Here is a 57,671-nt window from a genome sequence, read left to right as displayed (position 1 = left end):
TCCTCCGGCAGCCGGGACAACCGCTGCGCGGCGCGCAGCGTGGTCAGCGCGGCCTCGACCATCCCGCGCATCCGGTCCACGATGCTGTCCCGGTTGCGTTCGATCTGGCGCAGCTCGTCGGTGAGCACCCGCAGGCGCGGCGCGAACGCCGCCGACCAGGCGGGCGCGTGCTCGGCGAGCGCGGCCGGCGGCAGTTCCCGGATCTGCTGCCGCGCGGGCATCCGGACCTGCTCGAACCGGGTCGCGCCCGCGTGCCGCACCAGCGTCTCGGTGCGCTCGCGGACCTGGGCCTCGGCGGCGGACAGGTCGGCCGCGGCGGCCCGCAGCGCGCGCCGGCACGTGGTCGCCGCGTCCCGCGCGTCGGCGACCGGACCCGCGAACGGCGTCGCGGCCGGCTGCTCGGGGTCCACCGGCACCGCCGGCAGGGTGTCCGTGAGGGAGGCCGCCACCTCGCCGAACGCGCCGGCCGCGTGCTCCGCGTCGGTGTGCTCGCGCACCAGGCGCCCGTGCGTCTCGCGGGCCGACGCGACCTCCTCGGTCCGCGTCGCGTGTTCGGCGCCGGCGGCCCGCAACAACTCGTGCGCGTGTGCGCCGTCGCGGGGGCGCTGCTCCTCGGGCAGGTCCAGGTGGTGCTCGCGGCCCTCGGCGGGCGCGTGCCGCTCCACCTCGCCGCGCAGTCGGCCGAGCAGTTCGCTGGCCGCGTCGGCGCGCCCCTCCAGGGTGCGTACGTGGTCCTCGGCGCGACCGGCGGCGGCCAGGCGCGAGGGGCCGTCGGAGCCGTCGAATCCGTCGAGCAGCTCGGCGGCCTGTCGGCGCACCTTGGCGGTGAGCCGGTCCAGGGTGGACTGCGCGGCCGACTCCTCGCTCTCCGCGCGGGCCTGCTCGGCCCGCAGGTCGGCGCCCACGCCCACCTTCTCGTACAGCGCGCGGGCGGTGCGGTACGCCTCGCGCAGCGCGGGCAACGACGCCCGCGCGGCGGCCTCGTCGGCCGCCTCGTCGGCGCCCGGCTCCTCGGACGCGCCGGTGATCTCGGCGCGTTCCTCACGCAGCGCGCGGGCGGTGCGGCGCGCGTCGTCGGCCGAGCGCTGCGCCTGCCGGCGGTCCTCGTCGGCGGTGCGGGCCAGCAGCCGGTCCGCCTCGGCGCCGGCCTCGTGTTCGGTGGTCTCCTGCTCCAATTCGCGGATCCGGCGCGCCCACCCGGCCCGCTCGCGCAGCCGAAAGGCGAGCCCGGCCAGCGCGTCGGCGCGGCGGCGCGCGGTCTGCGCGGCGTCCATCCGCCGATCGCGCCGATCCACCGCCTGCGCCCGGTCCTGCTCGGCGGTCACCGCGGCGATCTCGGCGGCCTCCCCCGCGGCCTGCGCGGCGGCCAACTCGACCCGCGCGTCGGCGACCGCCTCGAACAGTTCGTCGAGCCGGCCCGCCGGACACGCCGCCCGCCACGTCGCGAGGCGTCCGGCCAGCGCCCGATCGGCCTCCAGGCGCGCGGCCCGCTCGCGGATCGCCTCCTGCCGCTCGCCCGCCCGCCGGCGCAGCGCGTCCCGCTCGGTGTCGGCGGCCCGCTCGTCGTGCATCGCCGGGTTCGGCGGCACCAGGAACGTGTCCGCCCGCTCCTCGCCCGGCTCCAACAGCGCCTGCGGGGTACCCACCGCCACCGCCGAGCGCGGCAGCAGCGCGGCCTCGGCCAGCACGTCGCGGGCCCGGTCCATCGCGTCGTGCATGGTGACGATCACGCCGTCGACCAGCTGCGGGCGAGCCGCGAGCACCGCGGCGTGCCGCTCGGCCGGCACCGACTGGGCCAGGTATCGCCAGCCCGGCAGGGCCGGAATGCCGTGCTCGCCCAGGAGTTCGACCGCGGCCAGCACGTCGGGGCCGGCGGGCAGCAGGCCGCCGTCGCCCAGCGCGGCCAGGATCCGCGAGTCGTCGGCGGCGCCGGTGCGCAGGTGGAACAGGGTGCGCTCGCCGTCCACGACCGCCTCGGCGAGCAGTTCGCGCAGCACGTCGGCGGCCCGGTCGAAGGTGCGCGCGGCCTGCTCGCCGATCGCAGTTTCGGCGTCGGGGCCCAGCAGTTCGCGCACCCTCGGCTCGGCGGCCAGCGCCGTCGCGTTGTCGTGCACGGCGGTCAGGTCGGCCTCGGCCACGCCCAGCCGGTCCGCCGCCCGGGCCGCGGCCAACTCGGCCCGGCCGCGCGCGGATTCGGCCTCGCGCACCCGCGCCGCCGCCTGTTCGGCCGCCGCCCGGGCCTCGGTCCAGGCGGCGGAGGCGGCCTGCTCCTCGTCCGAGGCGCGCGCGGCGGACTCGGCCGGGTCGCCGTCGTCGTCGATCCAGCCCGCCTCGACCGCGAGATCGAGTTCGGCGCCCACCTCCACGAGCCGGCCGCGCAGATGCGCCGCCTCGCTGCGGGTGCGCTGCGCCTCGGTCGCGGCGGTGGTGGCGGCCCGCTGCGCCCGCTCGCCCCGCTCCTGGAGTTCGGCCGCGCGCCGCTCCTCGGTGTCCGCCCGGCCCTCCGCGCCGGCGGCGGCCGCGTGCAGCGCGCGTACCAGCGCCGAGGCGGCGTCCTGGCGGGCGGCTAGGGCCGGCGCGGCGTCCCGCTCGGCGGCCCGGATCGCCACGTCCACCCGCTCGGCCCGGTCCACCGCGGCCCGGTGCCGCAACACCGCCTCGGTGGCCAGCCAGGCCGCGTGCAGCCCGCGCGCGTCGCCGAGTTCGCGCTTGATCCGGGCGGCGTCCTTCTCCGCGGCGGTCAGCCGCATGCCCGCGTGCCGGTGGGTGATCTCGGCGGTGACAAGCGCGGCGTGCGCCCGGGCCCGCTCGGCGGCGTCCACGGCCGCGGCGGAGTCGGCCACCCGCCGGGCCAGTTCGGCCGCCCGCTCGCGCTCCCGCTCGGCCCGGGCGCCCAGTTCGCGGCCGAGCCCGCGCGCGGCGTCCTCGGCGTTGCGGTGCACCGCGCGTACCCGGGTGCGCCGCGAGGCGGCCTCGCCGACCGCGTCCAGGAGTTCCACCGCGCCCTCGACGAAGTCCCGCTCGGCGGTCAGCTCGGCGCGCTGGGCGAGCTTGACCGCGAACCCGTCGACCAGGTCGGCGAGTCCGTCGGTGTCGGCCGGGTCGGAGACCGCGCGAAGGAGCAGGTCGACGAAGTCCGCGTCGTTCTTGACCGCGAACAGGCCCGCCGCCTCGCCCTCGTCGGCGTTCATCTCGCGCTGGTAGCGGAACAGTTCCGGGTCCAGGCCGAGCACGTTCAGGTGCTCGATCCAGCGGTCGTGGATCTCCTCCCAGACCACGTCCACGTCCGGGTAGACCTTGTGCAGTTCGGTCATCGCGTCGCGGAAGCCGCGCATGGTCCGCCGCCGCCCGCCGACCTGCACCGGCAGCCCGTCCAGGGTGAGCCCGGGCCCGGGTCGGAAGGAGTACCAGCTCTCCGCGAACTTGCGCGGGTCGGAGGAGACCTGTCGGCCGCGCCACTCGCTGACCTTGCCGACCACGACCGTCTCGCCGGTGAGCACGTGCTGCCATTCGAGCGCGACATGCCCGCAGTCGTCGGCCAGCAGGAACTTGCGCAGCACACCCGAGCTGGCCCCGCCGAGGGTGTTGCGGTGTCCGGGCAACATCACCGAGAAGATCAACTTGAGCAGGACCGACTTGCCGCCGCCGTTCTCCAGGAACAACACGCCCGCGGGCGCGGGTCGGCGCGGCGGCCCGACGGGCTCGCCCTCGAACAACTGCGCCTGCCTGGGCGCCGGGTCGGGCACGGGCGCACCCACCCCGCGCAGGTCGAGCACGGTGTCGGCGTAACGCGCACCGGCGGGCCCGATGGAGAACAGGCGGACCCGGGACAGCTCGTACATCGGCGGTCAAATCTCTCTGGTCGAAACACAGGACGGAACAGGTCGAATAAACGGGGCGAAACGCGCACGTCACGCGACACCCGAAACAACGCACACGCGGACGAACGGGCGAAGGGGCGAAGGGGCGAACGGACGGCGCGAGGCGCACCCGGCGCGGCACGCGCGGACGGTCGGGACCCGCGCCGTGCCGGTCGCCGCCGCCCCGGCGCGCGGTCAGACGCCGTGGAAGGGCAACCCGGCCCCCGGCACCAGTTCGCCGTCGACCGCGGCGGCCAGCAGGCTCGGGCTGCCGTCGGTGACCGCCACCACGCCCAGCTCCAGCAGCTCCGACATCGCCGCCGAGCCGGCCGTGTCGCGGACCTGGAGCTGGTAGCGCGCCGTGGTGCGATAGGTGCCGCCGCCGTCGTCGGAGACCCGCTGGAGGAAGCCGGAGTCGACCAGGAACGCCACCGCCTTGGCCACGATGCCCACGGTGGAGGCGGCGAGCCGGCGGGCATCCTTGGTCGCGCCGGTGGCGCTGCGTCTGGCGTAGACCCGCCAGGCCGCCTCCAGGCTCGGCCCGTCCACCTCGGGGTCGCTGATCTCGCCGCGCAGTTCGGCGCGTTCCTCCAGGCGCCGGCAGGCCTGGCGGACGAAGGCGTCCACGCCGTGCACGCTGAGCCGGCCCACGTAGGCGTCGTCGGCCAGGTCTTCCGGGCGCGGGAAGGCCATCGCGGCCACCGCCAGGTGGGCCAGGCCGTGCAGGAAGCGGTCGGCCGACTCGGTGCCGGCCCGGCGTGCGTAGTCGCCCATCCGGACCGCGAACACCGAGTCCTCACCGGCGGTCACCGCCATCCCGGCGCGCGGCGACACCTCCAGGACGACCAGACCCAGACCCGCCGCGACGGCCGCGGCGAGCGCCGCGAAGCGCGGATCCTCGCGGTGTCGGCGGATCAGGTCGGCGTATTCCGCGTCGCGCGCCGGCAGCAGTTTGGGCTGGAGGCCGAAGGCGACCAGGCGGGCCGCGTCGCCGACGTCGGCGGAGGTGATCGGGGCGGCGTCGGCCGCCGTGTCGTGGGTCATCCGGGGGTGGGCCCTTCCGGCTCGGGTCGCGCGCCGGTCAGAACCGCCGTGCCGATGATCAGGTCGGCGCCGCCGACCTCGGGGTCGTCGAGTTCGGTGCCGTCGTCGACGGCCACCAGCAGGGTGTGATCGCCCTGGCGCAGCGCGGTGCCCACCGGCGGCGAGGCGGCGTGGAACGCGAGCAGCGCGACCAGGTAGCCGAGGTCGGGATCGGCCTCGCGGGCCTCGGCGAGCAGCCCGGACAACCGGCGCGGGGTCTCCGGCGGAATGTCCAGGAGCAGCGCCGCCGCGTCGTGCTGGCCCTCGCTGTACCGGCTGTCGTCGGGGGTGAGCGACACGTCGGGCTCGGGCAGTTCGGCGCCGAGGTGGTCACGCGGCGCGGGCGGGGTGAGCAACATCTCGGTCAGATCGTGCAGGCGCACCGCCACGGGGGTGCGCAGGCCGGTGCCGGCGGCGAAGAACCGGTCGCTCACCCGGCGCGCGTCGCCCACGGGCAACTCCAGGAGCGGGCGCAGCAGTTGCCCGTACAGGTCGAGCCCGGTGCGGGTGCTCGGCGCGGCGAACGCCTGCCGGTCCTGCTCGGCCCGGAACAGCGGTCCGGCCTCCATCAGCCGGGTCTGCAACTGGGTGTGCCGGCGGATGCAGTCCTGCACGATGTCGACCAACTCGGCCGCGCCGCGCTTGCGCTCGCTCTCCTCGGCCTCGTCCCGGGCCCGGCGGATGTTGATCAGGATCGCGTTCTCGTGCCGGTAGCGGTCCGCGACGTGGTCGAACGCCTCGTCGATCAGGTCCGGCACGGCCTGGAGCCAGTCCACGGCGCGCACGTTGCGCCGGGTGGCGTCCAGCGCGCGGCGCAGCGATTCGGCGTACTGCACGGTGCGGTAGCGGGCCTGCTCGGCGGCGAACCTGGCCTCGGCGAGCCGGCCGCGCCGGATCAGGTGGTCGAGTTTGACGTCGGCGGCGATCTGCGCGCTGGTCACGTCGGTGTCGAGGGCGCCGACCAGGACGTTGATCGCCTCGTCGGTGGCGCGCAGGAAGATGTGCCCGTCGGGGCCGGGGACCTCTTCGAGGAGCTTGAAGTCGTAGTCGCGCCGGATGTATTCACCCTCACGGGTCCACATGCCGTAGACGGCGCGAAAGCCCCGGTCGACGCTGCCGACGTTGATCAGGTTCTCCAGGACCCAGCGGGCGACGCGCTCGTATTCGGCCGGGTCGCGCCCGGGGGCCTGGGCGGCCACGCGCGGGCGGAGCCGGCTCACGATCTCGTCGTGGTCGGCGCCGGTGTCGAAGTCCATCGTGACCGTGACCAGGTCGATCGCGGCGAGGCCGAGTTCGGCCATCGCGTAGACGGTGTACTCGCCCGCCAGGTTGGCCTTGCGCGCCTCCAGGTCGTGCAGCGGCGCGGTGCAGGCGAGGGCCTTGAGGCGGCGGGCCAGGCCCTCCTCGGTCACCCCGGAGCGGGGGTGCGCCGCGCCCGGGGGCAGCGCCGGGCCGGCGGGCGGCGGCAGCTCCCCGGGCCGGACGGCTCGGGCGGAAACGGTCATGGGAGTAGAGCCTAGGACGTTCGGCCGACAGCTTCGGCGCCCGCCCACCCCGGATGGGGCCGAACGGGGGCGGGGTCGGCCGCGGGCCGGCTACATCCGGCTCACATCTCGCTCAGCCTGGCCTTGGCGGCGGTGCGCACCTCGGCGTGCTCGGCCGGGTCGCCCGCGAGCCGGCGCAGTCGCGTCACGGCCTCGGGGCGGCGCGCGTCCACGTGGCGCGCGGCGATCAGTCGGGTGTCGGCCTGGCAGTCCCAGAGGGCTTCCACGGCCGTCTCGGCGGCGAAGGTGGGCTCTATCCGGGCGAGGGTCTCCACGGCGCAGGCGCGCAGTCCGGCGGAGGCGGCGTCGCGGTAGACGTCGCGGATCAGGTCGAGCGCGTCGACGAGGGCGAGGCGCCCTATGCCGGTGACGAGGTCGCACAGCCGGAAGTGGTCGGCCTGGTCGGCGCCCGCCGCGCCGACCGGGGGCACCGCGGCCACCTTGGCGCGCAGCGCGTGCAGCAGAATCGGTCCGTCGGCCGGTTCCCCGGCACCGGCCAGTATCCGCACGGCCACCTCGCCGAGCAGGTCCTCGCGGGCGGCCCAGGTGCGGGCCCGGGCGACCGCGGCGGGGGTGCGCAGGCCGCCGATGGCGTGTGCGGCGGCGAGCCGCACCCCGGTGGGCGCGTCGGGCGCGAGCGCACCCTCGGCCAGGTCGAGCAGCGCGCCGTCGCCCTGTTCGCCGAGGTAGCGCAGCGCGGCGGCTCTGGCGCCGTCGGGTCCGGCCCAGGCGGCGGCCAGGATCGCGCCGCGGTGCTCCGGCCCGGCGACGGCGGCGAGCCGTCGGCCGCAGGCGAGCGCTTGGCGTGGGCCGTCGGCGGCCTCGGCGAGCACCTGGTCGACGGTCTGCGCGGGCGCGGTCGGCGGTGTGCCGGGGCGCACGGAGCGGGTCAACTCCCAGCGCCACCAGTCCAGGTCGACCTGTTCGACGACGGCGCGCACCCGCTCGTCCTCGGCCGCCCAGATCCGCCACGGGCGCATGCCGGTGGAGCGCTTGACGCAGTCGTAGAGTTCGTCGTCCTCGCCGCGCTCCAGCACGACGTCGAGCATGCCGGTCAGCGCCGCGTCCCGGCCGATGGCGGCGAGCCGGTCCAGCGCCTCCGGCCAGTCGCGGCCCTCCTCGACGTAGGCGCGCAACAACTCGGTCGCGTCGGTGCGGCCGAGGCGGGCGAGCGTGCCGAGGACGGCGAGCGGGAGCGCGGTGCGGTCCGCGTCCTCGTCGGTCCAGTCCTCCTCGCACAGCAGATGTCGGGCGAGGCCGTCGAGGCCGGCGTCGAGGTCCGCGTACAGGCGCGCGTAATAGAGCGAGCGGGACTCGGTGGCCGGAACGGCACGGGGATCGCGGACCACGCAACCGTCGAGCGCGTCGAGCACGGCGACGCGGTCGGCGACGAGGGCCCGCCGGGCGCCCTGTCCGTGGCCCCTGCGAAGCAGGCCGAGGAGGGCGTCATGCGAGGTGATGACCGGATCGAACATGCCGCAAGCATCGGTGGCCGGCAACCCTGGAGCAACAGGATTTAGGACACATGTACCCGTTGCCCGTTGTTTCGGCGAACCACGGAGCGCCGTTGTCACCGTTTCGTCACCCGAAGCCACGAACTGTACCGCCCCCGTTGGCCCGCCGGCCGCCGGGGTATGCGAGGGGGCCGGCCGGGTGCGGGGACCGCCCGGGCAGGTGCGGGAGGCGGCCCGGGGGGTGGGGGAAGCCGCGCAGGTGTGTGTGGACGGCCGGGCGGGTCTGCGGCGGCGGGCATCCGGGCGCGACAGCCGGGTCCGCGAGACCGGGCACCCAGGCATGCGCAAGCCGACAACCGAGCCCACGAAACCCGGCACCCAGGCACGCGCGAGCCGACAACCGAGCCCACGAAACCCCGCACCCAGGCATGCGCAAGCCGGCGGCCGAGCCCACGAAACCCGGCACCCAGGCATGCGGGAGCCGGCGGCCGGGTCCGGAAAGGTGCGCCTTGGGTGCGCGGCGGCTGCGGCCGGGTCCGCGGGATCGGGCCTCGGGTGGGCGAAGGCCGACGACCGGGGCCGCGAGGGCGGCCCCGGGGCGGTCAGGGTTGCTTGGGGACCGGGATGCGCGGGCGGTCGCGACGGACGGTGCCGTAGTCCTCGCCGTCGAGCGGGCCGAGCACGCGCGCGGGTACGAAGGACTCCATGGCCCACGCCCGCGTCTCCACGTCGGCGGCGAAGCCGTACGCCCCCCATACGGGCCAGCGCACGCGGGCGCGCCAACTGCCGTCCCGGTACTGGTGCCAACTCACCAGGGTGACCTCGAGGTGCTGCCCGTCCGGGAGGACCATGCGCACCCGGGGGCCGGTCGGGTGCGCATCGGCCTCCTTGCGGCGCTCGCCGACCCGGCTCGGCGGCGGCGGCTCGCGAACGCCGAGCGGTTCCGTGGCCGGCGTGGGCGAGTCGCCGCCGACGGCCGGATTCCGTACTGCTGCGGTCTGGCTGCTCACGCGGCCATTGTGCGGCGCCGGAACGATCCGCCGGCCGAAACGCGTCGCCGCGCGCACGCGTCCCACCCGTACGGCGCACGGGGGCGCCACGCGGATGGGACGTGTGGGGGGGTGCGTCCGGTCAGGAGACCACCCGGAGTTCGGCCGGACCGACCACGCTCAGCCCGAGCACCGCGGCCAGGTCCTCGACGAGGTTCGCGGCCTGGTCCGGAGTCAGTCGTTCCACCGTCCACTCGTCGGTGGGCCGGCCGTGCTCGTCGGTGTGCGGGCCGAATCTCAACTCGATCGGACGTTCGGCGTCGGCGGACGGCAGCACCGGAACCCGGGCCACCAGGGTGACATTGTTCGACATGACGTCGACTCCCTTCGGAGAGCGAAAACGATCGCCGCTGTCATTGCCGGTCACTCCTCACGCTCGCATCGGACACGGACGGTGTCCAGGTGCATCCCGGTGTCACAAGGAGCGTGCCGGGCGCGCCTCGACGCACCGAAAAGCCCCGGCGCGCACCGCGCGCCGGGGCTTCGCTTCCGTCGACCGGTCGTGTGGGGGACCCGGGAGGAGGGCCCGCATGACCCCCGGGAGGGGCCCGCATCGGTCGGAGGTCGGCTAGCCGAAGAAGGCCTTCACCACCGGACCCGCCGCCGAACCACCGGACTTGCCCTTCTCCACGAGCACCGCGACCGCGACGTCGTCCTTGAACGCGATCATCCAGCCGTGGGTCAGGGTCTCGCCCTTCTCGTCGAACTCGGCGGTGCCGGTCTTGGCGCCCACCGTGCCCGGGATGCCCTGGAGCATCTTGCCCGAGCCGTTCGCCACCACGCCCTGCATCAGCGCCTTGAGCTGGCCGGCGATCGACGGGTCCAGGGGATGCGAGGGCACCCGGCCCGGCACGTCATCGGGCGCGAGCACCGGCTGGTTGAACTTGCCGGAGGCGATCGTCGCGGCGACCGAGGCCATCACCAGCGGGCTGGCCAGCACCCGGCCCTGGCCGATCATCGACGCGGCCTTGTCGTTCTCGCTGTTCGCCGGCGGCACCGAGCCGTCGAAGGTGACCGTGCCGACGTCCCACTTGGCGCCGATCCCGAACTGGTCGCCGGCCAGCTTGTTCAGCGTGTCGTTCTGGATCTTGCCGCGGTTGCCGATGAAGGCCGTGTTGCAGGACTGCGCGAAGTCGTCCTGGAACAGCGCGTCGGGCATCGGCTTGAGGCCGTCGTAGTTCTTGAACGTCTGCCCGTTGACCACCAGCGTGTTCTCACACGCCACCTTGTCGGTCGGCTTGATGCCGGCCTGCAACAGCGCGCCCGAGGAGACGGTCTTGAAGGTCGAGCCCGGTGGGTAGCGCCCGGTGAAGGCACGATTGTCGCCGTTGGACGGGGTGTTCGCGGCGGCCAGGATCCCGCCCGATTTGGCGTCGAGCACCACGATCGAGGCGTTGTTGCCGCCGGTCACCGACTTGAGCGCCTTCTCGGCCTGGTCCTGCACGCCCGGGTCCAGGGTCGTCTTCAGCGACTCCGCCGGCTTGCCCTTGACGTCGACCAGGGTCGCCTTCTCCGCGCCGCCCGCGTCCACGATGGTGATCTTCAGGTCGGCGACGCCGGCCAGCTTCTTCTCGTAGCGGTACTGCAGACCGGAGGCGCCCACCTGGTCCGCCGACGAGGCGCTCGGGTCGGCGTTCTTGAGCAGGTCGGCGTTGTCGCCCGAGGCGACCGTGCCGACGATCTGCTTCGCCACGTCACCGGATTGGGTCGCCCCCTCCTTGACCTGGATGCCGCCCAGACCGGCCAGCTTGACCTGGCCGCCGCCGTCCCACTTGTCCTTGCGCAGCGTCACCAGGGGCAGCGACTGGTTCGGATCCGCCGCCGCGACCCGGCCCTTGAGCTTGGGGATGTCCAGGTCGAACATCGGGTCCGACAGCGCCGCGTACAGCGCGTCCGCGTTGGTGATCTTGGCCGGCCACAGGGACAACGCCACCACGGGCGTCGTGGTGGCCAGCGACTTGCCCGTGCGGTCCAGGATCTCGCCGCGCTTGGGCAGCGTACGATCCCGCTTGATCTTCCCGTTGTCCGCCAGTTGCGGGTGCACGATGGTCTGGGTCCAGTGCACGGTCGTCTTGCCGTTCGCGGTGACGATCGGAACCGTGGACGCGATCTTGACCGGGTCCGCCACCCCCTTGAGGGTCAACGTCGCGTTGTACGCGAGCGTGGCCGGCGCGTTGTCCTTGCCCTTGGTGTAGGTGCCGGCCTTGTACTCGGCCTTGACGATCCCCAGCTGCTTGTTCGTGGTGTCGAGACCCTGCTTGGCCGTGGCGGGGTTGTCCGTGAAGGACGCCGCCTTGGTCAGGTCGCCGCTCTGCCACGCGGTCAGGAAATCCCTGGCCGTCGTCTCCGATGTGTCCTTCTTGTCTTCTCCGCCGCTGCACGAGGTCAGCCCGGCGACCACGACGACCGACACCATCAACGGCACGGCCGACGGCAACCGTCGCATCCTGCTGCCCACCAGATTCCTCCCGTACGTTCCGCGAACCCCCGACAACCGCCGGCGGCCTCCGGTCACGCTACCGGGGGCGCCGGGGCGAATCGGTCATCGGGCAGGTGTACGAGCCACTTGTGACCTGGTTGTTGAGGTGCTCCGAACGAGGGAGTGAGGGATCGCCCTCAACCCTGCGCGAACGGGAGCCGAATTCCCGGCGGGAGGAAACCGGTCTCCCATCCGATGCGTCGGTAGGAGCAAGAGGGTCAGCCGGGACGGGGGCCCCGCTTTGACCGTTGGCACCGTCGAGCAGGAGGAGAACGGGGCGATGGGGACCACACGGATCGCCATACCGACACCACCGCGTTACGGGTGGCAGGAGGACGCGGCATGCAGGGGCCTGGACGCCGGCCTCTTCTTCGGCGACGACCAGGAGCGACCCGGCGAGCGCCGGGCGCGCGAGCGGGTCGCCAAGAAGGTCTGCATCTCCTGCCCCGTGCGGCGGCGCTGCCACGAGCACGCGATGTCGGTCCCGGAACGCCGAGGTGTGTGGGCGGGTCTCGGCGAGACCGAACGCGCCGCGCTGTTGCGCGAGCAGGAGCAGGAGCAGGGGCAGGAGCACGACCGGGAGGAGACCACGACGGCGGCCTGACCGAGCCGACCGTCGGGTCCCGCCGCGGACGCCGGTGACCGGGGGGTCACGCCGGCAGATCGTCCTCGGTGAGCAGACCACGCACGTCCAGTCGAGTGCGCACGTGCGGTGCGCAGGCGTCCACCACCACCGCGGCGCCGATCCATTCGGCGCCGGCCTCGGTGACCATGCGGCGCACCGCGCTCGCCTGTGCGCCGGTCTCGAGCCACTCGTCGACGAGCAACACCCGGTCGCCCGGGCGGAACAGCCGGCCCGGGACCACGAGGGTGAGGCCGCCGTCCTGGTATTCGGGCGGGGTGGCGGCACGCAGCATGGGATCGGCGGCGGGCCCCCGGTGCTCGCCCACGATCCGTCGATCCTTGCGGATCTCCACGAAGCCGACGCCCAGATGCAGCGCGGTGATCGGACCGAGGACGAGGCCGCGCGTCTCGATGCCAACAATCAGCGTCGGCCGCGCATCGGCGTGCAGGGCGCCGAGGCCGGGGCCGAGCATCGCGAGCAGTTCGGGGTCGTGCCACCACTCGGACGCGTCGGCGAAGGTGCCCCACGGGGTCTCCCGCCAGGTGAACGCGTCGGCAAGTCGCCGCGCGACGGCTCCCAGACCGCCCTGACGACCCGTCACCTCGACGCCACCCCGTCTCGTCCCCCGTATCGATCTTCAACCGAAGAGCCTACCGGGACGCCCAAACCCCCACGCTCGGCCCATTCGGCACACGGAGGTTGGGACGGCACGCGATCGATACGCACACGGGCCTGTCCGCCCAATGCTTGCCACACGCGGCGCGGGCCGGCGCCGGGTGCGGCGCGCGATCTTGGGCGGCACTCGGTTGCCTCGCGCAGGCCGCGACAGCCGTTGGCGCGCGGACCCGGGCACCTGCCGTTGGTGCGCGCAGGCTTGGGCGGCCTGGGGTTGGCGCACGCGGGGTTGGGCCGTCCGCAGTCGGTACGCGCGAGCTTGGGCCGCGCTCGGTTGCCACGCGCGGGCTTCGGCGCGCCCTGGTTGCTGTACGCGGCTTGAGCTGCCTGCGATCGGTGCGGGCGAGCTTGGGCCGCGCTCCGTTGCCGCACGCGGGCTTGAGTAGCCTGCGGTTGCCGCGTCGCTTGGGCCGCCCGCGATGGACGCGCGGGTTTGGGCCGCGTTCTTCGCCGCACGCGGACCGGCCTGCGGTTGCCGCGCGGGCTGGGGTGGCTTGTGGTTGCCGGCTGTGGGCGACGGGAGTCGGGTGCCTGGCTGCCGTCGCCCTGTGGTCAGTCGGCGTCGGGGCGGTCCAACGGCTGTTCGACCAGGGCCAGTACGCGGCTGGCCATGAATCGTGCCGTGCGCACCACCGTGCCCGTCCGGGTCAGTTCGCTCACCTCGACCACGCCGCGCCGGACCGCGACATCGAGCCGGCGCCCCGCGCGGGTCGCGGTCATCTCGTAGGTTTTGGTGCTGTCGCCCGCGTCGACCACTATCTCGACCCGATCGCCCTTCATTCGTGCCCCCTTCGACCGATTACCTCCATCTTCTCCCACAGGTCCGACATCGACGGGCGCTGCGGCGGGGTGGTCCGGCGCCGACTCCGGGGCGCCTTACCGCGCCGGGCGCCGGGGTTCCTCTAACGTGTCTCGCACAGGGGATTCGGGCAGACGAAACCCGGACGACGGCACCACGCGAGGGGATCGGGCACACATGACGATGGTGCGGCTGCGACGGCAGGATCCGCGCATCGTCGGTTCGTATCGGTTGCTGCGTCGTCTCGGTGCCGGCGGCATGGGCGTGGTCTACCTCGGAGTGGACCGGCACGGCACCCGGGTCGCGCTCAAGCTGATCCGCCAAGAGCTGGCCGGGAACCCGGAGTTCCGCTCCCGCTTCGCGCGCGAGGTGGCCGCGGCGGCGATGGTGCGCGGCAACCGTACGGCCGCCCTCGTGGACGCCGACGCGGGCGCCGAGCGGCCCTGGTTGGCCACCGTGTACGTGCCCGGCCCGTCCCTCCAGCGCCGGGTCGGCGAACGCGGCCCGATGGGTTGTCTGGACCTGGCCCGGATCGGCTCGGCGGTGGCCGACGGCCTGGTGTCGGTACACGCGGTCGGCGTCGTGCATCGCGACGTGAAACCGTCCAACATCCTGCTGTCCCCCGACGGTCCGCAGATCATCGACTTCGGCATCGCCTACGCGGACGGCGCCGGCACCCTGACCGTCACCGGAACGGCCGTCGGCTCACCGGGATTTCTGGCCCCCGAACAGGTGCGCGGGCAGACCGTGACGCCGGCCACCGACATCTTCGCGCTCGGCGTCACGCTGGCCTACGCCGGGCGCGGGGCACCGCCGTTCGGGTCGGGGCCGGTGGACGCGCTGCTGTATCGGGTCGTACACGAGGAACCCGACCTGGAGGGTGTGCCGGAGCAGGTGGTGCCGTTGATCTCGGCGTGCCTGTCCAAGGATCCGCGGATGCGGCCGACGGCCGAGCAGGTCCGCGAGCGGCTGGCCGCGATCGCCCGGCGGCGCGAGGCCGAACGGGGTACGCCGGCGCGCGGCACGGCGGCGTCGTCGACCGCGGCTCCGGCCGCGATGAAGGGCGGCGCGATGCTCGCGGCGGGGCCGAGGGAGCGGGACCGCGAGCGGGAGCGGGAACGGGCCAGGCGCGAGGCGGCGCGGCGCGAGGGAGCGCGGCGGGACGAGGACACGCGGGCCGAGCGCTCGGCGGCGCAGCGCGCAGAGGCGGGTCGGCCGGAGACGGGGCGTGCGGAGCCCGGTCGGGGCTCGGCGGAGGGGCACGGCACGGGCCGGTCGGAGTCGGGTCGGCAGGACGGTGCGCGGCACGAGGCGACTCGTCCGGACGCGGCCCGGCACGACGCGCGGGGGCACGGATCCGAGGGTCAGGGATCCGATCGGCGCGGCGCGGACGGCGGGCGGGCGGACCACGCGGCCCGGCACGAGCCCGGCCGGGGCGACGCCGGGCGGCACGAGCCGCGGCAGGAGTCGGCCCGGCACGAGACACGCCCCGACGGGGGCCGGCACGACACGGGGCGGCCCGACGCCGGCCGCGGCGAACGCTCCGAGGCGTCGCGCGGCTCGACCTCGGAGCGCCCCGAGCGCGGGGAGCGGCCGAACTCGGACCGTTCGCATCACCCGGATCGCCCGGACGGCAAGCGGCCCGGCCGGCTCGACCACGGCCCACGCTCCCGCGCGGGGTCCGGCACCGGCCCCGGCTCGGCATCCGCGTCCGGCACCCCGCGCCGCCGCCGGCCCGAGGAGCGACGGCGGTTGCTCATCCAGCAGTTGATCGTCTTCGTGGTGGTCACCGCGATCGCCGCGCTCGCGATCGCGGCGTTCCAGAGCGACGGCGGCGACGACGGGCCGAAGGTGCCCGCGGCCGCCGACCCGGCCCCGCCGCAGGCGCCGGGGCCGTTCCGGATCGGCCCGGCGCACGGCTCGATCCCGATCGCGGACTGGTCGGACCGCACCTACTCCGACCCCTCGGTGAGCGGCGCCACGGTCACCCTGACCGATGGCACGGCCGTGGTCGGCAGCGACCGGGTCACCCTCGGCGACGTGGTCCCGGCAAGCCTGGACGGCGCCCCGGCGGTGGTCGTGGTGCTCACCCGCACCCCCGGCGCGGGCGGCCCGGCGACGCACCTGGTGGAACTCTTCCGCTTCGCCAACGGCGCGCCGACCACGGTGGCCGCGCTCGCCGCGGTCGCGGATCCGCAGGCCGTCGCCACCCGCTGGACGGTGGTCGAGGGCGGCATCTCGCGCATCCAGTCCTACCTCGACGTCCCCGACGTGACCACCCGCTACGTGGTCGGCCCTTCCGGCGTCCTGGTCCCCACCGCCTGAACACGGCCCCGCCGCCCACGCACGATCCCCGTCGGGGCGATCCGGGTGATGCGGCCCGCCCCGCGCGCTCGCCCCGGTCGAGGCGTTCCGCGGTCGAGCCGCGCGACGCCTCGGAGCGTACGCCGCGGACGGCGTCGGGCCGCCCCGTGTCGTGCCCGTCCCCGTCGGGGGCGCGTCTCGTGCCGCCCGGCGTCCCCCGCCCGGGCTCGTGTCGGACCGCGTGCTCCGCCCGCCCTCCGCTCCGCGCCGCCCGGACACCTGGCCCTCGGCCCCGTGCCCCCACGCATCGTGCCGAGCCGCGCCCGCCCCGGCCGCCTCGTCCCGACCCGACTCGGACGGCCCCGCGCCCTGCCCCTCCGCCGACCCCCGACCGGCTCCGCCCGCCCCGATTCCGGCCGACCCACCTCTGCCCGCTGCGCCACCCACCACAACGACGAGGGGCACCCGGCCCGAGCCGGATGCCCCTCGTTCGTGTACCGCACTGCCTCGCGCGCCGCGTCGGATCACGCGGTGTCCGGCCTCAGCCGAACTGGCGTTCCAGGTCCTTCAGTTTGCGCTCCAGCGAGTCGAGCCGGGGCAGCGTCATGGTGTCGTCCTCGGCGGTGAGGTCGATGACGTCGCGCCGCTCGGCACCGGTGGAAGTGCCCGTCGCCGCCGGGAGTTCGCTCGCTCGCGTGGAGGATGCAAGAGCCGGACGGCCGGAAGGGCCGTTCGCATCGGCTGAGCCGCCGTGGCCGGAAACGTCGTTTCCGGCTATAGCAGGCTCCGAGAGTGCTTCGGAGCCGCCACCTCCCGGCAGAGCAGCCATTTCCTGACGTGCGGCGCCGCGCCGACCGAAGTGGCCGGTGCCCTCGCCGCGGCTGAGCGCCTTGAGCTGCGCCCGCTCGCGCTTGCCGTCGATCCGCCGACGCTCGCGGTCGTCCTGCTTGGCCCGCTTGTCCTCGCGGACCTCCTCGACCGCCTCGTCGAGGGTGCGCACGCCTTCGAGCAGCATGAGCGACCAGGCGTTGAACGTCTCGTGCGGGGCGCGCAGCCACCGCACGATCCGGATCTGCGGCAACGGACGGGGCACCAGGCCCTGTTCGCGCAACGCGGCCCGACGGGTCTGCTTCAGCGCACGGTCGAACAGGACGGCCGCGGAGAGCGACATGCCGGCGAAGAACTGCGGCGCACCGGCGTGCATGTCGCCGCGCGGCGCGTGCACCCAGTTGAACCAGGCCGAGGCACCCGCGAACGTCCAGACCAGTATCCGCGAGCCGAGCGCCGCGTCACCGTGGCTGGCCTCGCGCACCGCGAGCACGGAGCAGAACATCGCCGCCCCGTCGAGCCCGAACGGCACCAGGTATTCCCAGCCGTTGGCGAGCCCGAGGTTCTCCCGGCCGAAGCCGACCAGGCCGTGGAACGACAGCGCGGCCGCGACGCCGGCGCAGACGAACAGCAGGGTGTACGAGGCGACCCCGTACATCAGCTCCTTGCGCCGTCGGCGATCCTGCTCACGCTCCCAGTTGTCGGATCCTTCCCCGGTATCGGTCGCATCGGCCTTGCGGCGTCGGACGACCAGATACGCCACAAGCGCCATAAGGGCGACCAGTTCCGCCAAGCCGACGAGGGCCCAGGCCAGGGGTACACCCATGATCTCCAACGAGCTTTGCCTCGCTTCCCGTTCCTGATCCGATTGCGCGGCGCCCCATACTGGCGGAATTTCGCCTGGTGCGGGTCGAGTCCACCGAATATCCCGCGTGTGGGTGACGGGACATTCCCCCGCACATCCACTTTTTCGGCCGCCCGTGCGACCCGAACAGGCCACTGCGCCATTTTGGACGACGCTCGACCGTACTGCACTTCCGCGCACACGCTAGTCCAAGATCACATTCGATCGAAATTGGCATGACGCGATCGGCATGTCATGAGACAAATCAGGGAAGGTCGTTGCCTCGAATTCCGGGGCGATCGGAAGAAACATCTCATCGAACGCAAGAAAGAGAGAAGCGGATCACTACCAACGAAGTACACAAACGAAAGCAATCAGTCGCCAATCGGGACGCAGGTGATCGGATCAAAATGCATCGGATCGCCGCCTACCTGGACGGACGACCCTACCGGCTGATCACCCCACGCCCGTCGAACACGACCCGGTTCGCCGTCAACCACTTCCACGACCATGGGCACGTGGTGTCCGACCGCGCCGGCGCAGTGCTGTTCGCCCGGCTGATGTGGGGCCTGGCACACGAGCGATACCCGAACACCCTCGTGGTGATCGACCGCCGCCACCTCGACCCGAACCCGTTCGACGCCGAACCCTCGCCGCCCATCGTGCTGTTCGCCGGCGAGCGCACCCCCTTCGGCGGCCGGGCCGCCCGCGACCTGCGCCGACTGCTGCCCACGCTCGGCCGACCGGACGGCACCGTGCACTGGCGTACCCACGGCTTGGACGCCGCGCTCACCGACCGCGATGCCTGGATGCGGCGACACCCGGAGCCCATGTGGGACTGGGAGCGTGAGCGCCGGCACAAGCGCAAGCCGGAAGACACCATGCGCGAGGGCCTGTTCCTGCTGCCCGCGGACGCCGAAGCGCTCCGACGCGAAGCCGTGTGCATCGCGGGCATGGAGGTGTCCGCCACCGCGCCGATGGCCTACGAGTACCTGCGCCGCTACAGGTTCCAGATCTTCCACGACTACCGGCGCCGGGTGAGCGCGGCCCGGACCGCGCGCCGCGAGATCGAGGCCCTGCCGGTACCGCCGAACCGGTTCGACCCCTGGAGGTATCCCGACACCGACGCGCCCCGCCTGCACATCTGGGACCGGGGCACCGAGATCCGGAAGGACCGGATGCGAGGACGCCGGGTACACACCCGCCCGGACCTGTACCACACCCGATCGATCAACGACATCCAGCGCTCGGGCGAAACCGCCCGCGAACGCCACTACGACGCCCCGTCGAACACGTGAGCCCGCCGAGCCCATCGCGCCACGTTCCCCCGTTCGGCCGTCCCCCACTCAGCCGAACGCCACCGCATAGAAGGCGACCGCCGCAGCGGCACCGACATTCAGCGAGTCCACCCCGTGGGACAGCGGGATCCGCACCAGCCGATCCGCCGCGGCCAACGCCTTCGCGGTCAGCCCCGGCCCCTCCGCGCCCAGCATCAACGCACATCGATCGGTATCCGCGGTCGGCAACTCGTTCAGCGCCACAGACCCTTCGCCCGGAGTCAGCGCAAGGAGGGTCAACCCGGCCCCGCGCAATACGTCGAGGCCGCCGGGCCACGGGTCCAGGCGCGCGTACGGCACCGAGAACACCGCGCCCATCGAAACCTTCACCGACCGCCGGTACAGCGGATCCGCGCAGTCCGGCGACAACAACACCGCATCCATGCCCAGCGCCGCCGCGCCACGGAAGATCGCCCCGACGTTGGTGTGATCGTTGACCCCCTCCAGCACCGCGACCCGCCGCGCACCGGCCACCAACTCACCCGCCGCCGGCAACACCTTGCGCCCCATCGAGGCCAGCGCCCCTCGGTGCACCTGATACCCCGTCACCCGCTCGACGACCTCGGGACTACCCACGTACACCGGCACGTCGGCCCCCTCGATCACCTCCGCCATGACCTCCAGCCACCGCTCCGAAAGCAACATCGACCGCATCGGATACCCCGCCCCCACTGCCCGCCGAATCACCTTCTCCCCCTCCGCCATGAACAGCCCCTCGGCCGGTTCACGACGACGGCGCAACTCGACATCGGTCAAATCGGTGTAGTCGACAAGCCGCGGATCCCCAGGATCATCAACCAAAATCACGGACATCCCCCCAGTCTCCCAGCCCCCCACACGCCAACATCCCGCCACCCAACCCGTCCGCCGCTCAACGCCAAGCCGACCGCAGGCCAGGCGCGCCACCAGGCGATCCTGGCCCAGGTCGCCCCCCAGCCCGTCCGGCGTTTGAGGACCGGGCCGGCCGCCGTCAACCGGTGAGCGCCGCCACCTCGCCGATGACCACGATCGCCGGCGGGCGGATCCCCGCCGCGGCCACGTCCGCCGCCGCCGCGACCAGCGACGTGCGCAGGACCCGCTGCGTGGCCATCGTGCCCTCCTGGATCACCGCGACGGGAGTCGACGCCGCACGGCCATGCGCCACCAGCGCCGCCGTGATCGGCCCCAGCCGTTCCACCGCCATCAGCAGCACCAGCGTCCCGCGCAGCCGCGCCAACGCCGCCCAGTCCACCAGCGACCGAGGGTCCTCCGGCGCGACATGCCCCGAGACCACCGCGAACTCGTGCGCCACACCCCGGTGCGTGACCGGGATGCCGGCTATCGCCGGAACCGAGATCGCACTGGTGATCCCCGGCACCACCTGACACGGCACGCCCGCCTCCGCGCAGGCCAGCGCCTCCTCGAAGCCCCGCCCGAAGACATAGTTGTCGCCGCCCTTGAGCCGCACCACGAAGCGCCCCGCCTTCGCGTGCGCGATCATCGCGTCGTTGATCGCCTCCTGCGCCATCGCCCGCCCGTACGGGATCTTCGCCGCGTCGACCACCTCGACATGCGGCGGCAACTCGCCGAGCAGCGCCCGCGGCCCGAGCCGGTCCGCGATCACCACGTCGGCCTCGGCCAGCAACCGCCGCCCGCGCACGGTGATCAGGTCCGGGTCGCCCGGACCGCCACCGACCAGCGCCACCCCCGGCAGCACCCCGCTCGGGCGTTCCTTGCGCGCGGCCAGCGACCCGTCGTGCAGACCCTCGACGATGCGATCCCGCACTCCCGCCGCCCGCCGCGGGTCTCCCCCCGCCAGCACCGCCACGGTCAGGCCGTCGTGCCGCCCGCTGGCCGGCGTCCACGCACTCGCGTGCGAGGCGTCGTCACAGCGCACGCAGAACACCCGTCGCGCCTCGGCGTCGGCCGCCACCGCCTCGTTGACCTCGGCGACATCGGTCGCGGCCAGCGCGTACCACGCCCCTTCCAGATCGCCGGGCGCATAGGCCCGCCGCGCCCAGCGCAGTTCGCCGCCGCTCGCCATGCCCTCGACCGCGGGCGTCGCCTCGGGGGCGACCACGAGCACGTCCGCGCCGGCGTCGAGCAGCGCGGGCAGGCGACGCTGGGCGACCGTACCGGCGCCGACCACGACGACACGCCGGCCCTCCAGGCGCAGGCCGGCGGGGTAGGCGGGGGGACCAGGAAGTCGGGACATCGTTCTCACTTTTCCGGGTGGGGCGGGGCGCTCCGCGTACGCGGTGCTCGGTGGGTCTGGGGTGCTCCGCGGTGTCCCGGGAGCCGGCCGGTTGGTTCCGGCCCGTTCCGGGTCACCACGTTTCACCGCGCGGAAAGGGCACCTCTGCCACTCCATCGTGGCCGAGGTGCCCTTCTGCTGCTGCGGGCGGGACTCGAAAAATAGCCGAACCAGTCGGTATCAGTCGATATCAGTCGGTCTTGCCACTGACTCCCGCCGAGTCGAACGTGGCCACATCGTGCAGTACGCGCACCGCGCTCTGCACCAGGGGCAGGGCCAACACCGCGCCGGTGCCCTCGCCGAGCCGCATCTCCAGCTCGACCAGCGGACGCAGCGACAACTTCGCCAACGCCGCCGCGTGCCCAGGCTCGGCCGACCGGTGCCCGGCGACGCACGCCTGCACCGCCTCCGGCGCGATCGCCTGCGCGACCAGCGCCGCCGCACCCGCGATCACGCCGTCGAGTACGACCGGGACACGCAGCGCCGCCGCGCCGATGATGTAGCCGGCGATCGCCGCGTGCTCCAGGCCGCCGATCGCGGCCAGTACGCCGATCGGGTCACCCGGGTCCGGTTCGTGCCGCGCGAGCGCCGCCTTGACCACCTCGATCTTGCGCCGGTGCGTGGCGTCGTCGATCCCGGTGCCGCGACCCGTCACCTCGGCCACGTCGGCCCCGGTGAACACCGAGATCAGCGCGGCGGAGGCGGTCGTGTTCGCGATCCCCATGTCGCCGGTGAGCAGGCCCCGGTTGCCCGCGGTGACCAGGTCCCGCGCGGTTTCGATGCCGACCTCGATGGCGGCGATCGCCTCCTCGCGGGTCATCGCGGGGCCCTGGGTCATGTCGGCGGTGCCCGGCCGGATCCGGCGCGGGAGCAGTCCCGTGGCGTCCGGCAGTTCGGTGGCGACGCCGACGTCGACGACGCACACCTCGACGCCGATCTGCTTGGCGAACGCGTTGACCACCGCGCCGCCCGCGAGGAAGTTGCCCACCATCTGGGCGGTGACCTCCTGCGGCCACGGCGACACGCCCTGCGCGTGCACCCCGTGGTCGCCGGCGAATACCGCGACGGCCGCCGGCTCCGGGATGGGCGGCGGGAACGTCCGGGCCAGGCCGGACAGCTGCGCGCCGATCGTCTCCAGGATGCCCAGCGAGCCCGGCGGCTTGGTCATGTTCCGCTGGTGCTCCCAGGCCGCGCCGAGCGCCTTGGCGTCGAGCGGGCGCACCGACTGGAGCGTCTCGTCGAGCAGGCTGACCGGCTCCTCGCCGGGCAGGCCGCGCCGACCGTACGTCTCCTCGTGCACCACCCACGACAGCGGGCGGGCCCTGGCCCAGCCCGAGGTGGCCAGCTCCGGCTCGTCGGGGAAGGCGTCCACGTAGCCGACGCACAGGTACGCCACCACGTCGATGTGCTCCGGCAGCCCGAGCGCCGTGGCCAGCTCGCGCTCGTCGAAGAAGCTCACCCACCCGACTCCCAGGCCCTCGGCCCGGGCGGCGAGCCACAGGTTCTCCACCGCGAGCGCGCTGGAGTAGGGCCCCATCTGCGGCTGGGTGTGCCGACCGAGGGTGTGCCGACCGCCACGCGTGGAGTCCACGGTCACCACGATGTTGACCGGGGTCTCCAGGATCGCCTCGACCTTTATCTCCAGGAACTGCTTGGCCCGGGCCTTGGGCAGCGAGGTGGCGTACGCCTCCCGCTGGCGCTGGGCCAGGTCCTGGACGGTGACCCGGGTCTCCTCGGAGCGGATCACCACGAAGTCCCACGGCTGCGAGTAGCCCACGCTGGGCGCCGCGTGCGCCGCCTCGAGGACCCGGACCAGCACGTCGTCCGGCACCGGGTCGGGCCGGAATCCGGCCCGCACGTCGCGCCGCTCGCGCATGACGCGGTGCACGGCCTCGCGCGCCGCGTCGTCGTAGCCGGGGGCGGCGGGGCCACGATCGGCCTCGGGCACCTCCTCCTCGGCGACCTCGGCCTCCGCGCCCTCGGCAGGCTCCGCGCCTTGGGCGCCCTCCGCACCCTCGGCACCGCCCGCGCCTTCGGCGCCCTCGGCCGCCACCGGGGTCGCCGCGGCCTGCGCCTGCACCGGCTCGGCCGGCTGCGCCGCCTCGGCGGTCGCCGGCTCCGCGGGAGTGGTGGGCAGCAGCACCGTCTCGGCGGTCGCCGACGCCTGCGCGCCCGCGATCGCCGGCTCCGGCGCGCCCTCGGCCCCGCCGGCCGCATCCGGCTGCGGGGTCGCCTCCGGGGCGTCGGCGACCACGCCGACCGGCCCGGCCGGCGGCGGCGGGATCCTGGGGATCTCGCCGGTCCCGGCGGCGGCCGCGGGCTGCGGCCGCTGTTCGGCGTCGGCGGTGGGGGTGACCTGGGGGGCGTGCATGGCGGTGCCTTCTTCGGACGTACGGGGAACCGGCGGCGTGACGCCGGCGCCGGAGTCGGCCTCGGCCGGCCCCGCGACGGGCTCGGGGGCCGGCGCGGGCGGCTGTTCGACGGGTACCTCCTCGGCGAGCAGCTCCGCCGCGATGGCCCGCGTGGTCGGCCCGGCCACACGCACCGGAGCGGCGGCCGGCACCTCGACCGGCGCCTCCGCAGCGGCGGGCACGTCGGCGCCGGCCGCCTCGGCGGGCTCATTCACGACCACGGGCGTCGCACCATCTGCGCCGGGTACGTCCGGCGCACTCGCCGGACTCCCGGAAGCCTCGGCCCCGGCGACCGAAGCCGCCTGCGCGTCCGACACGTTCGCCGCCGGAGCCGTGGGCGCACTCGCCGGAACCTCCGACTCGACGGGCGCGCTCGCCGGAACCTCGGGAGCCGGTACGGCCTGCGCCGCATCCCCCCCGCCAGGCGCCGCCTCGGCAACCGCAGCCACTACCGCCTGCGCCTCGGAACCGGCCGCCGCAACCGGCGCAGCCGCCCCATCCGCACTCACCGACGCCTGCACCACGGGCACGGCAGCCGCATCGGCCGCCGCGTTCCCCGCAGCCGCCCCGGCCGCTGCCTCGGCGCCCTCGGGCCCGGCCTGCGGCACCGCGGACACACTCGCCGAAGCCTCGACGACCTCGGCCTCCGCGACGGGGGCCGGCACCGGCACATCCGCCGGCGCCTCGGCAACCGGCACCGCCTGCGCGTCAGGACCGGCGGGCACGGTCGCGACGGCACCCGAATCGGGCACCGCCTGCGCCTCGGCCGCCCCGGCCGCGACATCCACCGGCGCCGCCTGCGCCTCCGGCGCGGCAGGCACCGTCGCGGGCGCATCCGCAGCAACCGCAGCCGCGACAACCTGCGCCTCCGGTGCGGCGGCAGCCGCCACCGGCACACCCGGCGCGTCCGGCGCAGCCTCGACGACCGGCCCCGCCGTTACGGCGGACTCGACCGGCCCACTCGCCGCAGGCGCCGCGGCGGGTGCCGCCTGCGCCACATCCGAAGCCGGCACGTTCTCCACAACCGGCGCTTCCACAACCGCCGTTGCCGACCCGGCCGGTTGCTCCACCGGCACGGGCACGTCGGGCGTCGGCACTACAGCAGGCGACGACTCCGGCGCCGGCACCGGCACCGGCTCCTGCGCCGCCGCAGCCGGCTGCCCTCCGACCACACCACCCGCGGGCAAGACCACGGTCTCGGCCAGAGCCGCTTCCGCAGGCGTCACGACCGGCCCGGCAGGAGCCGAAACCGGCTGCGCGGCCACGGCCACGGCCTGGTCCGGGCTCGGCGCAGCGGCGACCGCCGCCTCCGCCGGGCCCTCGCTCACGGCCGCCGGCTCCGGCGGCGCCACCGGCCCGATCGGCGTGGCGGCAGCGGGAGTTTCCCCCTGCTCGGCCGCCTCCGCAGCCCGCTCCGGACGCCGCCGACGCCCACCGGTGCCCTCGGGCACGACGGGGGCCACCGGCTGCGCGACCGCGGCCTGCTCGGGCGCGGGCGACTCGACACTCGCCGCCGGCGCCGCGACCACGGCATCCGGCGTCGGCGCGGCAGCGGGCGCCGGAACCGGCTCGGCGGTCGGCGCCGTCGTCGGGGCGACCGCCGGAGCGGCCCCCGCCAACACGCTCGCGACCGCGTCCGGCGCGGCCTGTACAAACCTCGGCGGCGCCGCCTGCGTCGGCACACCCGGCAACGGTTGCGGTATGGCCGGCGCGGTCACCCCCTGCACGGGAGCGCCCGGCGCAACCGGCGCCGCCGACTCGACCACCACGGGCGGCTCGACCTGCTCGACGGGCGCAGCCGAAGCCACGGCACCCTCGGCCGCGACCGGCGCGCCCTGCTCGACCGACACACCCTGCTCGACCGGCGGCGCCCCCGCGGCGACCTGCTGCGGCGCGGCCGGCGGCGGCACCACCGGCACCGCCAACGGCGGCTGCGCCGCCGGACCCTGTGCGGGGATGCCGGTGTTCACCGCGTCGCCCACGGGATGCGCACCGCTGTGCGGCCCCGCCTGCTGCGGTACCGGCCCACGGCCCACCCGACGCTGCCGGCGCGGCGGCAGCGTGGTGCGCGGCGGCACGGCGGCGGCCACCGGGAACGGCGGGGTGTCGACCGGATTCCCAGCCACGGACTGCTCGGGCGCCGGCGCCTGGGCCGGAACCGCCGGCTGCGCCTGCGACCGATTCGGCGCCACAGGCACCTGTACCGACTCCGGTTCCGGCTGCGCCGGCTCCGCGCTCTGCGCCGCCCGCACCCGCTGCCGCAACCGACCACCACTGACGGCGGGCGCCGCTTCGGCCCCTCCGGGCGCACCCACCGGCGCACCCTCGGGCACCTGCTCGACCACACCCTGTCCCACCGGCACCGAGCCGGCCGCCGGCCCGTATTCGCCCACCACCGCACCCGGCGGCACGAACTGCGCTGCGAGCGGCGGCGGCACCACGGGCACCGCCTGCGGCGGAACCGGCACAGGCGCACCCGCGCCCGGCCCACCCGCAGCCACCTCGGCAGCGCCCGGCACCGCCCCACCCGGAGCCTGCGCCGGCGCCGGATACGGCTCGGCAACACCCGGCGCCGCCCCGTACGCACCCGGGCCGAACCCCTGCACCGGCTGCGGAACTTCCTGATGCGGCGTCATCGGACCGGGCGGATACGGAATCTGACCGGCTGTCATGGGCGCGGCCGGCTCGACGTAGGTCTCCGGCAGTTCGGGCTCGTCGATGATCATCGCGGCGAACATGCCGGACTGCGGGCCGGGCACGGCGTCGTACGCCTGCTCGACCGGCGGTACCGGGCCCTGTCCCGAGGCGTCCTCACCGGCGGCGACCATGCGGTCGGCCAGCGACATCCCGGGGGCCGTCGGTACGTTCGGATCGACCCAACCGGCCTGCGGGCCGGGCATCAACAGCGAGTCCTCGTCGTCCAGATCGTCGTACGGATACGGACCGGCCGGTTCCCCGACCGGACCGGTGCCGGCGGCGTGCCCGGCGGGGGCAGGGCCCGCGCCCTCCCCGGCAGGTCGGCGCTCGTCGGCTTCGCTCATCGAACTACTCCTTCCAGGGCAGCCGCGAAGGCCAGCGTCGTGGCACGATCCCGCACCGCGATCCGAAGCCAATCCGGGCCCAGGCCCGGAAAGGTGTCGGCCCGCCGAACCGCGTAGCCTCGCTCCCTCAGCTGCTCGCGGATCTCTGGGCCCCCCTCGGTCCGCGCGAGCACGAACGAGGATCGGGGAACGACCGGTAGCCGCATCCCCGCAACCGTTCGCAATCTCTCCACGAGGTACGAACGGTCAGCCGCGAGCGTAACGGCCAACGCCTCCGCCTGCGCCAGCGCCTCCGGCGTGCAGCACGCCTCGGCGGCGATCAGCGCCGGTGTCGACACCGACCACAACGGCTGAGCGTCCGTGAGGATGCGCACCAGATCCGGGGAAGCCAGGACGTAACCGATCCGAAGTCCGGCCAACGCCCAGGTTTTCGTGAGACTTCGCACAACGACGAGCCCGGGCAGGTCGCGCCGGTCGGCCACGCTTTCGGGTTCGCCGGGGACGGTGTCGGCGAACGCCTCGTCCACCACGAGGATTCGGCCGGGGCGTGCGAGCGCGGCGATCGTGGCCGCCGGGTGCAGCACCGAGGTGGGGTTGGTGGGGTTGCCGAGCACGACCAGGTCGGCCGATGCGGGGATCCGCGCCGGGTCCAGCGCGAAGCCGTCGCGCTCGTCGAGGAGCACCCGGTCCACGGTGTGTCCGGCGGCGCGCAGTGCCGCCTCGGGCTCGGTGAACTGCGGGTGTACGACCACCGCGTGCCGAGGGGTCAGGGTGCGGGCGAGCAGTACGAACGCCTCGGCGGCGCCCGCGGTGGGCAACACCTCGGCGATCGGGCGCCGGTGTCGGGCGGCGATCGCGGCGCGGGCGCGGGTGGTGTCGGGGTAGGCGGCCAGGTCGCGCAGGCTCGCGGTGAGTCGGTGCACCAGCCACGACGGCGGTTCCGCGAGCCGCACGTTGACCGCGAGGTCGACCAGGCCGGGCCCGATCTCCGCGTCGCCGTGATGGCACAGGTCCACGTCCGGGCTCACGCGCGCGCCCGACGTGCCGTCCCGCTCGTCGGGAGTGGGCCCGTCCGGGTCCGTCATCGCGTCATTGCCCATGCTCGTGCTTTCCCGGCTTCCCGTGCCCCTGCCCGGCGTCACCGCCCGGTGTCCCTGCCCCGCCCGTGTCGTTCGTGTCCATGATGGTGGTGATGGTGCCCGCTGCGACGGCCGGGGTCCCGGCGTTGATCGCGAGCGAGCACTTCCCGATCGATTCACCATACGAATTCGACCGCCACAGCGCCGAGTCGGCTCGATCCTGCACCGATCACGACGTTTGTCGGTCCACTTCACCACCCGTCGACCCCACGTGACGGGCAATCGCCACCGTACAGCGCGGACGCGCCCCCACGCCGCGCGTCTTCGCCACCACCAACTCGCCCGCCGGCGCGCCCGGTACCGGACCGAGCCGGGCCGCGGCCTCGGCGACGCTCGACGTGCCGACCGCCGCCCGGACCCGCTCGGAGGGATGGGGCACCGGCACCTCGGCCAATTCCGCCGCCGGCCGCGCGTACAGCGGCAGTCCGAGCAGCGCCGCGCCGGCCACCAGACCCGGCTCGTCCGCCCGCGCGGCCACGGTCACCAGCGCGCGCACCGCCGAGCGCGCCGCACCGACCCGCGCCAACGCGGCGCACACGCTCGCGCGCACCTCCTCCGCCCCGACCCCGCGCGCCGCCCCGATCCCGACCACCCACACCCGGGCGTCCGCCCCGGAGTCGGATGATCCGCGGGCGTCGCCCGCTCGCGGATCATCCGCCCGCCGATCACCCGTCAAGAACGATCCCCCCACACCAAGAACACCGGGTGCGCCGGCTCCAACCCCAGCGCCCCACCGCTCGGCGCCGACAACCGCGAGGCCTGCAACAGACAGCCGTCCACCGTGTAACCCGCCCGCTCCAGCACCGCACGCGCCTCGGCAACCCGATCCACCTCGGACAGCGCGGCGACGATCCGCTCCGGACGCCGCGCCGCGCACGCCGCCAGCGTCGAGGGCCCGCCCCCGCCGACGAACACCACGTCGGGCAGCGGCAGTCGGGCCAGCACCTCGGGCGCCTTGCCGTGTACCACCTGCACCTCGACGCCGAACCGGGAGGCGTTCTCCGCGATCAGGTCGCACCGGAACGCGTCCTGCTCGATCGCGACCACCGCGGCGCCGTGCCGGGCGCACTCCACACCGACCGAACCGCTGCCCGCGCCGACGTCCCAGACCAGATCGCCGAGCCGCGGCCCGAGTCGGGCGACCGCGAGCGCGCGCACCTCGGCGCGGGTGATCGCGCCCGCACGATGCGCGTACGACTCCTCGGCCAGCGCCCAGCCGCGCACCGGCCCCGGAAAACCGGGCCGTTCGCCCGCCACCCAGCCCGCAGCGGCGCCCGTGCGCGGCGCCGGACCGATCACGATCACCACGTCCACGTCGGACCACTCGTGCCCGATCGCGTGCTCCGCGGAGACCATCGAGATCTCCTCGTCCTCGGTGCCCAGCCGCTCGCAGACCACGAACGTGCGCGGCACGTCGGTGAGCAGCGCGGCCAGTTCGGCCGGCCCCGCACCCGAACCGGTCAGCACCGCGACCTTGCCGAACGCCCGGCACAGGTTCGCCGCCCGACGCACGTCCCGGCCCAACGCGCTGACCACACGCGCGTCGTCCCACGCCATCGAGGCCCGGGCGAACGCCAGGGCGACCGAGGACACGGCGGGCACGATCTCCAACTCCAGGCCGTACTCGGGCCGGCGCAACAACCGCACGATCCCGAAGAAGCCGGGATCACCGATCGCGAGCACCACCGCGATGCCGCGATGCGCGCCGATCCGCTGCGCGGCCACGTGTACGTTGCCCAGCACCACTCGCTCGGCCCCGTCGGGCACCTCGACGGCCGCCAACACCCGCTCCGGCCCGGCGACCAACGTCGCCGCCCGCAGCGCCTGGACGGCCGGCGCCGACAGCGGCCCGCCGTCGTACCCGATCACGGTCACCCGATCAGCCATGGCCATCCCCCCTCACCGCGCCGAACCCCGGGGGAGGTTCCGCGCGGACCCGCGGCGGCGCCCATGACCGGGCGCCCGTACCCGACACGACGTCGTCTTCCCCACCCGAGGTTGCGCCGATCACGCACCGAGAGTGACTCCCTCCCCGGCCACCGAGGTCACACCCGTCCCCGCAGCCGCCGCACACGCGTCGACGAACCGCCGGGCCAGGTACGGCGCGCCCGCCCAGTGGGTGTGCAGGTACGACGCGTGCACCGACCCCACGACATGCCCCTCGAAGCCCGTCTCCCCCAGGCTCCACGCCGGCCGGCCGCCCGCTCTCGGGGTGAGCGTGGTGCGATGGAACTCGTGTCCGCGCACCACCCGTCCGGTCGCCGCGAGCACCGAGTCGTGCGCCGCCGTCGCCTCGCGATAGCCCAGGGTCAGCCGCTCGGTCATCCGCGCCTCGGCGGGCAACACCCCGCACATCGGCGCCCCGTCCAGGCTCCGGGCCAGGTACAGCAGCCCCGCGCACTCCGCCGCGATCGGCCCGCCGCGCCCGGCCAGCGCCACCACGTCCGCGCGCAGCGTCGCGTTCGCCGCCAACTCGGCCGCGTACACCTCGGGAAACCCGCCGCCCACCACCAGACCCGCGGTCCGCTCGGGCAACCGCTCGTCGCGCAGCGGGTCGACGGTGACCACCTCGGCCCCGGCCGCGCTCAGCAGTTCGGCGGTCTCGGCATAGGCGAAGGTGAACGCCGAGCCGCCCGCGAGGGCGATTCTCGGCCGCCCGGCAACCGGGCCGCCGACCTCCCGGGCCGCGTCCCACGGCGCGTCCGGCAGCGCACCCGCACCCGCCGCGATCCGCCGCACGGCGGCCAAGTCCACGCTGCGCGCGATCAGTTCGCCGAGCGCCTGCACGGTGCGCACCGCGTCCGCCTGCCGCTCGGCGACCGGGACCAGGCCCAGGTGCCGGGCGGGTTTGGCGATCGAGTCGTGCCGGCGCAGCACGCCCAGGACGGGCATGCCGATCTCGTCCAGCGCCTCGCGCAGCATGCTCTCGTGCCGGTCCGAGCCGACCCGGTTCAGGATCACCCCGGCCACGCCCACGGCCGGCTCGAAAGTGTCGAACCCGCGCACGAGCGCGGCCACCGAACGGCTCTGCGCCCGCGCGTCCACGACCAGCACCACCGGCGCGCCGAGCAACCGCGCGACATGCGCGGTGGAGGCGTATCCACCACGCCCGGCGGCGCCGTCGAACAGCCCCATCACGCCCTCGATCACGGCCAGATCGGCACCGCGCGCGCCATGCGCGAACAGCGACCCGATCCGCTCCTCCCCGACCAGGAACGGATCGAGGTTGCGCCCGACCCGACCGGCGGCCAACGCGTGATACCCGGGATCGATGTAATCCGGCCCCACCTTGTGCGGCGACACGACGTCCCCGCGTCGGGTGAACGCGGCGATCAGCCCGGTGGCGACGGTGGTCTTCCCATGCCCCGAGGCGGGCGCGGCGATCACCACCCGCGGCGGAGCACTCACCACTCGATACCCCGCTGACCCTTTTGCCCGGCGTCCATCGGGTGCTTGATCTTGGTCATCTCGGTGACCAGGTCGGCGGCCTCGATCAGGCGCGGATCGGCGTCGCGACCGGTGATCACCACGTGCTGGCTGCCGGGTCGATCCCGCAACACCGCGACCACCTCGTCCACATCCACCCAGCCCCACTTCATCGGATAGGTGAACTCGTCGAGCACGTACACCCGATACGTCTCCGCGGCCAGGTCCCGCTTGATCTGCTCCCAGCCCTGCCGAGCCGCCTCCGCGTGGTCCTCCTGCGTGCCCTCGCGCTGGATCCAGGACCAGCCCTCACCCATCTTGTGCCAGGTGACCGGCCCACCCTCCCCGGTCTCGTCGTGCAAACGCCCGAGGGTGCGCAACACACTCTCCTCGCCGACCTTCCACTTGGCCGACTTCACAAACTGGAACACCCCGACCGCCCACCCCTGATTCCACCCCCGCAGGGCAAGCCCGAAGGCGGCCGTCGACTTCCCCTTGCCGGCCCCGGTATGCACGACAACCAACGCCCGATTCCGCCGCTGACGCGTAGTCAGCCCATCAGCCGGCACATGCACGGGAACACCCTGCGGCACAACGCTCTCCCTCAACCCAAAGACCCAAAGCAAAGCCCCAGGCCAACCGATTCAGCCCATCCGGCACTTGAGACCGCAAGCACCCGAAACCCGCAACCCGAGCCGCCCAAGCCAACGACTTCAGCCCGTCCGGCGCTTGAGGACGCTCACCGCAGGCGCCCGAGAACCGCATCCCAACCCGCCCAACCCATCCAAAATCAGCCCGTCCGGCGCCTGAGGACAAAGCAGGGCGCAGCCCGCCTCCCGAAGCCCGAACCAGCCCCAACCCGGCCCGTCCGGCGTAGGTATGAGGACCAACCACGTCACGCCACCGAGCGCACATCCCGCACCAGCCCCGCCAGCCCCTCCCCCGCGAGTTCGTCCAACGTCACCACCGGCCCGCCCAGATCCCCGGCAAGCCGGGCCGCCAGGCCCAACCGCACCGGGCCGCTCTCGCAGTCCACCACCAACGACGCGACACCCCCGGCCGCCAACAGCCGAGCCGCCCGCCGGCTCTCCCCCAGCGCGTCCCGCCCACCCGTGGCCCGCCCATCGGTGACCACCACGAGCAGCGGCCGACGCAGCGGATCCCGCAGCCGCTCCACCCGCAACGTCTCGTGCGCCCGCAACAACCCGGCCCCCACGGGCGTACGCCCCCCGGTCGGCAACGCCGCCAGCCGAGCCGCGCCGATCTCCACCGACGACGTCGGCGGCAACGCCAACGACGCGCCCGCGCCCCGGAAGGTCACCAGCCCGACTTTGTCCCGCCGCTGATAGGCGTCCAGCAACAGGGACAACACCGCGCCCTTGACCGCCTGCATACGCTTGCGTGCCGCCATCGACCCGGACGCGTCCACCACGAACAGCACGAGGTTGCCCTCGCGCCCCTCACGGACCGCCTCACGCAGATCCGTGCGCCGCAGCAGCAGCCCCGCGCCGGTACGTCCGCGCGCCTTCTGGTGCAGCGCCGCCGCCCGCACCGTGGCCGCGACATGCAGCCGGGTCACCCGCCCCGCGGCGACCTGCGCGCCGGTGGTACGCCCGCTCGCGGTCCGCGCGCGCGACCGGCGCCCGGCCGCGCCCTGCCCGACCCCGGGTACCGCGAACAGCCGGGTGCGATACGGCTCGGCCGCCGCCACCGCGGCCTGCTCCCGCCCACCGTCCGAAGCGCTCGGCGCCCCCGCCACCGGAGCATCCTCGGTACCGGGCGCCGAACTCGGCGTCGCCTCGGTCGACTTCGACCCGTCGGCCCCCGACCCGTCCGCCCGGTCCGAGCCGTCTGCCCCGTCCGAGCCGTCCGCCCGGTCCGCACCGTCCGACCGCTGCGACCCATCCGCCCCCGCCGGCGGCTCCCCGCCCCCGTCCGGCCCATCCCCGTCCGGTTCCGGCTCCGGCTCGGGCTCCGGCTCCTCCGGATCCCGCAACGCCTCATCGAGCAGCGCCTCATCCAACCCGGGCGCGTCGAACGGATTGCGTCGCCGCCGGTGCGGCAGCGCCAACAGCGCGGCCTGCCGCACGTCCTCCGCCGTGACCTCGGTCCGCCCGTGCCAGGCGGCCAGCGCGATCGAGGTACGCGCCGTGACCAGGTCCGCCCGCATCCCGTCCACCTCGAACGACGCGCACACCCGGGCGATCCGCTCCAGCTCGGCGTCCGGCAACCGCACGTCGGCCAGCACCTTCCGGGCGGCCAGGATCCGGCCGGCCAACGCCGCGTCCTCGTCCGCCCACCGCGCCGCGAACCCGTCCGGGTCGGCCTCGTACGCCAACCGGCGCCGCACCACCTCGGCCCGCTCGCGCGGCTCCCGGCTCGCCGCCACCTCCACGGTCAGCCCGAACCGGTCCAGCAACTGCGGCCGCAGCTCGCCCTCTTCCGGGTTCATCGTGCCCACGAGCAGGAACCGCGCGGCGTGCCGCACGGACACCCCCTCGCGCTCCACGTGCGAGGTGCCCATCGCCGCCGCGTCCAGGAGCAGGTCCACGAGGTGGTCGTGCAGCAGGTTGACCTCGTCGACGTACAACACGCCCCGATGCGCGGCGGCCAGCAGCCCGGGTTCGTACGCCTTGACGCCCTCGGTGAGCGCACGTTCGATGTCCAGTGAGCCGGCCAGCCGGTCCTCGCTGGCGCCGACCGGCAGTTCCACCAGACGCGCGGCGCGCGAGACGCCGCCGACGGCGGGATCGTGCGGGCCGTCGGGGCAGTGCTCGTCCGGTCGAACCGGTTCGCAGGAGAAGCGGCACCCCGGCACCACCGCGACCTCGGGCAGCTGGCTCGCCAGCGCACGCACCATGGTCGACTTGGCGGTGCCCTTCTCGCCCCGCACCAGCACCCCGCCGACCGCGGGCGAGACCGCGTTCAACACCAGGGCCAGGCGCAGGTCGGCCAGTCCGACGATGGCGGAGAACGGGTAGGCGGCGCTCATCGGCGCCGGCCCGGCGTCGTCGATCCGTCTTCGGATGTCCGTACCGTACCCATCGGTACGACGATCGCCGGGAACATCGGTATCAAGCACGCAGGCATGCGCCGTCGGCCTCCCTCGGGTGTCCACGCCCTGGTCGGTGGCGGGACCCGCGTTCGGGGTCCCGGACAGCGGCAAGTCTCTGGCTCACGCCCGCCCGAGGGCGTGCGTTCACAGTGGCGGGACCGCTCCGGGTTGCCGCATCGCGCCGCCGCCTTCGGATGTACCGGCATCGAGGTGTGGTCCGCGTCCGATACGGCCGCGAACCCACCTCGACACCGGGCCCGAAGGTGCTCCGCGCGATCCGCCGGATTCCTTCCCTGCTGTCGGCCACACCCTCTCACATGCCCCGAAACGCGCCACGGCCCCCGCCGGATGAATCGGGCGGGGGCCGTGGTGGGTGTGCGCCGCGGCGCGGGCGGTGGGATCACGCCGCCGGGATCAGAACGCGGCGAGCACGTTGCCCTTGTACTCGTCGGCGATGTACTTCTTCACCTCGGGCGAGTTCAGCAGCTTCGCCAGCTTCTGCACGCGCGGGTCGGTGTCCTTGCCCTTCTTGACCACCAGGACGTTCGCGTAGGGGTTGTTGTCGGCCTTCTCCACCGCGATGCCGTTCTTGCCCGGGGTCAACCCCGCGTCCAGCGCGTAGTTGCCGTTGATCACCGCGCCGTCCACGTCGTCCAGCGCGCGGGGCAGCTGCGCCGCCTCGATCGCCTTGAACTTGAGCTTCTTCGGGTTGTCGGCGATGTCCTTCTCGGTCGCCGTGGTGGTCGCGCCGTCCTTGAGCTTGATCACCCCGTTGTCGGCGAGCAGCTTGAGCGCACGACCGCCGTTGGTGGCGTCGTTCGGGAACGCGATGGTCGCGCCCTCCTTCAGCTCGGCGAGCGACTTGACGTTCTTGGAGTAGAGCGCCAGCGGCTCCAGGTGCACCGGCACCACCGGGGTCAGGCTCTTGCCCTTCTCCTTGTTGTACTCCGCCAGATACGGCTTGTGCTGGAAGAAGTTGGCGTCGACCGCGCCCTCGTCCAGGGCCGGGTTCTGCTGGGTGTAGTCCGAGAACTCCTTGATCTCCAGCTTCAGGCCCTCCTTCGCGGCGAGGTTGTCCTTGATGTACTTCAGGATCTGCGCGTGCGGGACGGCGGAGGCGGCGACCTTGAGCGGGTCGGAGGCGGACGAGCCCTTCTTGTCGTCGCTGCCGCAGGCGGCGAGACCGAGTCCGAGGGCGGCGACGGCGGAGATGGCGACAAACTTGTTGATACGCACGAAGAGTGCCTTTCCTGGTGGTGCGGTGTACGCGGGCGGAATGCCTCGCGTCGTACGGTGGCGCGGGCGAAGTGCCGCGTGTCTAGCGGTGGGCGAGCCTGCGGGAGAGCAGGTCGCCGAGGAATTGCACGAGTTGAACCAGGACCACGAGCACCGCGATGGTGACGAGCATCAGGTTCGTCTCGAAGCGTTGGTAGCCATAGCGGATGGCCAGGTCGCCGAGCCCGCCGCCGCCGACCACACCCGCCATCGCGGAGTAGCCGACGATCGCGACGACGGTCACGGTGATCGCGGAGATGATCGACGGCACCGCCTCGCGCACGAGCACCTTGCGCACGACGGTGAACGTGCCCGCGCCCATCGACTGGGCGGCCTCGATCAGGCCCCGGTCCACCTCACGCACCGCGGTCTCCACCAGGCGGGCGAAGAACGGGATGGCGCCCACGGTCAGCGGCACGATCGCGGCGTCGGTGCCGATGGTGGTCCCGGTCACCCAGCGGGTGAACGGGATCAGCGCGACGAGCAGGATCAGGAACGGAATCGACCGCCCCACGTTGACCACCAGGCCGAGCAGCTTGTTCGCCGGCGCGAAGGACAACGGCCCGCCGCGGTCGGTGAGCACGAGCAGGAGCCCGATCGGCAGGCCGATCAGTACGGTGATCAGCGTCGCGACGCCGACCATGTACAACGTCTCCTGGGTGGCCGTCTCCAGCAGTGGCCGCATTTCGGACCAGGTCATCGTCAGAGCTCCTTGCCCGCGAGCGCCACGCCGTCGGCGGCGGCGACGTCGGCGTCCGATGTGGTGTGGTCGGTCCCCGACTCGGCGTCGGCCTCGTCGATCACGTCGACCTGGAGGCCCTGCTCGCGCAGGTAGCCGATCGGCACCACGTTGCGCTCGAAGGTGCCGTCGAGCGAGATCCGCATCCGGCCGATCTGCCGCCCGCCGACGCTTTCCACGGCCGCGCCCAGCACGTTGACGTCGACGTTGTAGGTGCGCGCGAGGGTGGAGATGAACGGCTGCGCCGTCTCCTCACCGCGGAAGGTGATGTCGACCAGCGTGCGGCCCGCGAGCACGGCGGGCGTACCCAGCGGGAACATCTCCCGGGCCAGCCGCGAGTCGGAGCGGCCGAGCAGCTCGGGCACCGTCCCCGACTCGACGATCCGGCCGCCCTCCATCAGCGCGGCCGAGTCGCAGATGTTCTTGACCACGTCCATCTCGTGGGTGATCAGCAGGATGGTCAGGCCGAGTCGATCGCGCAGGTCGCGCAGCAGGGCCAGGATCGAGCGGGTGGTCTCCGGGTCGAGCGCCGAGGTGGCCTCGTCGGACAGCAGTACGCGCGGTTCGGCGGCGAGCGCGCGGGCGATGCCCACCCGCTGCTTCTGCCCGCCGGACAACTGCGCGGGGTACGCCTTGGCGTGCTCGGCGAGGCCGACCAGGTCGAGCAGTTCCGCGACCCGGCGGGCCCGGTCCCGGCGCGGCACCCCCGCGATCTCCAGCGGTACCGCGACGTTCCCGGCGACGGTGCGGCTGGAGAGGAGGTTGAAGTGCTGGAAGATCATCCCGATGCCGCGCCGCTCGGCGCGCAGCGCACTCGCCGACAGCGAGGTCAGCTCGCGCCCGCCCACCTCGACGGTGCCCGACGTGGGGCGCTCCAGGAGGTTGACGCAACGGATCAGGGTGCTCTTGCCGGCGCCGCTGCGGCCGAGCACACCGAAGATCTCGCCTTCGCGCACGTGCAGGTCGACCCCGTCGAGCGCGGTCACCTGCCGTTCTCGGCTGCGATAGACCTTGCTCAGGGCAGTGGTACGGATCACCGTGAAGTCCTCGGGGGATGTGCGTGCCGAATCGGGCCCGACGAAGGGCCGCGCGACTCGATCACACAGGGGGCGTGGCGGGGGTTGCACCGGGGGCGCGGAGCGCTCGGCCCGGGAGAGGGATCAGGCCCTCAAATCCTCAACAGCCACACATTCGACACATCTGACACGAACGGCGCATGCAACGACAACCCGTGGCGGTAGCCGCGGTGCCGGAGATGTGAGCCGTCGTGAACATGATCCGATTAAAGCAGACACACGCCTCGCAATGGAAATGTCATCCCGCCGAGCACCTGCGACCGAAGCCGACGAAGCCCCGGCGACCATGGATTCCATGGTCGCCGGGGCTTCGGGGGTGCTTCTCGCCCCGCGGGCGTCGATCAGGCCGCGAGGACGGCGGTCTTGCGCAGGTAGACCAGGCTCAGCCGGGGGCTGACCTTCTCGATCCGGCCGGAGACGTAGCCGAGGCGTTCGTACAGCCGCAGGTTGTTCTCGCTGCGGTGGCCGGTGAACAGCTCGTACTCGGCGGCGTCGGCGAGTTTCGCCTCGATCGCGCGCAGCAACCGGGTGCCGAGCATGTGCCGCTGCAGTCGGGGGTGCACGATCAGTTTGCCGATGCGGGCCACGCCGTCGTCGATGGTGCCGCGCACCGAGCCGACGACTTCCTCGCCCAGGCGCGCCACCAGCACGGTGTGCGTCTCGAACTCGGCGCGCAGGCTCTCCAGGCTCTGCGTCAGCGGCTCGATGCCGTAGTCGTTGTAGAGGGCGGCCTCGCCCTGGTAACAGAGGTACTGAAGCTTGAGAATCTGCTCGGCGTCGGATACGTCCGCCGTGCCGATACCCACGTTCTGCCCCATCGGATTGCTCCCCTGATCGCCCTGATCACCGCGCGGATGTGTGTGCCGCAGCGTCGAGCCCCGTGCCCGGTGCGAAGGGGGAGGGTTGTCCCCTTCTCGAACACGCGCGTGAACACTGCATTCGTCACTGTTCCACACGGCTTTTCCCGGACTTCTACCCGGCCCTCACCTACGCGCAATCCGGCGTTCAGGCAGCGTGTTCGACGAAGTGCGCCCGATGGGGTGAATCGCCGGAAAAATGAAGGTCGCGAAACGCACGATGTGGCCGGTACGCGCGGCGCGCACGCCCGTTCCGGGCCGAGGCCCGGCCGGCTACAGACCCGTGACGCGGCGGACGACTCCCTCCTTGAGCGCGCGCACCATCGCGAACGGTTCGGTGACCTGGTGCACGAGCAGCGTCAGGTGTGCGTCGGCCCCGACCACGTAGCGTGACCTCGGCGACTTCGTGGTGGCGGCCAGGGCAATCGTGTCGGCGACCGTCTCCGGCTCGCTCCACAGCGGCTTCATGATCGAAAAGCCCAGGTCCATCCGGCGGAACGCGGTCGCGAACGCGGTGCCGCGATGGCGCTCGACCGCGTCGGCCATCTCCTCGGTGGCGCCGCTGCGGAAGCCGCCGGGCGAGACCACCACGACGTCGATCCCGGCCCCGGCCAGCTCCACCCGAAGCGCGTCGGACGCCGCCTCCATCGCGTGCTTCCCGGCCTGATACCAGCCGAGCAGCGGATACGAGATCCGCCCGGCCAGCGAGGAGATCTGCACCACCCGGCCCCACCCGCGCTCGCGCATGTGCGGAACGGCGAAGCGGGCCAGCCGCATCGGGCCGAACAGCGCGGTCTCCAGCTGGTGGCGGGCGTCCTCCTCCGACACGTCGAGCACGGGGGCGAACGAGGTGCCGCCGGCGTTGTTGACCAGGATGTCGGGACGAACCCGCTCGATCACGTCCTTGCCGCCGGCCGCGTCGGTGACGTCCAAGAGCACGGTGCGCACTTCGACTCCGGCCGCGTCCGCCGCGGCCAGGACCGACTCGGCCTTGGCCGCCGTACGCACACTGCCGACGGTGTCCACGCCCGCCCGGGCCAGCGCCAGCACGGTGGCCAGGCCGAGCCCGGAGTTGGCGCCGGTGACCAGTGCCGTCCTGCTCACGCGCGACCCGCCTCGAACCCGGCGGCCTCGACCGCACGATCCTCCTCGACCCGTCGCGGACCGGGCACCTTGGGCACGGCGGCGGCCCCGCCCGCCCGGCCCTCCGGGTCACCCGCGCCGGAGGGTTCGACCGGCAGATCCCGCGTCGGGCGCGGCGGCGCGACCTCGTCCGCCGCCTTCAACAGGTGGTTCAACTGCTCGACGATGGCGTCCGCCAGGGCGAACGGGTCCGGCAGCGCGTCCCGATCGGCCAGCACACCGATGTCGATCCGGTCGTCGTAGCTCATGCCACCGATGAACAGTCCGAAGCCGTCGGCGATGATCCCCATCGAATGAAACGCCTCCACTCGCTGCCCGTGGGCATACAGCGGCCTGCGCGGACCGGGCACGTTCGAGACCGTGACGTTGCACAACGCCGGCAACACGGACGCGAGTCGGGCCTCGCGGTAGAGCCCGCCGAGCGCCCCGAGCAGCGCCGGTGGCGGCGCCTCGGCCAGTCCCGTGAGCAACTCGCTGCCCATCGCGCTCTGTACGGCCTTGGCCGCGTCGGAGTTCTCGTGCACGCACAGCAGTCGCTGACCGGGCTCGGCCACGTCGGTGGCCAACCCCACCAGCATCCCGGTGATCAGGTTGCCGCCGGCCCGCTCGCCGCCGTGCGTGGCGTCCACCGGCACCGTGGCGACCAGTTCCCGCTCGGGCAACTCGCCCAGGGCGTCCAGGTGTTCGCGCAGCGCGCCGGCCACCATCGCGAGCACCACGTCGTTGACCTTGACCCCGAAGGCGTTCTTGACCAGCTTGACGTCGGAGAGCGAGACGCTGCAAAAGCCGTACGCCCGCCGCGGGCCGATCGGCGCGTTGAACCGGGTCCTGGGCACGTTCAGCGGCAGCGCCCGGCCCAGCCGCCCGGTCAGCGCGGCCTGCAGCACGCCCTGTCCCAGGCGGCCGAGTTGCCGGCCCACCCGCACGGGCGTGCCGGCCAGCGAGAGTGCGCCCTCGCGGATCGCCTCCCACCCCTCGGGTACACCGCCCGGCTCGCTCGGCGCGGGCACCGGCGCGGGCGCCTGCTCGTCCGGCGGGTTCGGGACGGCGTCGAAGAAGATCTCCTGCATCGCGGCGCCGGAGCGCCCGTCGATGCACGCGTGATGCACCTTCCACAGGTGCGCGACCCGCCCGTTCTCCAGGCCGTCGACGATCCACCACTCCCACAGCGGGCGGTCGCGGTCCAAGCGGTGGCGGTAGATCTCCTCGGCCATGGCGGTCAGTTCACGCCGGCCGCCGGGAGCCGCCAGGGTGGCCCGACGCAGGTGGTTGCCCAGCTCGAAGTCGGGGTCCTCGACCCAGTGCGGCCGGGCCAGACCCCACGGGCCGCGGACCAGTTTGCGGCGCAGCAGCGGCAGTCGGGGCAGCCGGGCGGCCAACGTGCGCGCGAACGCGGCGCGGTCGACGCGGCCCCCGGTGTCCGAGGCGTCGACGATGGTCAGGCAGACGACGTGCGCCGGCCACTCCTGCGACTCCAGGGCCAGGAATGCCGAATCCAGACCGGAGAGCTTCACCAGGTATTCCTCCTCCCGATGCCCGACGAGGTCAGGGCATCCTCGATGAAGCGGTGCGCCTGCCGGTTCCACACGGCTCCGATGTGCGAGCCGCGGTACCAGCAGACGGATGGTTCCTCCCAGTGCTTCCAGAGCCGATACGCCTGCTGCGGCGTGGCCATCCGATCGGCCAGGCCGGCGTAGACGAAGCGCCGCTCCAGCGGCACCCGGGGCGTCACCGCCAGCGGCGAGACCACGCGGTGGACCGTCTCGGCGTCCGCGCCGAGCAGGCCCGCCGCGCGCACCTCGCGCTCGATGTCCCCGGGTACGTGGTGCGACATCACCCACGCCATGTCGACCGAGGGCACGCCGACGACCACGCAGTCCAGGTCCTCCAGGCCCGCGACCAGGGCGGCGACGTAGGCGCCCAGCGAGAGCCCGTGCACGGCGACGGGGGTGTCGGCGTCGCCCTGCGCGCGCACCCAGTCCAGGCAGCGGCGCACGTCCCACACGGCCTGTCCCAGGCCGTGCACGTTGCCGAGGTAGTCGAACGAGATGAACGTGCCGTCGTGGGTGCGCGTGCTCTTGCGCGGCCCGTGCATGGGCAGCACCGGGTGGATCACGTTGACGCCGAGTTCGCGGTGCAGCCGCGGCGAGCGGAACGCGGCCAGGTCGCCGGGTCGGCCCATGCCGAAGCCGTGCAGGTTCACCAGCCACGGCCGGGGCGCACCGGGGTGGCGCAGTACGTACGCCCACACCCGCTGATTCGCGCCCGCGCCCTGCCACCGGGTGGCCCCCGGCACCCCGGCGCGGGGCATGTACCCGCTGTCGAAGGTCAGTTGCTCGTAGCCGATGGTGCCGTAGAGCCGGTCCCGGAGCACCGGGTCCTCCGGGGCGGGCGGTTCGGGATGGAAGCGGGTCGGATCGTCGAGGTAGCCCTCGGCGCGGAACTTGGCCAGCGCGTCGGCGATCTCGGTCCGGATCCGCTGGGCGTCCTCGGGGTCCGGGGACAGCCGGCCGCCGGCCAGGACGGCCACCACGAGTTCGTCCAGGAAGGCCGCGGAGACCAGTCCCGGGGTGGGGAACACGGTGGGCATCTCGGGATATCGGCGCCGCTCGGCGCGCAACGACCGCACATAGGAGCGCACCCCGAAGCCCACCGAGGGGGGAACACTGCGCAGCAGCGCGCCGACCGGCAGATCCGCCAGCATGGCGGCGGACTTCTCCCCCTGGGAACGTATTCGACGCAGGTGATCGAGCATGCCGATCCCTCCCCTCGATGTGAACCGACCCTAGTACGGAATCAACGGAGCGAACACGCGCAATCGCTTTTGGTAACCGCGATTTCACAATTGGGACTGGAATCGCAACTTCCGCTCACACTCGTGCAACCACGCCGAAACCGGACGCCCCCGACATGCGGACACGACGATGGGCCCGCCACCTCCCCCCGGAGGTTGCGGGCCCATCGTCTCAGGTCGATCCCGGTGCCGTACGGCGCTACACGCCGGCCCACTTGCGCTGGCCGGCCAGGTCCGCCCGAAGCTCGCCGAGTTGCTCGGCGACCCGGACCGGGGCGGTGCCCCCGCGTCCGTCACGCGAGGCGACCGAGCCGGACACGGTCAGTACCGAGCGCACCTCCGGGGTCAACTCCGGCGAGATCTCCGCGAGTTGATCGTCGGTCAGGTCCCACAGCTCGATCCCGCGCGGCTCGCAGTACTTCACACACGCGCCGGCCACCTCGTGCGCCACCCGGAACGGAGTGCCGCGGCGGACCAGCCACTCGGCGATGTCGGTGGCCAACGAGAAGCCGGCCGGCGCCAGTTCGGCCAGCCGCTCGCGGTGGAAGGTGAGCGTGGCGATCATCCCGGTGAACGCCGGAAGCAGGACTTCGAGCGTGTCGCACGAGTCGAAGACCGGCTCCTTGTCCTCCTGGAGGTCGCGGTTGTAGGCCAGCGGCAGCGCCTTCAGGGTGGCCATCAACCCGGTCAGGTTGCCGATCAGCCGGCCCGACTTGCCGCGCGCCAGCTCCGCGATGTCGGGGTTCTTCTTCTGCGGCATGATCGAGGAACCGGTGGAGAAGGCGTCGTCGAGCGTCACGAAGGAGAACTCCTTCGTGTTCCACACGATGATCTCCTCGGCCAGCCGGGACAGGTTCACCCCGAGCATCGCGGTGACGAACGCGAACTCGGCGGCGAAGTCGCGCGAGGCGGTGCCGTCGATCGAGTTCGCCGCGGACGCGGAGAAGCCGAGGTCGCGGGCCACCGACTCGGGGTCGAGCCCGAGGGAGGACCCGGCGAGCGCGCCGGACCCGTACGCCGACACGTCGGCGCGCCGGTCCCAGTCGCGCAGCCGGTCGGCATCGCGCGCGAAGGCCTGCACGTGGGCGAGCAGGTGGTGCGCGAGCAACACCGGCTGGGCGTGCTGGAGGTGGGTGCGGCCCGGCATCACCGCGTCGGGATGCGCGGCGGCCTGCTCGATCAGCGCCTCCTGGAGGTCGGCGAGCAGCCGGCCCAGGATCCGCGCGTGGTCGCGCAGGTACATCCGGCCCAGGGTGGCGATCTGGTCGTTGCGCGAGCGGCCCGCGCGCAGCTTGCCGCCCAGGTCGGGGCCGAGGATGTCGAGCAGGCCGCGCTCCAGCGCGGTGTGCACGTCCTCGTCGGCGATCGTGGCGACCAGGACACCGGACTCGACGTGCTCTTGCAGCGTGTCCAGGCCGGCCAGCATGCGGGTCAGCTCGTCGTCGGTGAGCAGTCCGGCCGCGTGCAGGACCCGGGCGTGCGCCCGGGAGCCGGCGATGTCGTACGGCGCGAGCCGCCAGTCGAAGTGCACGCTGGCGGAGAGCAGGGCCAGAGCCTCGGAGGGGCCGCCGGAGAAACGGCCGCCCCACAGGCTCACTCGGTCGGTGTTCTCGGTCACGATGCACCGTCCCGACGCGCCGCGATCTTGCCGGAGAGCCCGAACAGCTCGATGAAGCCCTTGGCCTGCGACTGGTCGAACGTGTCGCCGGTGTCGTAGGTGGCCAGGTTGAAGTCGTAGAGCGACTGGTCGCTGCGCCGACCGGTGACCACGGCCCGCCCGCCGTGCAGGGTCATCCGGATGTCGCCGGACACGTGCCGGTTGGCCTCGGCGACGAAGCCGTCGAGAGCCCGCTTGAGCGGGGAGAACCACAGGCCGTCGTAGACCAGTTCGGCCCAGCGCTGCTCGACGGTGCGCTTGTAGCGGGCCAGTTCGCGCTCGACGGTGACGTTCTCCAGCTCCTGGTGCGCGGTGATCAGCGCGATCGCGCCCGGTGCCTCGTAGACCTCGCGGCTCTTGATGCCGACCAGCCGGTCCTCGACCATGTCGATCCGGCCCACACCCTGCGCGCCCGCCCGCCGGTTCAGCTCCTCGATCGCCTGGAGCACGGTGACCTCGCGGCCGTCGACGGCCACCGGCGCGCCGTGCTCGAAGGTGATCACCACCTCGTCGGCGTCCCGCGCGTCGGCCGGGTTTCGCGTGTACTCGTACACGTCCTCGATCGGCGCGTTCCAGATGTCCTCCAGGAAGCCGGTTTCCACGGCCCGCCCGAAGACGTTCTGGTCGATCGAGTACGGCGACTTCTTCGTGGTGACGATCGGCAGGTTCTTCGCCTCGGCGAAGGCGATCGCCTTGTCCCTGGTCATCGCGTAGTCGCGGACCGGGGCGATGCACGTCAGGTCGGGGGCGAGGGAGGAGATGCCCACCTCGAAGCGGACCTGGTCGTTGCCCTTGCCGGTGCAGCCGTGCGCGACCGTGGTCGCGCCGTGCTTCCGCGCGGCGGCGACCAGGTGCTTGACGATCACCGGCCGAGACAGCGCGGAGACCAGCGGGTAGCGGTCCATGTAGAGCGCGTTGGCCCGGATGGCCGGCAGGCAGTAGCCGTCGGCGAACTCGTCGCGGGCGTCCGCGACCTCGGCCTCGACCGCGCCGCAGGCCAGTGCCCGCTTGCGGATGATGTCCAGGTCCTCGCCGTTCTGGCCGACGTCGACGGCCACCGCGATGACCTCGGCGCCGGTCTCCTCGGCGATCCATGGGATACAGACGGAGGTGTCTAGACCTCCGGAATAGGCGAGTACGACGCGCTCGGTCACGAGCGTTTTCTCCTTACGAATGAGCGATTCGGCAGATGCGGTGCTGGTTCGGCCCGAGCCGAGCGCTCTGGCGGTGTGCGGAAGTCGATGGTCGCGGGCGGACCGGGCCCGGCTATCCCTTGTGCTCGGCGAGCGCCAGGAGGTACGCGGCGAGCGCCGCGCCGCCCTCCGGGTCGCGCGAGACCATCAGGATGGTGTCGTCGCCGGCGATGGTGCCCAGGATCAGCCGGGACTCGGCGTGGTCCATCGCGGAGGCCAGGAACTGGGCCGCGCCCGGCGGTGTGCGCACCACCACGAGGTTGCCCGACGCCTCGGCCGACACCAGCAGTTCGCCGGCCAGCCGGGACAACCGTCCCTCGACCGCGGACTCCTCCAGCGGCGCCCGGGGGGTGCGATCGCCGCCCTCCGCCGGCACGGCGTAGATCAGCGATCCCTCCGCGTCGCGGATCTTGACCGCGCCGAGTTCGTCGAGGTCCCGGGACAGCGTGGCCTGGGTGACGGCGAGGCCGTCCTCGGCGAGCAGCCGGGCGAGTTGGTTCTGCGACCGGACCGGGTGTCGGGTCAGGATGTCGACGATCCGCCGGTGGCGGGCGATCCGGGTGCTGGGCACCGCGTATACGCCTTCGACCGGGGTCGCGTCGGTGCCGGGCTCGCCGGTGCCGGGCTCGCTGCTCATGGGCCGACCCCGCCTAGCGCCGCACGCGTCGTCGTCGGACGGTGTTCACGAAGTTCCTCCGGCGGGTGCGGCGGCGAGGCCGGCGTCCAGGATTGCGGGCAGTGCCCCGAGCAGCGCGTCCACGTCCGCGTCGTCGACGACGAGCGGCGGGGCGAGCCGGACCCGGGTGGGCACGGCGGCGTTGACGAGGAAACCCGCGTCCTGCGCCGCCTGTTGCACGGTCTGCGCCACCGGTGCGGTGAGCACGATACCGATCAACAGGCCCGCTCCGCTCACCTCGTCGACCAGCGGATGGGCGATCTTGTCGATTCCCGCCCGCAGCCGCTCGCCGAGTTGCGCCGAACGGGTGCACAGGTCGTCGTTCTCGATCGTGTCGAGCACCGCGAGCGCGGCGGCGCAGCAGATCGGGTTGCCGCCGAAGGTGGTGCCGTGCTGGCCCGGCCGCAACAACTCGGCCGCCGGCCCGAAGGCGACACAGGCGCCGATCGGCAGCCCGCCGCCCAGGCCCTTGGCCAGCGTGACCACGTCGGGCTCGATGCCGAGCGGCTGGTGGGCGAACCAGGCGCCGGTACGGGCTATGCCGGTCTGGATCTCGTCCAGGATCAGCAGCGCGCCGTGCGCGGCGGTGATCTCCCGGGCCGCGGCCAGGTAGCCCTCACCGGGCATGACCACGCCGTTCTCGCCCTGGATGGGCTCCAGGATCACCGCGGCGGTCTGCGGACCGACCGCGGCGCGCAGCGCGTCGACGTCGCCGTAGGGCATGAAGTCGACGCCGCCGGGCAGCGGGGCGAACGGCTCGCGCTTGGCGGGCTGGCCGGTCATCGCCAGCGCGCCCATGGTGCGGCCGTGGAAGCCGCCCTCGGCCGCGATGATCTGCGGCCGACCGGTGCGCCGGGCGATCTTGAACGCGGCCTCGTTGGCCTCGGCGCCCGAATTGCCGAAGTAGACCCGGCCGGGGCGGCCGAACAGGCCGAGCAGCCGCTCGGCGAGCGCCACGGGCGGTTCGGCGATGTAGAGGTTGGACACGTGGCCCAGCCGGCCCAGCTGCGCGCTCACCGCGGCGGCGATCGCCGGGTGCGCGTGGCCGAGCGCGTTGACCGCGATGCCGCCGAGGAAGTCGACGTAGGTCTTGCCCGCGCCGTCCACCACGCGCGCGCCCGAGCCGCTGATCAGCTCGATCGCGGGCGTGCCGTAGTTGTGCATCAGCGCCTGGTTCCACCGCTGCGTCAGCGCACCGGCGGCACCGCTCTCGGTGATGGTCACGCCGCCCCCTCGGAGTCTTCGTCGTCGTTGTCCGCGTGCTCGATGTCGGCCGCGGTCGCGGCCCCCGCGTGCTTGTCCCGGGCGGGCACCACCATGGTCCCGATGCCCTCGTCGGTGAACACCTCGAGGAGCAGCGAGTGCGCGACCCGCCCGTCGAGCACGTGCGCGGCCGGCACCCCGGCCTGCACGGCCCGCAGGCACGCCTCCATCTTGGGCAGCATGCCGGTGGAGAGGTTCGGCATCAGCGCGGCCAACTCGTCGGCGTCCAGGCGCGATATCACCTCGTCGCTGACGGGCCAGTCGGCGTACAGCCCCTCGACGTCGGTGAGCACGACCAGCTTCTCCGCGCCGAGCGCCACCGCGAGCGCCGAGGCCGCGGTGTCGGCGTTGACGTTGTAGACGTGCCCGTCGGCGCCGCGCGCGATCGAGGAGATCACCGGTATCCGGTTGTCGTCGAGCAGCGCCCGGATCGCACCGGGGTCGACCTCGACGATGTCGCCGACCAGGCCGATGTCGACCGACTCGCCGTCCACGACCGCGAGCCGCTTCTCCGCGGTCATCGTGTGCGCGTCCTCGCCGGTCATCCCGACGGCGAACGGCCCGTGCCGGTTGATCAGGCCGACGATCTCGCGCTGCACCTGGCCGGCGAGGACCATGCGCACCACGTCCATCGCCTCGGGCGTGGTCACCCGAAGGCCGCCGGCGAAGGACGACTCGATGCCGAGCCGGTCGAGCTGCGCGCTGATCTGCGGGCCGCCGCCGTGCACGATCACCGGGCGCAGCCCGGCGAACCGCAGGAACACCAGGTCTTGGGCGAACGCCTGCTTGAGCGCGTCGTCGACCATGGCGTTGCCGCCGAACTTGATCACCACGGTCTTGCCGTAGAAGCGCTCCAACCACGGCAGCGCCTCGATCAGCGTGTGCGCCTTGGCCAGTGCCGCGTTGTTGCGCCCCTGTTTGTCGGCCGATTCCGTCCGCATCCCGCTCCCCCTCGTCTGGCTGTCGGTACCGGTCACGACGAGTAGGCCGAGTTCTCGTGGACGTATTCGGCGGTGAGGTCGTTGGTCCACACCGTCACGGCGGCCTCGCCGGCATTGAGGTCGGCCACGATGTGCGTCTCGCGCGGGGTCATGTCGACCAGCTCGCGGTCCTCGCCGACGAAGCCGTCCCGGCACACCCACACGCCGTTGAAGGCGACGTCGAGCCGGTCGGGGTCGAAGGTCGCGGCGGTGGTGCCGATCGCGGCGAGCACGCGGCCCCAGTTGGCGTCCTCGCCGTGCACGGCGCACTTGAACAGGTTGTTCCGGGCGATCGAGCGGGCCACCTCCAGCGCGTCGGCCTCGGTCGCGGCGCCCGTCACGTCGATCCGGATGTCCTTGCTCGCGCCCTCGGCGTCGCCGATCAGCTGCCGGGCGAGGTCGCCGCAGACGGTGCGCACCGCCTCGGCGAACGCGGCGAGGTCGGGCTCGACGCCGGAGGCGCCGGAGGCCATCAGCAGCACGGTGTCGTTGGTGGACATGCAGCCGTCGGAGTCGATCCGGTCGAACGTGGTGTGCGTGGCGCCACGCAGCACCGCGTCCAGCGTCTCGGCGTCGACCGCGGCGTCGGTGGTGAGCACGACGAGCATGGTGGCCAGGCCGGGGGCGAGCATGCCCGCGCCCTTGGCCATGCCGCCGACGGTCCACCCGGCGGGGTCGGTGACCACGGACTGCTTGTGCACGGTGTCGGTGGTCTTGATCGCGATCGCCGCGGCCTCGCCGCCGTCGGCGCTCAGTGCCGCCGCGGCCTTGTCGACGCCCGGCAGCAGCCGGTCCATCGGCAGTTGTACGCCGATCAGGCCGGTGGAGGCCACCACGATCTCGCCGGCGTTCAGCCCCAGCGCCTCGGCGACCCGCTCGGCGGTGGCGTGCGTGTTGCGAAAGCCCTCGGTGCCGGTGCAGGCGTTGGCGCCGCCGGAGTTGAGCACGACCGCCTGCACGAGGCCGGCCTTGACCACCTGCTCGGACCACACCACCGGCGCGGCCTTGATCCGGTTGGCGGTGAACACCGCCGCCCCGGCGATCGAGGGGCCGTCGTTGACGATCAGCGCCACGTCGGGCGCGCCCGTGCTCTTGAGGCCCGCGGCCACGCCCGCGGCGCGAAAGCCCTGTGCTGCGGTGACGCTCACGGTGCTACCCCCGTCTTGCTCAGTCCCAGGTCCTCGGCGAGGCCGAGGGCGATGTTGGTGCTCTGGATGGCGCCGCCGGCGGTGCCCTTGGCGAGGTTGTCGATCGCGCCGACCACCACGACACGGCCCGCGCGCTCGTCGACGGTGACCTGTACGACGGCCGTGTTGGCGCCGTAGACCATCGCGGTCGCGGGCCACTGGCCCTCGGCGAGCAGGTGGACGAAGCCCTCGTCGGCATAGGCCGCGGTGTAGGCCGCGCGGACCGCCTCGGCGGTGACGCCCGGCCGCAGCCGGGCGGTGCAGGTGGCCAGGATGCCGCGCGACATGGGCACCAGCGTCGGGGTGAAGGACACCGTGACCGGCGCGTCGGTGACCGCGCGCAGCCCCTGGAGGATCTCCGGCGTGTGCCGGTGCACCCCGCCGACGCCGTAGGCGCTCGCGGAGCCCATCACCTCGCTGCCCAGCAGGTGCGGCTTGGGCGCCTTGCCCGCCCCGGAGGTGCCGGACGCGGCGACCACGACCCAGTCGGGCTCGACCAGGTCGGCGGCGGTGGCGGGAACCGTGCACAGCAGCGAGACGGTCGGGTAGCAGCCCGGCACCGCGATCCGCCGGGTGCCGACGAGCGCGGCGCGCCCGCCCGGCAGCTCGGGCAGTCCGTACGGCCACGTCCCGGCATGAGGGGATCCGTAGAACTCCTCCCAGTCGGCGCCGTCGCGCAGCCGGTAGTCGGCGCCGCAGTCCACCACGAGCACGTCGGCGCCCAGTTGCGCGGCCAGCGCGCCGGACTGTCCGTGCGGCAGGGCCAGGAAGACCACGTCGTGCCCCGCCAGGTTCTCGGCCGTGGTCTCGACGAGGACGCGGTCGGCCAACGGCAGCAGGTGCGGCTGCAGCTCGCCCAGGCGTCGGCCCGCGTTGGACCCCGCCGTGAGCGTGCCGATCTCGATCTCCGGGTGTGCGAGCAGCAGGCGCAGAATCTCCCCGCCCGCATATCCACTCGCCCCGGCCAGTGCCGCCTTGGCCCCCATTACCGCCTCCTTGTCAGGAGCATGACTATACGGATGGTCGAATCACTATGCAAGTACGTTGGGTGACCGCCCACCCCCGACCGTGCCTTCGAGCCCTCGCCGGTGCCCCGTCGGCGCCCCCGCCGGGCTCCGCGGCGCGACCGCGGCGAGGAGCCCGAGGGCGGATCCCCTGCATCGGCGCACCGCGGAAGCAGGCGCACAGTGGTCCTATCCGCCCGTTTCCCCGGTGCGCCCAGATGCGGCGCCGCGCGTCGCAGTGCCCGGCAGGGGCCCGAAGACCCGCACAAGGCCGCTCCGGGCAAGCCTTCCCCGTCCCCGGGTCACCCAATAGGGCGCATGCCGGTGCGTTAGGATCAGCGGACTTCGGATACGCGCCCCCGGCGGGCGGTCGACGGCCGGCGGGACGGCAGCGACGTGCAGCAGACGGCGGGCGCCCCCGCCCAGGAAACGAACGAGACCACGTGACCCCTCCCCCCGGCACCTCCGGGCCCGCCGACGCCGCACGCGTCGCCGACCCGGACCTACAGTCCCCGACCGGCGAGCCCCCATCGGCTCCCGAGGCGGGCACCGCGGACACCACCGCCGCGCCGACCCGGCCCACCGCCGAGCGCAGGCGCGCCCGCGTCCCACTGCCGGACCTGCTCGCCCTGGGCCTGCCCACGCTGGTCTTCGCGATCATGGGCTGGCACCAGCGCTGGATCACCGACGACGGCCTCATCTTCACCCGCGCGGTCCGCGAGATCCTGGCCGGCAACGGCCCCGTCTACAGCGCCGGCGAACGTGTGGAGACCTCCACGAGCACGCTGTGGCAATGGCTGCTCGCGCTGCTCGGCGGCATCACGCCGTTCGACTACGCGCCCACCGCCGTCTACACCGGCCTGATCCTGTCGGTCGCCGGCCTGTGGTTGTCCCTGGACGGCACCCGCCGGCTCTTCCGCGGCCTGGCGGTCACCCGGCTGCTGCTGCCCGCAGGCGTGCTCGTGTTCATCGCCATCCCCTCCGTGTGGGACTTCGCCACCGCCGGCATGGAGACCGGCCTGATCCTGTTCTGGATCGGCCTGTCGTGGTGGCTGCTGATCGGCACCTGGCTGCGCCCGGTCGGCACCCACACCACGCGGCGCACCCTGGCTCTGTCCTTCTGGTTCGGCCTGGGCCCCCTGGTCCGCCCCGACCTGGGCCTGACCATGGTGATCCTGCTCGCCGCCCAGTTCCTGCTGATCCGCGCCCGCTGGCGGGGGGCCCTGGCGATGCTCGCCTGCGCCGGGTTCCTGCCCGCCGCCTACGAGATCTTCCGGATGGGCTACTACGGCCTGATCTTCCCGATGCCCGCCCTCACCAAGGAGGCGTCGGGATCGTTGTGGGGCCGCGGCTGGGACTACCTGACCGACTACATGAAGCCGTACTACCTGTGGATCCCGATGATCCTGATCGTGGTCGCGGTCGCCCTCGCGCTCACCCGGCGCCGCCCCGCCGACCGGCGCACCTGGATCGTCATCGGCACCCCCTTGGTCGCCGCGCTGGGCCAGACCGTGTACGTGCTCAAGGTCGGCGGCGACTTCATGCACGGCCGCATGTGGCTGCCCGTACTGCTCCTGGTCCTGCTCCCGCTGCTGCTCGCCCCCCTGGACCGGCTCATAACCCCCGTCATCGTGCTGGTCGCGGTCTGGGCGGTGGTCTGCGGCAGCACGCTGCGCTCCGGTGTGATCACCACGCCGGCCCCCGACGGCAACGGCAATCAGGTCTGGAACGAACGCGACACCTACGCCGCGTGGACCAGGACCGACAACCCCACCACCGAGGAAGCGCACATCCGGACGCTGCCGACGATAGAAGAGGCGTTCCGCAACGAAAAGGCCGGCGGCGAACGTCTTCTCTTCGTGGACCCCAACTACATGAAGGTGCCGCCGCTGCCGCTGCGCGCCGACCTCGACCACGACAAGGGCCTGGTCATCGGCCGACTCGGAGTCGGCGGCTCGATCACCCCGCTCGGCGGGATCGTGGTCGACGTGTGGGGCCTGTCCAACACCGTCGGCGCGCACATCACCGAGACCCGGCACACCGCCGCCGGCCACAAGAAGCTGCTGCCGTTCGCCTGGAACGTCGCGCTCTACGTCGATCCGGCCGGCGACGCGCTGGTCCCGCCGGACGCCGCCACCCAGGAGGAAATCCGCGCCGCCCGGGCCGCGCTGCGCTGCGGCGACCTCGCCGAACTCGTCGACTCGGTCGACGAACCGATGTCCGCGTCGCGCTTCTGGAAGAACCTGACCGGCGCCGTGGACCGAACCAAGCTGCGGATCCCGGCCAACCCGATCGAGGCCGAGAAGAAATTCTGCTCGCCCTCCTGAGCCCGTCATCGGTCCGGCGGTCGATCATCAGTGGTTATGGTGTGGTCGGCCCGCCCGCCCCGACTGGAGTCAACGAACCATGAGCCTCGTGAGTGTGCTGTCCGGGCGCTCGCGCTTCGGGCGACGGGCCGATCCCCCCCAGGACGGCCCGTCCACCCGCGGCACGGCCCGCTGGAACCTCGCGATGGTGCTGACGCCCGCCCTGATCGTGCTGATCCTGGGCTGGCACCGACGCTGGATCAGCGACGACGGCCTGATCTTCACCCGCACCGTGCGCCAGATCCTGGCCGGCAACGGCCCCGTGTTCAATGTGGGCGAACGCGCCGAGTCCTCCACGAGCACGCTGTGGCAGTGGATCCTGGTGCTCGCGTCCTGGATCACCCAGAGCGACGTCGGCCGCCTCGCGGTCTATCTGGGCCTGCTGTGCACCACCGCCGGCTACGTCCTCGCGCTCCAGGCCACCCGTCGGCTGCACGAACGCACCGCGCGCGTCCCCCTCCTGGTGCCGTTCGGCGTGATCGCCCTGCTCGCGCTGCCGCCGGTGTGGGACTTCGCCACCTCCGGCCTGGAAACCGGGCTGACCACGTTGTGGATCGCCGGCTGCTGGTGGCTCCTGGTCCGCCTCCCGCACGACCCGCGCGCCCGCATCGCCTACGCGCTGGCCTTCGTCGCGGGCCTGGGCCCGACGGTTCGCCCCGACCTGGCCATCGCCACCCTCGGGTTCCTGATCGCGCTCGCCGTGATCCGCCGCCCGCGCCCGCTCCGCGCCCTCGCCCTGTTCGGCACCGCGTTCACCCTCCCCCTGCTGTACGAGATCTTCCGGATGGGCTACTACGGCGTCATGCTGCCGCTGCCCGCCGTGACCAAGGAGGCGTCGGCGAGCGACTGGTCCCGGGGCTGGGACTACGTCCGCGACCTGACCGGGCCGTACCACCTGTGGCTCCCGTTCGTCGTACTCGCGGCGTGCCTGCTCGTCCAGGCGGTACTGCGGGTACGCCGCGACCCCGCTCGCGCCCGCGCCCGCCTGGACCCGCGCACGATCGACCGCGCCGGATGGGCCCGGATCACCGTCTTCGCCGTCCCCGTGGCGTGCGGGCTGCTCATGCTGCTCTACGTGATCCGCGTCGGCGGCGACTTCATGCACGCCCGGATGTTGCTGCCGGGCCTGTTCACCCTGCTGCTGCCCATCCTCGTGGTCCCCGCGAGCCGGCTCGCGGTACCGGCCGCCACCGTGCTGATCGGCTGGGCCGTGGTCTGCGCGGTCGCCTTCCGGGTGCCCTACGAGGGCATCGGCCCGCGCGGCATCGCCGACGAACGTGCCTTCTACATCGGCGCGCTCAAGGTCGCCAACCCGGTCACCGCCTACTCGTACGTGGCCAACTACCCACGCTTCCCCGCCGCCGCCCAGGCCGCCCGCGCCGACCACAAGCACGTGATCGTCTACCCCTGGTACGACGGCTTCTACGTCACCGCCCTCGACCCGAAGCTGCCCGCCCCGGTCGCCACGGTATGGACCAACCTCGGCATGAACGGCGCGAACACCCCGCTCGACGGCGTCTCCGTCGACATTCTCGGCCTGGCCTACCCCCTGGCCGCCCACGTCGAACTCACCACCCGGGGCCGCCCCGGCCACGAAAAGGAAATCGACATCGCCTGGGTCTTCGCCCAGTACACCTCCCCGGACGCCGTCCTCCCCCCGGGCATCGACCCGATCCGCGTCAAAGCCGCCCGCTACGCCCTCACCTGTGGCAACACCAACACCGGCAAAATCAAAGAACTCCAGGACTCGGTCCAAGAACCCATGACCTGGAGCCGCTTCAAAAAGAACTTCACCGGCGCCTGGGACCGCACCTCATTCCGCTTCCCCAACGACCCGGTAACAGCAGCCAAGCAAATCTGCGGCGTAGACGTCCTCCAAAAAGACATCCTCCCCACCGACAACCCCAACCGCTGAACCCCAACCACCCCACCCAAAACCCAAAAGCCGGCCAAGCCCGAGCCCACCCCCAAGCCGACCCCAACCAGCCCGCCCGGCGCCTGAGGACAAGGCGGGGCGCAGCCCGGCCTTCGGACCCCGAACCAGGCCCAACCCCAAGCCCGCCCGGCGCCTGAGGACAAACAGGGCCGCAGCCAACCCCGGAACCCAACCCCAATCAGCCCGTCCGGCGCTTGAGGACACGCACAGCCCGGCCTCGGAGCTGAACCGAGCCCAACACCAGCCCGCCCGGCACCTGAGGCGAGGGCGCGCGGCCCCGGAGCCGAACCCAATCAGCCCGTCCGGCGTTTGAGGACACGGCGGGGCGCAACCCGGCCTCGGAGCGGAACGGGCCCAACCCCAGCCCGTCCGGCGCTTGAGGACAAAGCAGGGCCGCAGCCCAACCCGGAACCCAACCCCAATCAGCCCGTCCGGCGCTTGAGGACAACGCAGGGCGCAGCCCGGCTCCCGAGGCCCGAACCAGGCCCAACACCAAGCCCGCCCGGCGCCCGAGGCGAGGGCGCGGCCCCGGAGCCGAACCGGCCCCAATCGGCCGTCCGGAGGACAAGGCCCAGCCCGACCCCGGGCGCGCCGAACCCACCACCCCAGCCCGTCCGGCGTTTGAGGACGACAACCTCACGTCAACCCCGCGAGCGCACCGTCACGTCATGGACCACCGAATCGCCCGGAAGCGAAAGCGTCGACACCACGACCCCCGCCACCGTCACGGGATCGCTGTAGCGCGAGCTCTCGTACGCCCCGCCCTCCTGCTCCCGCACACCACGCTGCATCGCCGTAGCCGTCCGCCCCGGATACACACTGGTCACCCGCAACCCCGGCTCCTCCTCCCGCAGCCCGTCCGCGAACGCCTTCAACGCGTGCTTGCTCGCCGCATACGCCGTCCACCCCGCACTCGTCCGCAACCCCGCCCCACTGTTCAACAGCACCACATCGCCCCGCCCCCGCCGCAACGCCGGCAACAACACCCGCGTCACCTCCGCCACCGCGACCACGTTCACGGTCAGCGTGTGCGCCCACACCGCGACGGCCGTCGACTCCACCGTGCCCAGCTCCGCGACGCCCGCACTGTGCACCAGCCCCGCGAACGTCTCGTCCGCCAGCGGCGCCAGCGCCTCCGCGATGGTCTCCGGATGCTCCAGGTCGGCCACGACCGTCCGCACTCCCGGCCCCGCCAGATCCGCCGCCCGCCGCTCCGACCGCACGATCGCGACCAGATCGTGACCGTCCTCCCGCAACAGCCGGGCGATCTCCGCGCCGATACCGCTACCCGCACCGGTGATCACGTAAGTACTCATGGCGCCACCCTACGAGGTGCGCGCCCGGCGGAACGGACGATCCCACCGGCGCCGTCCGACCCGCCCGGAGGCCGCCGATGACCCTGACCACCACCTCGACCGACCAGGGCCCGCCGCCCGCCGACCACCCCGCCCCCGCCCCTCTCCCACCCCCGCGCACACCACGCCGCGTCGCCCGGTGGAACATCGCCGCCGTGCTGCTGCCCGCCGTGTTCGTCGCCGTCCTCGCCGGCAAACGCAGCTGGCTGTGCGACGACGGCCTGATCTACACCCGCCCGGTCCGGCAGATCCTGGCCGGCAACGGCCCCGTGTTCAACCCGGGCGAGCGCGCCGAGGCCGCCACCGGCACGCTCTGGCAGTGGCTCCTGGTCGCCGCGACGCGCCTCACCGGCCAGGACCCCGCGCCCCTGGCCGTGCGCCTGGGCCTGCTGTGCGCCGTACTCGGCTGGTTCCTGGCCGCCGACGCCGGCCGCCGCCTGTACCGGCCCGCCGCCGGGCACGCCCCGCTGCTCCCCTGCGGCGCCCCGATCCTGCTCGCCCTGCCGCCGACCTGGGACTTCGCCACCTCCGGCCTGGAAACCGGCCTCACCACCCTGTGGATCGCCGGCTGCTGGTGGCTGCTCGTACGCCTCGCCGCCGACCCGCACACCCGCCCACACCCGCGCCCACACACCCGCCGCGCATACGGCCTCGCCGTCCTGGCGGGCCTGGGCCCGACGGTCCGCCCCGAGCTGGCCATCGCCACGCTCGGCTTCCTGACCGCCCTGGCCCTGATCCACCGCCCGCGCCCCCGCCGCGCGGCGGCCCTCACCGCCGCCGCGACCGCGCTGCCGCTGGCCTACGAGATCTTCCGCATGGGCTACTACGGCGTCCTGCTCCCCCTGCCCGCGATCACCAAGGAGGCCGGCGCGAGCGACTGGCCCCGGGGCTGGGCCTACGCCCGCGACCTGGCCGACCCGTACCACCTGTGGTTGCCCCTGCTCACCCTCGCCGCCCTCGGCACCGCCGGCGTGCTCGCCACAAGACGCCGCACCGCCCCCGCGACCACACTCCCCGGCACCCGCGTCCGCCGCACCCTCTACACGACCCCCGTCGTGTGCGGTCTCGCCATGCTGCTCTACGTGGTCCGCGTCGGCGGCGATTTCATGCACGCCCGGATGCTCCTCCCGGGCCTGTTCCTCCTGCTCCTGCCGATCCTGCTGGTCCCGGCGAGCCGACTCGCGATCCCCGCCGTGGCCGCCCTGGCCGCGTGGGCCCTGCTGTGCGCGTCCGCCTTCCGGGTCCCCTACGAGCGCATCGGCCCGGCCGGCATCGCCGACGAACGCGGCTTCTACACCTCGGTCCTGGGCGTGGCCAACCCCGTCACCGCCGACGCCTTCATCGACGGCTTTCCCGGCTTCCCCACCTTCGTCCGCGACCCCCGCCCGGGATACCGGCACACCCTGGTCGACCGCTCCCCCACGCACACCCTCAACGCCCCGCTGCGCCCGGACGTCGCCACGCCGATCGTGGCGATGTGGCCCTCCCTGGGCATGCTCGGCGCGGCCGTCCCGCTCACCGGCGTCGCCCTCGACGACCTGGGCCTGGCCTATCCGCTCGCCGCGCACGTACAGCTGTCCACCCGGGGCCGCCCCGGGCACGAGAAGCAGATCGACCCGGCCTGGGTGCTCGCCCAGTACGCCGACCCGGCCGCCCCGCCACCCCCGGGCATCGACCCGATCCGCATCGCCGCCGCCCGCTACACCCTCACCTGCGGCGACACGAACCGCGGCCGGCTCAAGGAACTGCTGGACTCGACCCACGCCCCGCTGACCCGGCACCGCTTCGTCGCCAACCTCACCGGCGCCGTGCGCCGCACGTCCTTCCGCTTCCCCAACGACCCGATCGCCGCCGCCAGGCAGATCTGCGGCGTCGACGTCCTGGCCCCGGGCATCCTGCCCACCGCCCCCACCCACCCCTGAGCACCCGCTCCCGAGCACCGGCCCCGACCGGCGACCCCGCACACACGAGTGGGCCCGCACAC

At 73.4% G+C, this 57,671-nt stretch carries 40 protein-coding genes (1 of these 40 only partly in view); 6 read left to right on the top strand and 34 right to left on the bottom strand.

Annotated features, from left to right (window positions below):
• The 7 genes from ACH4XV_RS04710 to ACH4XV_RS04680 all read right to left on the bottom strand — a co-directional run.
• Positions 1 to 3,842: the 5' portion of a hypothetical protein gene (locus ACH4XV_RS04710; RefSeq protein ID WP_395786787.1), read on the bottom strand. It extends 742 nt beyond the left edge of the window; only the first 3,842 of its 4,584 coding nucleotides appear in the window; it begins with the start codon at positions 3,840 to 3,842; its stop codon lies off the left edge, out of view.
• A gap of 213 nt (positions 3,843 to 4,055) precedes the next feature.
• Positions 4,056 to 4,904, bottom strand: a complete 849-nt coding sequence (locus ACH4XV_RS04705) for a hypothetical protein (protein ID WP_380000975.1) — start codon at positions 4,902 to 4,904, stop codon at positions 4,056 to 4,058.
• Positions 4,901 to 6,448: a hypothetical protein gene (locus ACH4XV_RS04700; RefSeq protein WP_395786786.1), complete on the bottom strand. Its 1,548-nt coding sequence runs from the start codon at positions 6,446 to 6,448 to the stop codon at positions 4,901 to 4,903. The genes ACH4XV_RS04705 and ACH4XV_RS04700 overlap by 4 nt, the downstream gene beginning before the upstream one ends.
• Positions 6,449 to 6,549: 101 nt before the next feature.
• Entirely contained in the window at positions 6,550 to 7,962 is a 1,413-nt protein-coding gene (locus tag ACH4XV_RS04695) for a HEAT repeat domain-containing protein (protein WP_395786785.1), read from the bottom strand.
• A gap of 581 nt (positions 7,963 to 8,543) precedes the next feature.
• A complete protein-coding gene (locus tag ACH4XV_RS04690) occupies positions 8,544 to 8,951 on the bottom strand; it encodes a hypothetical protein (protein ID WP_395786784.1) in 408 nt (135 codons plus the stop codon).
• Positions 8,952 to 9,072: 121 nt separating this feature from the next.
• Positions 9,073 to 9,303 (bottom strand): hypothetical protein, encoded by a 231-nt coding sequence (locus tag ACH4XV_RS04685; protein WP_126640696.1) that lies wholly within the window; start codon positions 9,301 to 9,303, stop codon positions 9,073 to 9,075.
• Positions 9,304 to 9,558: 255 nt separating this feature from the next.
• Entirely contained in the window at positions 9,559 to 11,448 is a 1,890-nt protein-coding gene (locus tag ACH4XV_RS04680) for a penicillin-binding transpeptidase domain-containing protein (RefSeq protein ID WP_395786783.1), read from the bottom strand.
• 301 nt (positions 11,449 to 11,749) lie between these two features.
• On the opposite strand from ACH4XV_RS04680, the gene ACH4XV_RS04675 reads away from it, so the two are divergent.
• Positions 11,750 to 12,073, top strand: coding sequence for a WhiB family transcriptional regulator (locus tag ACH4XV_RS04675; RefSeq protein ID WP_395786782.1), 324 nt, complete (start codon positions 11,750 to 11,752; stop codon positions 12,071 to 12,073).
• Between the two features lie 46 nt (positions 12,074 to 12,119).
• On the opposite strand, the gene ACH4XV_RS04670 is transcribed toward ACH4XV_RS04675, so the two are convergent.
• Together ACH4XV_RS04670 and ACH4XV_RS04665 are read right to left on the bottom strand one after the other, a co-directional pair.
• A complete protein-coding gene (locus tag ACH4XV_RS04670) occupies positions 12,120 to 12,695 on the bottom strand; it encodes a phosphoribosyltransferase family protein (protein WP_395786781.1) in 576 nt (191 codons plus the stop codon).
• A gap of 626 nt (positions 12,696 to 13,321) precedes the next feature.
• A complete protein-coding gene (locus ACH4XV_RS04665) occupies positions 13,322 to 13,549 on the bottom strand; it encodes a hypothetical protein (RefSeq protein WP_395786780.1) in 228 nt (75 codons plus the stop codon).
• Between the two features lie 196 nt (positions 13,550 to 13,745).
• Between ACH4XV_RS04665 and ACH4XV_RS04660 the strand changes: the two genes are divergently transcribed.
• A complete protein-coding gene (locus ACH4XV_RS04660) occupies positions 13,746 to 15,893 on the top strand; it encodes a protein kinase (RefSeq protein WP_395786779.1) in 2,148 nt (715 codons plus the stop codon).
• A 520-nt stretch (positions 15,894 to 16,413) separates the two neighbouring features.
• Here the strand turns inward: ACH4XV_RS04660 and ACH4XV_RS04655 are convergent.
• Positions 16,414 to 17,535, bottom strand: a complete 1,122-nt coding sequence (locus ACH4XV_RS04655; RefSeq protein WP_395786778.1) for a DUF2637 domain-containing protein — start codon at positions 17,533 to 17,535, stop codon at positions 16,414 to 16,416.
• 419 nt (positions 17,536 to 17,954) lie between these two features.
• Here ACH4XV_RS04655 and ACH4XV_RS04650 point away from each other — a divergent pair, with 419 nt between their 5' ends.
• Positions 17,955 to 18,842: a hypothetical protein gene (locus tag ACH4XV_RS04650; RefSeq protein WP_395786777.1), complete on the top strand. Its 888-nt coding sequence runs from the start codon at positions 17,955 to 17,957 to the stop codon at positions 18,840 to 18,842.
• A 48-nt stretch (positions 18,843 to 18,890) separates the two neighbouring features.
• On the opposite strand, the gene ACH4XV_RS04645 is transcribed toward ACH4XV_RS04650, so the two are convergent.
• From ACH4XV_RS04645 to argC, 23 genes are all read right to left on the bottom strand, one after another.
• Entirely contained in the window at positions 18,891 to 19,694 is an 804-nt protein-coding gene (locus ACH4XV_RS04645) for a TrmH family RNA methyltransferase (protein WP_395787060.1), read from the bottom strand.
• Between the two features lie 157 nt (positions 19,695 to 19,851).
• The gene (gene cobA / locus ACH4XV_RS04640; RefSeq protein WP_395786776.1) at positions 19,852 to 21,075 is read right to left on the bottom strand and encodes a uroporphyrinogen-III C-methyltransferase; all 1,224 of its coding nucleotides are present in this window, start codon (positions 21,073 to 21,075) and stop codon (positions 19,852 to 19,854) included.
• 229 nt (positions 21,076 to 21,304) lie between these two features.
• On the bottom strand, positions 21,305 to 24,853 hold the full coding sequence (gene cobT / locus ACH4XV_RS04635; protein WP_395787058.1) for a nicotinate-nucleotide--dimethylbenzimidazole phosphoribosyltransferase: 3,549 nt from the start codon (positions 24,851 to 24,853) through the stop codon (positions 21,305 to 21,307).
• 1,709 nt (positions 24,854 to 26,562) lie between these two features.
• Positions 26,563 to 27,666 carry an Rv2231c family pyridoxal phosphate-dependent protein CobC gene (cobC, locus tag ACH4XV_RS04630; protein WP_395786775.1) on the bottom strand — a complete coding sequence of 368 codons (1,104 nt, stop codon included), beginning with the start codon at positions 27,664 to 27,666 and terminating at the stop codon, positions 26,563 to 26,565.
• A 208-nt stretch (positions 27,667 to 27,874) separates the two neighbouring features.
• Complete coding sequence (locus ACH4XV_RS04625; protein ID WP_395786774.1) at positions 27,875 to 28,381, bottom strand: cobalamin biosynthesis protein; 507 nt, start codon at positions 28,379 to 28,381, stop codon at positions 27,875 to 27,877.
• A complete protein-coding gene (gene cbiE, locus ACH4XV_RS04620; protein WP_395786773.1) occupies positions 28,378 to 29,592 on the bottom strand; it encodes a precorrin-6y C5,15-methyltransferase (decarboxylating) subunit CbiE in 1,215 nt (404 codons plus the stop codon). Before cbiE ends, ACH4XV_RS04625 begins: the two co-directional genes overlap by 4 nt.
• Before the next feature lie 120 nt (positions 29,593 to 29,712).
• Positions 29,713 to 31,113 (bottom strand): cobyrinate a,c-diamide synthase, encoded by a 1,401-nt coding sequence (locus tag ACH4XV_RS04615; protein WP_395786772.1) that lies wholly within the window; start codon positions 31,111 to 31,113, stop codon positions 29,713 to 29,715.
• Entirely contained in the window at positions 31,110 to 31,724 is a 615-nt protein-coding gene (cobO, locus tag ACH4XV_RS04610; protein ID WP_395786771.1) for a cob(I)yrinic acid a,c-diamide adenosyltransferase, read from the bottom strand. Before cobO ends, ACH4XV_RS04615 begins: the two co-directional genes overlap by 4 nt.
• 302 nt (positions 31,725 to 32,026) lie before the next feature.
• The gene (locus ACH4XV_RS04605; protein WP_395786770.1) at positions 32,027 to 34,123 is read right to left on the bottom strand and encodes a putative cobaltochelatase; all 2,097 of its coding nucleotides are present in this window, start codon (positions 34,121 to 34,123) and stop codon (positions 32,027 to 32,029) included.
• A gap of 477 nt (positions 34,124 to 34,600) precedes the next feature.
• The gene (locus ACH4XV_RS04600; RefSeq protein WP_395786769.1) at positions 34,601 to 35,422 is read right to left on the bottom strand and encodes a MetQ/NlpA family ABC transporter substrate-binding protein; all 822 of its coding nucleotides are present in this window, start codon (positions 35,420 to 35,422) and stop codon (positions 34,601 to 34,603) included.
• A gap of 82 nt (positions 35,423 to 35,504) precedes the next feature.
• Positions 35,505 to 36,161: a methionine ABC transporter permease gene (locus ACH4XV_RS04595; RefSeq protein WP_078978636.1), complete on the bottom strand. Its 657-nt coding sequence runs from the start codon at positions 36,159 to 36,161 to the stop codon at positions 35,505 to 35,507.
• 2 nt (positions 36,162 to 36,163) lie between these two features.
• Positions 36,164 to 37,237, bottom strand: coding sequence for a methionine ABC transporter ATP-binding protein (locus ACH4XV_RS04590; protein ID WP_395786768.1), 1,074 nt, complete (start codon positions 37,235 to 37,237; stop codon positions 36,164 to 36,166).
• 380 nt (positions 37,238 to 37,617) lie between these two features.
• The gene (locus tag ACH4XV_RS04585; RefSeq protein WP_078978635.1) at positions 37,618 to 38,094 is read right to left on the bottom strand and encodes a GNAT family N-acetyltransferase; all 477 of its coding nucleotides are present in this window, start codon (positions 38,092 to 38,094) and stop codon (positions 37,618 to 37,620) included.
• Between the two features lie 312 nt (positions 38,095 to 38,406).
• Entirely contained in the window at positions 38,407 to 39,237 is an 831-nt protein-coding gene (locus tag ACH4XV_RS04580; RefSeq protein ID WP_395786767.1) for an SDR family NAD(P)-dependent oxidoreductase, read from the bottom strand.
• Positions 39,234 to 40,790, bottom strand: a complete 1,557-nt coding sequence (locus ACH4XV_RS04575) for a wax ester/triacylglycerol synthase family O-acyltransferase (protein WP_395786766.1) — start codon at positions 40,788 to 40,790, stop codon at positions 39,234 to 39,236. Before ACH4XV_RS04575 ends, ACH4XV_RS04580 begins: the two co-directional genes overlap by 4 nt.
• Positions 40,787 to 42,031 carry an alpha/beta hydrolase family protein gene (locus tag ACH4XV_RS04570; protein WP_395786765.1) on the bottom strand — a complete coding sequence of 415 codons (1,245 nt, stop codon included), beginning with the start codon at positions 42,029 to 42,031 and terminating at the stop codon, positions 40,787 to 40,789. Before ACH4XV_RS04570 ends, ACH4XV_RS04575 begins: the two co-directional genes overlap by 4 nt.
• 238 nt (positions 42,032 to 42,269) lie before the next feature.
• Positions 42,270 to 43,688: an argininosuccinate lyase gene (argH, locus tag ACH4XV_RS04565; RefSeq protein ID WP_395786764.1), complete on the bottom strand. Its 1,419-nt coding sequence runs from the start codon at positions 43,686 to 43,688 to the stop codon at positions 42,270 to 42,272.
• A complete protein-coding gene (locus tag ACH4XV_RS04560; RefSeq protein WP_395786763.1) occupies positions 43,685 to 44,881 on the bottom strand; it encodes an argininosuccinate synthase in 1,197 nt (398 codons plus the stop codon). Before ACH4XV_RS04560 ends, argH begins: the two co-directional genes overlap by 4 nt.
• 112 nt (positions 44,882 to 44,993) lie before the next feature.
• Positions 44,994 to 45,557: an arginine repressor gene (locus tag ACH4XV_RS04555; RefSeq protein ID WP_395786762.1), complete on the bottom strand. Its 564-nt coding sequence runs from the start codon at positions 45,555 to 45,557 to the stop codon at positions 44,994 to 44,996.
• Between the two features lie 45 nt (positions 45,558 to 45,602).
• Positions 45,603 to 46,820, bottom strand: a complete 1,218-nt coding sequence (locus ACH4XV_RS04550; RefSeq protein WP_395786761.1) for an acetylornithine transaminase — start codon at positions 46,818 to 46,820, stop codon at positions 45,603 to 45,605.
• Positions 46,817 to 47,800, bottom strand: a complete 984-nt coding sequence (argB, locus tag ACH4XV_RS04545; protein ID WP_395786760.1) for an acetylglutamate kinase — start codon at positions 47,798 to 47,800, stop codon at positions 46,817 to 46,819. Before argB ends, ACH4XV_RS04550 begins: the two co-directional genes overlap by 4 nt.
• Positions 47,801 to 47,832: 32 nt before the next feature.
• A complete protein-coding gene (argJ, locus tag ACH4XV_RS04540; protein ID WP_380041003.1) occupies positions 47,833 to 48,987 on the bottom strand; it encodes a bifunctional glutamate N-acetyltransferase/amino-acid acetyltransferase ArgJ in 1,155 nt (384 codons plus the stop codon).
• Complete coding sequence (gene argC / locus ACH4XV_RS04535; RefSeq protein ID WP_395786759.1) at positions 48,984 to 50,012, bottom strand: N-acetyl-gamma-glutamyl-phosphate reductase; 1,029 nt, start codon at positions 50,010 to 50,012, stop codon at positions 48,984 to 48,986. The genes argJ and argC overlap by 4 nt, the downstream gene beginning before the upstream one ends.
• 461 nt (positions 50,013 to 50,473) lie before the next feature.
• On the opposite strand from argC, the gene ACH4XV_RS04530 reads away from it, so the two are divergent.
• Entirely contained in the window at positions 50,474 to 52,357 is a 1,884-nt protein-coding gene (locus tag ACH4XV_RS04530) for a hypothetical protein (RefSeq protein ID WP_395786758.1), read from the top strand.
• 79 nt (positions 52,358 to 52,436) lie between these two features.
• A complete protein-coding gene (locus tag ACH4XV_RS04525; protein WP_395786757.1) occupies positions 52,437 to 54,311 on the top strand; it encodes a hypothetical protein in 1,875 nt (624 codons plus the stop codon).
• Positions 54,312 to 54,973: 662 nt separating this feature from the next.
• On the opposite strand, the gene ACH4XV_RS04520 is transcribed toward ACH4XV_RS04525, so the two are convergent.
• Positions 54,974 to 55,648, bottom strand: coding sequence for an SDR family oxidoreductase (locus ACH4XV_RS04520; RefSeq protein ID WP_395786756.1), 675 nt, complete (start codon positions 55,646 to 55,648; stop codon positions 54,974 to 54,976).
• Positions 55,649 to 55,725: 77 nt separating this feature from the next.
• Between ACH4XV_RS04520 and ACH4XV_RS04515 the strand changes: the two genes are divergently transcribed.
• Positions 55,726 to 57,609 (top strand): hypothetical protein, encoded by a 1,884-nt coding sequence (locus ACH4XV_RS04515; RefSeq protein ID WP_395786755.1) that lies wholly within the window; start codon positions 55,726 to 55,728, stop codon positions 57,607 to 57,609.
• Positions 57,610 to 57,671 lie beyond the last annotated feature (62 nt).

The organism is Embleya sp. NPDC020630, from assembly GCF_044334985.1.
In the GTDB taxonomy this organism is placed as follows: domain Bacteria; phylum Actinomycetota; class Actinomycetes; order Streptomycetales; family Streptomycetaceae; genus Embleya.
The sequence above is the reverse complement of the archived record's forward strand: the minus strand, read 5'-3'. Positions and strand labels throughout refer to the sequence as shown.

Bases quoted from the DNA above. Each gene is read 5' to 3' on its own strand.
- ACH4XV_RS04645 (WP_395787060.1), bottom strand. From the start codon at position 19,694: ATGTCCGTGATTTTGGTTGATGATCCTGGGGATCCGCGGCTTGTCGAC.
- ACH4XV_RS04555 (WP_395786762.1), bottom strand. From the start codon at position 45,557: ATGAGCAGCGAGCCCGGCACCGGCGAGCCCGGCACCGACGCGACCCCG.
- ACH4XV_RS04585 (WP_078978635.1), bottom strand. From the start codon at position 38,094: ATGGGGCAGAACGTGGGTATCGGCACGGCGGACGTATCCGACGCCGAG.
- cbiE (WP_395786773.1), bottom strand. From the start codon at position 29,592: ATGGCTGATCGGGTGACCGTGATCGGGTACGACGGCGGGCCGCTGTCG.
- ACH4XV_RS04705 (WP_380000975.1), bottom strand. From the start codon at position 4,904: ATGACCCACGACACGGCGGCCGACGCCGCCCCGATCACCTCCGCCGAC.
- ACH4XV_RS04675 (WP_395786782.1), top strand. From the start codon at position 11,750: ATGGGGACCACACGGATCGCCATACCGACACCACCGCGTTACGGGTGG.
- cobC (WP_395786775.1), bottom strand. From the start codon at position 27,666: ATGGGCAATGACGCGATGACGGACCCGGACGGGCCCACTCCCGACGAG.
- argC (WP_395786759.1), bottom strand. From the start codon at position 50,012: ATGGGGGCCAAGGCGGCACTGGCCGGGGCGAGTGGATATGCGGGCGGG.
- ACH4XV_RS04605 (WP_395786770.1), bottom strand. From the start codon at position 34,123: ATGAGCGCCGCCTACCCGTTCTCCGCCATCGTCGGACTGGCCGACCTG.
- ACH4XV_RS04660 (WP_395786779.1), top strand. From the start codon at position 13,746: ATGACGATGGTGCGGCTGCGACGGCAGGATCCGCGCATCGTCGGTTCG.
- ACH4XV_RS04525 (WP_395786757.1), top strand. From the start codon at position 52,437: ATGAGCCTCGTGAGTGTGCTGTCCGGGCGCTCGCGCTTCGGGCGACGG.
- ACH4XV_RS04650 (WP_395786777.1), top strand. From the start codon at position 17,955: ATGCATCGGATCGCCGCCTACCTGGACGGACGACCCTACCGGCTGATC.
- argB (WP_395786760.1), bottom strand. From the start codon at position 47,800: ATGCGGACGGAATCGGCCGACAAACAGGGGCGCAACAACGCGGCACTG.
- ACH4XV_RS04515 (WP_395786755.1), top strand. From the start codon at position 55,726: ATGACCCTGACCACCACCTCGACCGACCAGGGCCCGCCGCCCGCCGAC.
- ACH4XV_RS04520 (WP_395786756.1), bottom strand. From the start codon at position 55,648: ATGAGTACTTACGTGATCACCGGTGCGGGTAGCGGTATCGGCGCGGAG.
- ACH4XV_RS04700 (WP_395786786.1), bottom strand. From the start codon at position 6,448: ATGACCGTTTCCGCCCGAGCCGTCCGGCCCGGGGAGCTGCCGCCGCCC.
- ACH4XV_RS04595 (WP_078978636.1), bottom strand. From the start codon at position 36,161: ATGACCTGGTCCGAAATGCGGCCACTGCTGGAGACGGCCACCCAGGAG.
- cobA (WP_395786776.1), bottom strand. From the start codon at position 21,075: ATGTCCCGACTTCCTGGTCCCCCCGCCTACCCCGCCGGCCTGCGCCTG.
- ACH4XV_RS04685 (WP_126640696.1), bottom strand. From the start codon at position 9,303: ATGTCGAACAATGTCACCCTGGTGGCCCGGGTTCCGGTGCTGCCGTCC.
- ACH4XV_RS04665 (WP_395786780.1), bottom strand. From the start codon at position 13,549: ATGAAGGGCGATCGGGTCGAGATAGTGGTCGACGCGGGCGACAGCACC.
- ACH4XV_RS04570 (WP_395786765.1), bottom strand. From the start codon at position 42,031: ATGCTCGATCACCTGCGTCGAATACGTTCCCAGGGGGAGAAGTCCGCC.
- ACH4XV_RS04695 (WP_395786785.1), bottom strand. From the start codon at position 7,962: ATGTTCGATCCGGTCATCACCTCGCATGACGCCCTCCTCGGCCTGCTT.